This is a genomic window from Mesorhizobium sp. WSM3862 (assembly GCF_002294985.1).
Lineage (GTDB): Bacteria > Pseudomonadota > Alphaproteobacteria > Rhizobiales > Rhizobiaceae > Mesorhizobium.
The window spans coordinates 625045-682715 of record NZ_NSGE01000003.1 but is presented as its reverse complement, the minus strand read 5'-3'; the positions used below and the strand labels follow the sequence as shown (position 1 = coordinate 682715).

Here is a 57671-nt window from a genome sequence, read left to right as displayed (position 1 = left end):
GACGCCATCGCCGCGATGCCGGCGCCGGGATTGTCGCCGAGGTCGACGAATTCGAACGTGTCGAGATGCGCAGCACCGCCCCAATAATCGGCCCGCGCCTTGTACTTCGCGCCCTTGCCGACCGTGTATTCGACCATCTCGAACGGACCGGTGCCGTTGGCGCTCGGGCCGAAGGCGCCGTTGTCCTTCGGATCGAGGATGAACATCGGATAGTGGAAGAGATGTTCGGCGACCGCGATCTGCGGCGAGAACAGGTTCAGCCGCACCGTGCTGTCGTCGACCTTCTCGATCGCCTTGTCGGACCAGAGCCGGCTCGACTTCTTCGGATTGCCCTTGTCGTCCTTTTCGCCGGTATCGTACTCCTCGACGAGATAGCCGGTGAACAGGCCGAGCACCGAGGAGCCGACTTTGGGATCGCTGACACGCTTCAGGTTCCAGACCACGTCGTCGGCATTAAGCGCCCTGCCGTCACGCCATTTCACATCCTTGCGGATGTGCAGCGTCCAGGTCTTCAGGTCATCGCTGACGTCCCACTTCTCCAAGAGATAGGGGTGAGTGATGTTGTTGCGGTCGGTAAAGGTCAAATATTCGCAGACCTGGCGGATGACGTTGGATTTTTCGGCGAAGTCGGCCAGATGCGGATCCTTGATCTCCATGCAGCGCATGCCGATGCGCAAATTGCCGCCTTTCGGCAGGTCGCCGGCACGCGCTTGCGTCGCCGGGTCGATGATGCCGGCCATGGCATAGGCCGCGCCGGCCGAAAGCCCGAGCAGCGTCGACTTGCGCAAGAAGTCCCTGCGGCTGATCTCGCCCTCGTTAAGCTGATCGAGCAGTGTCGGAATATAGGGATGCGATGTCTTGTCCAAGGTCTCAACCTCCGAGTTGTCGCGATGCGCGTGCCGGACAGGGCGCTTCGGCGCTGTCTTTTCGACTGGTGCGGAACCGGTTTTGAAGGCCGCGGCGCGACCGCGCCGCCGGACCGTCAAGACGCATGGACGACGAGAGGCATGCCGGTCTGACCGGTCTGTCTCCGCGCTCGGAATGCAGGTCCATGGCGGGTGGCTCCCATTGGTGGCGCCGCTGGTCGCGGCTGCTCAATTCCCCGCCAAAAGCTACACCCGGCCTCTATGCCTACAAACGAAGATTGATGTGGCTATGACCTCGTTTTTTTTGCTCTTAACTGCCCCGAAAAGCAGCAGCCAGCCCCAATAGCAGGCTTTACAGTCGTTTCCCGAGCTTTCTACATTGCCGGCGTTCGAAAAAGTGGGGTCATGTTGTCGGCACAAGAGCCAGCACGAACCCCTGTTGTTATCCGGCCCGTCGCCCGGCCGTCCGGCTCCGGCACACAGCCACAAGGAACACGTAAATGCGGACCCATGCCCAGGCTGTTGTGATCGGCGGCGGCCTGATCGGATGCTCGATCCTCTATCATCTGACCAAGCACGGCTGGAGCGATGTCGTGCTGTTCGAGCGCGACGAGCTCACCTCGGGCTCGACCTGGCATGCTGCGGCCAACATTCACGGCTTGCACGACTCGACCAATATCAGCCGCCTGCAGCATTACACCATGGCGCTCTACAAGGAGCTCGAGAAGGAGACCGGTCAGGGCTGCGGCATTTTCCAGCCGGGATCGCTTTATCTCGCCCAGACCGAGGCGCGTGAACATCAGCTCCGGCTGCAGGAAGCCAAGGCGCGCCGCTACAAGATGAACTTCTACGAGGTCGACCGGTTGGAGGCCGAGCGGCTGCACCCGCTCGTCGATTTCGACGGTATACGCTGCATCATGTACGAACCCGAAGGCGGCAATGTCGATCCTTCGGGCGTGACGGCCGCCTACGCGGCCGGCGCGCGCCAGCGCGGCGCCGAGATCCACCGCTTCACCGCGGTGACCGGAACGGAGCAGCAGCCGGACGGCAGCTGGATCGTGCGCACCACCAAGGGCGACGTCCGCACGCAATGGGTGGTGAACGCCGCCGGTCTGTGGGCGCGTGAGGTCGGCGCCATGGCCGGATTGGCCCTGCCGCTCATCCCGACCGAGCACCAGTATTTCGTCACCGAGACCATCCCAGAGATCGCCTCGATAGGCCGGCGCCTGCCTTCGGTCGCCGACCGCGATGGCGAATATTACCTGCGCCAGGAGGGCCTCGGCCTGTTGATCGGCGCCTATGAGCGGGCGATGAAATTCTGGGCCGAGGACGGCACGCCCCAGGATTTCGGCCACGAGCTGTTCCCGGACGATCTGGAACGCATCGAGGAGAACATGATGCGCGCCATCGCCCGCGTGCCGGCGGTCGGCGCAGCCGGCGTCAAGAGGGTGATCAACGGACCGATGATCTGGTCGCCGGACAGCGCCGCGCTGTTCGGCCCGGTTCCGGAGCTGCGCAACTATTTCTGCTGCGCCGGCATCATTCCGGGCTTTTCGCAATCCGGCGGCCTCGGGCGCCTAGCGGCCGAGTGGATGATCGAGGGCGAGCCGACGCTCGACATGTTCGGCTGGGATCTCGCCCGCTTCGGCCACTGGGCGGGCAAGGCATTCATCAAGGCGCGCGTGCAGGACCAGTACAGCCACCGCTTCAAGATCCATTTCCCGAACGAGGAGCGCGCTGCGGGCCGGCCTGTGCGCACACGGCCGGCCTATTCCATGCAGAAGGAAAACGGCGCGGTGTTCGGCCTGAACTTCGGCTGGGAGCATCCGCTGTGGTTCTCGATCGACGGTGAGCCGCGCGAGGAGACGATCGGCTTCACCAGGCAGAACTGGTGGCACCCCGTCGGCCGCGAGGCGCGCATGCTGCGCGACCATGTCGGCATCATCGACATCTCCAACTTCGCCAAATACGAGGTGAAGGGGCCGGGCGCCGAGGCCTGGCTGAACGCGCTTTTCGCCAACAAGATTCCGTCGCGGGTCGGACGATCCTGCCTGACGCCGCTGATCGGCAGGCGCGGCGGCATCGCCGGCGACTTCACCGTCACCAAGCTGGCGGAGGACGAGTATCGCGTCTTCGGCTCCGGCATGGCGGAGCGCTATCATCAGCGTTTCTTCAAGATGCTGCCCTTGCCGGAGGGCACGACGTTCCGTTCGCTCACCGAGAACATGTGCGGCTTCAACGTCGCCGGGCCGAAGTCGCGCGCGGTGCTGCAACGCTTGACAAATGACGATTTGACGACGGCGTCGTTCCCCTTCATGGCCTCGCGCCGCATCACCGTTGCCGGCCTCGATGTCATTGCGCTGCGCGTCTCCTTCACCGGCGATCTCGGCTGGGAGCTCTATTGCGAGGAGAAGGACCAGACCGCTCTTTACAACGCCCTGCTCGACGCGGCGCGTCAGGAAGGCGGCGGGCCGGTCGGCTCGCGCGCGCTGATGTCGCTAAGGGTCGAGAAGGGCTATGGCAGCTGGGGCCGCGAATACTCGCCCGAATACTGGCCGCAGGAGGTCAAGTTCGACCGCCTGATCAAGATGGATAAGGGCGACTTCCTCAACCGCGACGCCTATGCCGCGCTGGCATCGCAGCCGGCCCGCGACGAGCTGATCATGATCTCGATCGAGGCGAAGGATGCCGACGCCACCGGCGGCGAGCCGATCTTCCTTCCCGATGGCACGCCGGTCGGCCAGGTCACGTCTGGCGCCTACGGCTATCATGTCGGCATGTCGCTGGCGCTCGGCTATGTGAAGGCCGGCTCGGTGAAATCGGGCGATGCCGTCACCGTCGCGATCCTCGGCCGGCCGCATAATGCCGTGTTGCTCGACAGGCCGCCCTTCGATCCCGATGGCAAGCGGCTGAGGGCCTGACCGGTGCTTGCCTGCCCGGTGACCCGCAACAGCACAGCGGCGTGAGCGGCACGAATGGCGCGGCGCTCGCATCAGCTGGTCGTAAAAGGCGGTAGGGTCGCTTTGGATGACGGTTGGCGGGATTGCGACGTCGGCATCGATGACGGCCGCATTGCCGCGATCGATTCAGGCCTGCAAGGTGGGCAAACCATTGACGCCGCGGGCCTGTGGGTGATGCCTGGCGGCATCGATGCCCACTGCCATCTCGACCAGCCTGTTTGGGGCGGGGCCGGTAACGCCGACGATTTTGAATCGGGCTCCATCTCGGCCGCATTCGGCGGTACGACCTGCATCGTGCCCTTCGGCATGCCGGGTCCAAATATGACCACGGTGGATGCGCTCGAACGGGCGATGGGCTGCGCGGCCGGCCGTTCCATCATCGACTACGGCCTCCATGCGGTGGTGACGATGGGGACCGGCGCCAACGTTGAGGCACAACTTAGCCAATTGGCCGGGCAAGGCATTGCTTCGGTCAAGCTTTTCATGACCTACCAGGGCTTCGCGGTCGACGACGACCTGTTCTTCACCGTGCTCGATACGGCGAGGAAGCTCGGCTGGATCGTCATGGTTCATGCCGAGAACGATGCCGCCATTCGGCGCACGCGGCAGCGGCTGATCGAGCTTGGCCGCACCGAGATGCGCTATCACGCCGTGGCGCACAGCGAGATCATGGAGCGCGAGGCGACCCATAGGGCTCTGGCGCTGGCGGAGATGACCGGCGCCCGCATGACCATCGTCCACGTGTCGTCGCAACAGTCCGCCGAGGAGGTCGCGCGGGCGCGTCAGCGCGGCGTCGACGTCGCGGCCGAAACCTGCCCGCAATACCTCTTCCTCGGTGCCGCGGACCTCGACCGCCCAGGCAGGGACGCTGCCCGCTTCGTCTTTTCGCCGCCGCCGCGCACGCCGCATAGCCGCGAGCATCTCTGGCGGCTGCTGGCGGAGGGTGGCCTCGACCTCTGGTCGTCCGATCATTCGCCCTATTATTTCGCCGACAAGATCGGCAAGGCGCCGGAGCCAGGGTTCACCACGACATTGAGCGGTATTCCGGGCCTGGAAACCAGGCTGCCGCTGCTGTTTTCCGAAGGGCTGCTGACGGGGCGCCTTTCGCTGCAGCGATATCTGGATCTGACCTCGCGCAATGCCGCTGCGATCTACGGTCTCGGCCACCGCAAGGGTCGCATCGCCCCCGGCCTAGACGCGGATCTCGCGCTCTGGGACCCGGCACGCAAGTGGACCATCAGCCACGAAATGCTGCACTCGCGCGTCGACTTTTCGCCTTACGAAGGCATGGCGGTGACGGGCAAGCCGATCACCGTGCTGCTGCGTGGTGAGCCGCTGATCGCGGGCGAAAAGCTGCAGGCGCAAGCTGGTTTCGGCGGCTTCGTCGCGCGCCGTCCCTCCGATCCGGCAAAGGCCGGCACGGCTGTGGAGGACACCACGCCATGGCTCGACCCCTGATTAGGCGACTTGGAATATCGGGCCTGGCAGAACGTCGGACTTACAGCTTGGGTCGCAAGGTCCGAAATGTGACCGAGTAGCGGTGTTCTGCGAGCGGCGGAATGCTGTGCTCCCATTCGTTGCGCGCCGGACCGGCCATGAGATAGGCGGATCTCGGCTCGACCTCGATCACCTGCCGGTCCCATGTCGCGCCGTTCCTGCGGCGCAGCCGGAAACTGCAGGATGCCAGCAGGGAGACGCCTGCGACGAGCTCGAAATGGGGCTTGTCGCGATGCCAGCCGATGCCCGCGCCAGGCCGGTATTCGTTGATCAGCACCTGCGAGAATTCCGACGCGGGCCGACCGGCGAAGACGGCGACCTTGTCGCGAAGCGGCAGCAGGAAGTCGGGTATGGCCGGTGCTTCCACGACCTCGCGGCGGTCGTAGTCGTAACGCAGCCCGAAGCCGATAACCTGCCTGTTGGCAAGATGGCCATGGAAGTCGAAGGGCTTGAACGGCAGGCCTTCGATGCAGCGGACCAACGCGCTTTCTTCGTTACGCGTGATCAGCTCCGGCCGGTAGCGGAATCCTTCCGGCAGGCTGTTCGGGATACCGAAAAGATCTCCTTGGCGGACTTGCGCCGTGGCGCTCGATTTCGTTGACGGCATGAACCTCAGATAGGCAATTCGGCGGGTCTCGCAAGGCCCTGATCCGTCGGCAGCCGGTGCGACGGAACCCATTGACAGCTACGGGAATTACGCATTGGCCAACGGGGCGCTCGTCATGCCTTCTACCGCCATCCGGAACATCTATTACGACCCGGCGACGAAGATCCTTTCGGTATGGTTCGTCCCGAGCGGCGACCGCTATGACTATGAGCAGGTTGAGGCCGAGACCTACGCGGCATTCAAGGCTGCTCGGTCCAAGGGCCGGTTCTTCAACGAGTTCCTGCGCGACCGATACAGCTTCCATCTGGTCGCGCACGGACCGCGGCATTGAACCAAAGCCCGCTCCCATGCCCTGCTCGAAACCACCCCTCCTGTCGTTGGGCAGGGCCTGTTAGCCTTATTGCTGAGCTACGGTTCGAACTGGAGAATTGGTATCTACCGGTGTGACTTTCGATCGGTTGGTGCGAGCTTGCGCAGCGCCGGTGCGCACCGCCGAGTGGCAGTCAACCTCACTTGCGCGGAACGTTCCTCTGCTGTCCCGGCGTGCTCTGCTCCGACTTCGGTTCGATGCTGTCACAGTCTCGTGAGCTTCCGGGCCTTCGCCTGCAAAATTCGGAACAATGCCCCCGTTGAGAGGTTAGCGCCCCATAGCCAGCCCCGATGACAGCCAGCCTGGGAGCGAGCCATGTCCCGAATTTCCGCGCCAAGCACGACCGGCCTCAGCCGGCGAAGCTTCATGACAGCTACTGTCTCAGCCGCCGCGGCGGCGCCCTTGCTCAGCTCCCCAACGAGAGCGGAAAAACCGGCCGCGACCCGTTCCGGCTTGAGGGAAACGGTCGCGGTATCGTTGCGCATCAACAAGCAGCCTTACGAGCTTTCGCTGGATGCCAGGACCAGCCTGCTTGACGCCCTGCGGGACCATGTCGGCCTTACCGGCACGAAAAAAGGTTGCGACCACGGGCAGTGCGGCGCCTGCACCGTTCTGGTGGACGGAAAGCGCGTGCTCTCCTGCTTGAGCTTCGCCGTGATGAACGACGGCAAGGAGGTGACGACCGTCGAAGGGCTTGCCTCGAGCGACGGCAAGCTGCATCCGATGCAGCAGGCCTTCATCGACCACGACGCGTTCCAGTGCGGCTACTGCACGCCGGGTCAGATCATGTCGGCCATCGGCTGCGTCAACGAAGGCCACGCCAACTCCGAGGACGACATCCGCGAATATATGAGCGGCAATATCTGCCGCTGTGCGGCCTACCCGAACATCGTCGCCGCGGTCGTCCAGGCGCGCGATCAGGCGAGAGGAACCTGACGATGCGCCCCTTCATCTATGAACGGCCGACAGATGTCTCCGCCGCGGTCGCCATCGCATCCCGCTTTACCACCGAGGACGACCATCCGACACGGGCGAACGCGCAGTTCATCGCAGGCGGCACCAATCTTGCCGACTATATGAAACTTGGGGTGGCGGCGCCCAACCGGTTGCTGGACCTCAACCGTCTTGAAGAGCCGGCGCTCAGGCAAATCCGAGTTACCGACGACGGCGTGCGCTTCGGCGCCCTGGTGCGGATGGGCGAGGCTGCCGACCATGGCGAAGTCAAACGCCGCTATCCCGTCATTGCCGATAGTTTGCGACTGGCGGCAAGCGGCCAGATCCGCAACATGGCGAGCCTGGCCGGCAACATGCTGCAGCGAACGCGCTGCGAATATTTCCGCGAGCCCTCCTGGGCCTGCAACAAGCGGGTGCCGGGTTCGGGCTGCGCGGCGATGGAAGGCTTCAACCGCCAGCACGCGGTGCTGGGCGCCAGCGATGCCTGCATTGCCACCTACCACGGCGACTTTGCCCAGGCTCTGATTGCGCTCGATGCCGTTATTCGAGCCGAGGGGTCTCGCGGAGCGCGCGAAATTCCCTTTGCCAGGCTGCATCGGCTGCCCCGCGACACGCCGCATATCGAGACGGATCTGGCGGCGGACGAGATCATCACCGCCATCGAGGTGCCTGCCTTACCGTGGGCCCGGCGCTCGCGCTACCTGAAGATCCGCGACCGCGAGTCTTATGCCTTTGCGCTGGCCTCGGCGGCCGTTGCGCTCGACCTCGACGGCGACAGCGTCCGCGAGGCAAGGATTGCGCTCGGCGGGCTGGCGACGGTGCCGTGGCGCGCCGGCGAGGCCGAAGCGGCCCTGCAGGGCAAGAAGCTCGACGAGGCATCGGCAGGTGCGGCGGCGGACGCTGCCTTTGCCGGTGCCGAACCGCGCCAGCACAATGCGTTCAAGGTCGAGCTCGGCAAGCGGACGCTGGTGCGCGCGCTGCTCGAAACGCGAGACATGAAGGTGTGACCATGGACCCAGCCGCTCCGAAGCCCAAGGAGAACATGGGCGAACCGCTGCCGCGCGTCGATGCGCGGCTGAAAGTCACCGGGCAAGCCGCCTATCCGGCAGACCTGCCGACGGCAAACCTAGCCTATGGCGCGCTGGCCACCAGCAGCATCGCCAAGGGCAGGGTGACGAAGCTTCACCTGGACGATGCCCGTTCCGTGCCCGGCCTTCTCGACATCGTCACTTATGGCGACATGGACAAGGTCGAGAAGCCGAAATTCGGCAACGCCGGCGCGACCTCGATCGGACCGCTGCATGACAGGACGATTTTCCACGACGGCCAGATCATCGCCTTGGCCGTTGCCGAGACATTCGAGGCGGCGGAGGAGGCGGCCCAGTTGATCCGCGCCGATTACGAGGAAGAGAAGCCGTCCGCGAGTTTCGATAGTCCCGGCACCAAAACCATTCCCGCCGCCGGCAAGAGTCCGCTGTTCAAGGAGGATGTGAAAGCAGGCGATTTCGACGCCGCCTATGCAGCCGCGGCGGTCAGGATCGACGCTCGGTATTCAACGCCCACCCAGCACCACAACCCGATCGAGCTGTTCTCCACGACGGCATTTTGGCAGGGCGATCAGCTCATCGTCCACGAGCCGTCCCAGAACGTCACCGGCTGGAAGGCCGAACTTGCGAGAGAATTGAAAATCGATCCGCCCAATGTGCGCATCGTCAGTCCCTTCATCGGCGGCGCCTTCGGCTCCAAAGGACCGATGACGCCGCGCACCGCCATCGTCGCAGTAGCCGCAAAGCGTCTCGGGCGTCCCGTGCGCTGTGTGACGAGCCGCATGCAGGCTTTCGGCACACAGACTTACCGGGCCGAAACCCGGCACCGCATCCGGATCGGCGCCGGCAAGGACGGCCGCATCACCGCTTTCGCGCATGAAGGATGGGAGGTGACATCGCGCCCTGATCCCTATGTTGTCGGCGGCACCTCGGCGACCGGCCGCATGTATGACTACGGCTCGGTGCTGACGCATGTGTCGCTGGTCCAGGCAGATCGCAACACGCCGGGCTACATGCGTTCGCCGCCCGAGACACCTTACGTCTACGCGCTGGAAAACGCGATGGACGAGATGGCGGTGGCGCTTGGCATGGACCCGGTCGAGTTCCGCCGCATCAATGAGCCGAAGGCGGAACCGATCGGCAAGAAGCCCTTCTCCAGCCGCTCGCTGATCCAATGCTATGAACAGGCGGCCAATGCCTTCGGCTGGGCGAAGCGAGACCCCAAGGTCGGCGCGATGCGCGACGGCGACTGGCTGATCGGCATGGGCTGCGCCACCGCCATCTACCCCACCGCGGTGGCACCATGCGCGGCGCGCGTGCGCCTGACGTCGGATGGCGATGTGCGGGTGCAATGCGGCTCGCATGAGATCGGCACCGGCGTCCGGACAGTGGCCGCCCAGATGGCCTCGGAACGTCTTGGCGTTCCGATCGACAAGGTGACCGTCGAAATGGGCGACAGCAGCCTGCCTCCGGCCCCGGTCTCAGGTGGTTCGATTTCCACCGCAAGCGTCTGCTCGGCGGTTCTGAAGGCTTGCGATGCCATCCGGGCGAAGCTCTCCGCCGGAGCCACGGCCGAAGGCGGCCCGCTTGCCGGCTCACATAACGAGGAACTGGACCTTGACGGCGGCAAGATTGCGGCCAGGGGCGGAGCGTCCGCGAAGATCGAGGACGTCTTCAAGGCGATGCAAATTGGCGCGATCGAGGAATATGCCGAGTTTGCCCCGAAAGGCGCGACGCCTGAGGCAGTGAAGAAACTCTATGCCGGTCAGTCGGAATTCCATGGCGGCGATCAGGACGAGGACTCGGTGAAATACGCCTTCGGCGCGGAGTTCGTCGAAGTTCGCATCAACAGCTATACTCGGGAAATCCGTGTGCCGCGCATCGTCGGCGCTTTCGCGGCCGGCCGCATCATGAACACGCGCACCGCGCGCAGCCAGCTGATGGGCGGCATGATCTGGGGCATCGGCCAGGCGCTGCATGAAGCGACCGAGGTCGACAGGCGCTATGCCCGCTACGTCAACCGCGACCTGCAGGATTACCTCGTGCCGGTCAACGCCGACACCAGGGACCTGCAGGTGATCCTGGTCCCGGAGGTAGACCACGCCGTCAATCCGGCCGGCGTCAAAGGCTTGGGCGAACTCGGCAATGTCGGCACCGCCGCCGCCGTTGCCAGCGCGGTCTACCACGCGACGGGCAAGCGCATCCGCGATCTGCCGATCAGGATCGACCAGCTTATCGCTTGACGATACCGGCGAGCGGCAGCGCGCCGCGATCTGCTCATCAATCCGCTGATTGCCGAGCCGCCCGTGCAATGCGAGCACCCCCCCGCGTTGCGACGGCGGATAGCTTCCGACCATAATCCGTCGAATTTTCCCTACCCGCTTGCCAGCGAGCGCCCCGCTTCGGTTTCGGCGAAGCAAAGGACAGAAAAAGACTTCTTTTTGCGATCCGGCCCGGATGCTCTCTTGCCGACCCTAGAACACGCGGAGGCTCGCCTGGGAGGCGACGCATAACGAGAGCGGCTCGAAATGTCCGCCCTTCTGTGGCTCGATCGCGCGTCTGCGTCATTTTGGCGAGGTGCAAGGTTGCGAGCGCGGAGTCTGGCAGCTATGTCGGGCCGGACATTCCCGGCGAGAAGGCAGAACCGATGAACGTCCTTTCCACGTCCAAATCGCACGGCGGCATCCAGGGCGTCTATTCGCACGCGTCGGAAGTCTGCGCTTGCGACATGACCTTTGCCGTCTTCGTGCCACCCCAGGCGAAGGACGGGCCTTTGCCGGTTTTGTGGTATCTCTCGGGGCTCACCTGCACCCATGCCAATGTCATGGACAAGGGCGAATACCGGCGCCTGGCGGCCGAGCTTGGACTCGTCGTCGTCTGCCCCGACACCAGCCCGCGCGGTCCGGACGTTCCCGATGAGAAGGACAATTGGCAGTTCGGTTGCGGCGCCGGCTTCTATGTCGATGCCACGCAAGCGCCCTACGCGAAGAACTATCGCATGTACTCCTACGTCACCGAGGAGTTGCCGGCGCTTATTGAGGCCAAATTCCCGGTCGACATTTCGCGCCAGTCGATCTTCGGCCATTCGATGGGCGGGCACGGCGCGCTGACCATCGCACTGAAGAACCCGGGGCGCTTCCGCAGCTGCTCGGCCTTCGCGCCGATCGTGCAGCCTACGACGGCGGGCTGGTCGCGGCCGGCGCTGGAAAAATATCTGGGATCAGACGAAAAGAGCTGGCGCGCCTGTGACGCCACGCTGCTCATCGAGGACGGCCATCGTTACGGCGAACTGCTCGTCGACCAGGGCAGCGCCGACGGCTTCCTCCAGGATGGTCTTCGTCCCTGGCTGCTCGAAGAGGCGTGCAAAAAAACCGGCATCGCGCTGACGCTGCGCATGCAGGAGGGCTACGATCATTCCTACAATTTCATCTCGACCTTCATGGACGATCATTTGAAGTGGCACGCCGCGCGGCTGGCATAGGCAGCGCAAACGCCCGGCAGCCCTGAACCTGAAGTTGGATGGCCGCGACGCAATCCGGCGATCCAACGCGTCTTCTCATTGCGGTGAATAGGTCTCTGGAGTAATTTAGTACTTGGTTGGATGAGACGCATGCCCGCTGTCGTTATGCATGCGGTCTGCTCTGGTCCCGGCAGATTGTGAACTCTTTAACAGACCTCGGCGCCGCAAGCTGCGTTCCTGTGGCCGACAGGTCATAGCAGTTAAGGATTTGCCATGCTGCGATGCTGCGCGTTCCTTGCAGCCCTGGTTCTCGTGAGCTTCACGGCCTTCGAAGCTCATGCGGAGCGCAGGGTCGCCTTTGTGATCGGCAATTCCGAATACCGCGACATCCCGGCTCTCAAGAACCCGGACAAGGATGCCGAGGATGTGTCGAACACATTCCGCCTTGCCGGCTTCGACGTGTTCGTCGCCAAGGATCTCACCAAGCTTCGGTTCGAGGAGCAGTTCCGCAACTATCTCGCCGCGGCGGACGGTGCCGATCTCGCCGTCGTCTACTATTCGGGCCACGGTTTTCAGATCGGCGGCGAGAATTTCCTCATCCCGGTCGATGCCTCGCTCAAGGCCGCGGCCGACATCGAGGTCCAGGCGATCAAGCTCGACGACGTGCTGGAACAGCTGCGGGCGAAATCGAAAATCCAGGTGATCATCCTCGATGCCTGCCGCAACAATCCGTTCCCGCGCAAGGACTATTGGTTGCGGGACCAGCTGATTGCCGCGGGCGGCACCGGACTTGCGCAGGTGAAGAGCTCGCTGAACACGCTGATTGCCTTCGCCACCGAGCCGGGAGCCGTCGCCTATGACGGAGCGAGCGATCTCAGTCCCTTCTCGTCCGCCTTCTCGCGCCGGGCGCTGGCGCCCAACCAGGAGATCCGCACGGTGATGGCGGCGGTTCGCCGCGACGTGGTCAAAGCCACGGATGGCAAGCAGGTTCCTTGGGAGAATTCGTCGCTGATCGACGAGGTGGTGCTGATGCGCCGCGCCAGTCGACCGGCACTGCCGCCGGTGCTGGAAAAGGTCGTGCCGTCGGGCGTCGGACCGGTGGCGCTTGACCTGCCGGAGCCGGTCGATGTCGACGGCGGCGCGGTCACCGTCAGCATCGAAAGGCCGCCGGCGCTTGGACGCCTGACGCTGGACGGCAAGCCTGTCGCTATCGGCCAGCCGATTGCGGGCAATGATCTGCCGCGCCTTAAGATGGACGTGCCGAAAGGATCCGGCGCGCAGGAAGAGGTCGACATGCTGGCCTATGCCACGCATGACAATTGGGGCGGTCAATCCCAAGGTATCCTGGTGTTTCGGGTCAAGAACGGGAACGCCGCCGAAGGGCAGCAGCTCATGGCTTCGCTCGAGGCCGAGCAGGAGCAGCAGGTGCTGGAGCGCGGCATTCACATCACCGGCGCCGCCGAGGCGATCGAGAACCGTGACGTAAGCGTCCCGGTCGGTGTCGGCCCGGTGCCGCTGAAGCTCATTTTCCCGACCAAGGATCCCGCCGTCAGCGTGAAGCTTGCAAGCTATCCGGCAACGGGAACGCTGTCGCTGCCGGACCGGACCTTGTCTCCGGATTCAAGCCTGATGGCCGATGAAGTCGACCACTTGCGCTACGAGCCCCAGATCGGCGCCGTCAAGCCGCTGAGCGTCGGCTTCGAAATAAGGGCCGACAACACGCCGTCGAAGCCGGCGACGATGAAGCTGTCGCCAAGCGTCGACGCCTGTGACAGGGAGGCCGGCGAGCCGCTCGACCTGCAGGGCGTCGTCCCCGGCCTGCTGCCGAACGAAATCAGCAGCAACGCCGTGGATGTCTGCCGGGCAGCGGTGAAAGCCTATCCCGACATCGCCCGCTTCCGCTACCAGCTCGGGCGTGCGCTGCTTGTTGTCGGCAAGGTCGAGGAGGCCAAGAAGGCCATCCAGGAAGCTGCCGACAGCGGGCATGTCCGGGCGGTGTTCGAGCTCGGGTACCTTAACGCCACGGGAACGGGAATGCCCGTCAATCGCAAGCAGGCCAATACCTACTATGCCGCGGCGTCCGACAAGGGCGATCCCTATGGGATGACCTCGTGGGGTCGCGCCCTGTTCAATGGCTATGGCGTCGATCGTGATACCACCAAGGGCCTGGACCTTCTACTCAAAGCGGCGGCCATGGGGCACACCTATGCCATGAACGACCTCGCCGCAATTTTTACGGAAGGTCGTAACGGCGTGCCTGCCGATCCGGCTCGCGCCGTGGCCTTCCTCAAAGCGGGTGTCGAACGGCAGGACATGTATTCGATGAACCTGCTCGGCAGAAATTATCTCGCCGGCACTGGGGTTGAGAAGGATCCCAAGAGCGCGCTCGAACTCTTCCAGAAATCCATTGATCTCGGCCAACCCTACGCTCCCGGCAGCTTGGCGCGCATGTACAGGGACGGGGTTGGGGTGGAACAGAACCTGGACGAAGCACAAAGGCTTTTTGAACTCGGCACGATGCGTGGTGACCAGTCTGGCGCGTACGATCGCGCTGCTCTCGAACTGCAGAAGGGCGAAAGAGCCGACCAAGCCATCGCTGTGCGCTACTTGGCGTTCGCGACCGCGCTGGATGTCCGTAATGAGTTGCCGGATGCCAAGTCGACGCTAGCCAAGTTCGGGACCAAGGCGAAAACGGCGGCACTCAAGCAGTTGCGCGGGGAACTTAAGACGAAAATCGCAGCAGGCGGTTCACTGGATGACCAACTGGTCAAGGTTGCAAGAGCAGTTTGGGACCAAGCCAATCCGCGTCGGGATTTGTTCTGATCAACAAGGAGGCAATGGTGGGCAGGACATTGAAACGGACAATCATCGGAACGACTTTTTGCGCAGTCTTGACCGCGCTTATGGGCTGCACGTCATTGTTGCCGCCCGAACCGGAGCCGACGCCTGTAGCAGCGAAGCCTCAGGCGAAGGCCGTTCCAACCACGACCGTGCCGAAGGACGTCAGGCCTAAGAAGGTGGCAGCCAAGAAGGTGGTACAACCGGTTGAGGAAGAGACAACGCCTGTAGCTGCACCTACCTTGGGCGGCAGCGGCGGTGGAGGCGGTGGCTGGGGCGGTTGAGAGTTCGACGATAGCACATCCGGCCATTTGATGTGGGCGCCGAAAAAGCTGTCCAGAAGCTGAAGGTCTATGGGCTGAGCTGATTCGGATTTGTTTTCGGGCAGTTCGACTTAACGCGGCGTCGCTTGAATCCGTTTTGACGCGCAGTTCCTTTGCTAAAACGCATCGGCCGGTTGCTGCTGCGCCTCCATCTCCGCCATCTCGATGCCCATTTCGACGAAGGCTGAAAGCACGGTAAACCGGTCCGCGAGCGATACCCGCGCAAGGCCTGCCAGTATCCCCGCGCCGACGGCATGGGCGGTCGGAAATTCGGCTGTCGCCTGATCGATGCCCGAGTCGCCGTCGCGCCAGCCTGCTGCCAAAGCGATCCAGGAAACCGGCGTCGCGGGCGGCACCTCAACGGCCTGGGTCACCGCCTCGCGATGGTCGGGATTGCCGGGTTCGCCGACCCAGTCGCCGACGAGCGCCAGCAATTCGAGATCCTTGTCGCCGAGGAGCTCGGCAAGGTTGCTCAGGCACTCATGCGCCCACCAGATCGCGGGCCGCTCGGGCAGGAGATAGGCGCAGAAGGTGATTGCCTCCTCCGGAACGCGTCCAGCGAGCAGCGCGCGGCAAAACTCGATCGAGGGCTGGTCTGTCGGGACCGCTTTCATGTCCCGGGCAATGGCCGGGCAAGCGCTGAAGAGATCCCGCGCCGTCCTGAACCGGAGCCCCCTCGCCATGGCTGCCACGCCCTTATTAGAAATAGAGATACTGAAGCCCCGGCGGAGGCGCTGGTCAAGCATTAGCTTAGCAAATGACCGGCGCTCGCAGCGTGTGTTTGTTCACAGACAACCGGCGCGAGATTTGCTATCGTCCGTCGCAGCGAGATCCGCTCAAACAGGGAGTAACGGTCATGCGGTGGGCCAGTTCAGCCTTTGCATTGGCGGCCGTGCTTTTTTCGACGCACGTTTCCGCTGATCCGCTTCAGAAATCCGAAGACATCGTGAAGTTCTTCACCGGCGCGAGCAATCTCGGCGCGACGCGCGGCATCTGCGTCGGCACTGAAGAAGAGTGCAAGAGCAAGAGCGACCAGACCGCGGCCCCGACCAAAACCGGGCTCGACATGATGATCAATTTCGCGCTGGATTCGGCCCAGCTCGACCAGACCGCGCGCACCGAGCTCGACGAGTTCGCCAAGGCGCTGAAAGACAACCGGCTGAGTTCGTTCAGCTTCGTTGTCGAAGGCCACACCGATGCTTCGGGTTCGGATCGTTACAACCAGGACCTGTCGCAGCGCAGGGCGAAATCGGTTGCCGCATTCCTGACCGCGAACGGCGTACAGGCCACCCGGCTGGAAGCGATTGGTCTCGGCAAGTCGCACCCGCGCGTCGCCGATCCCTACGATCCGGTCAACCGCCGAGTCGAGATGCGGATCAGGACGGAATAAGCCGCACGAATCACTCACACTGCGAACAGCGACCGACGGTAGCGCGACAGGGCCTCAGAGGGTCGCCTGGATCGAGCTTATCAGGGCCGTGACGGCCTGCTTGTATTTCTCGAACTCCGGCGATGTCTGTCGGACCTGGGTTGTGGTCGTCTGCTGGTTCTGATCGGACGACGCCAAGCGGGTCACCTTCTGACCCATTTTCCGCTCGGCCCAGTCGACGACGTAGCTGGTGGTCTTGCCGGTAAGGAAAGGGTTGGCCTGGATCACGGCGGAGCCGAGCACTGCGCTCAATTGCGCCGAGCCGGGCGCCGCCAGCACCTGGGCAGCACCCTCCATGCCCAGGAAATGGCAGAGATAGAGCCGCCCGGCGGTGATCTGGTGGCCGCGGGCGCGAAGATAAGCTTCGCCCTCGCGCGCCAGATTGCGCACCATCTCGCGCGACAGCGTGGCATCGTAGCGGAGCGCGAGCAGGTCGGCGGTCGACAGCGAGCGGGCGAGATCGGGCCGATAGGTGTTCATCATCCGGATCCAGGTCTTGGTGATGAACTGACCGGCACCGGTCGCCGAGGAGAGCGGGTTCTTGGCTCGCGCTTTGCCGCCGCTTTCGACATGGACGATGCGGTCGGTCAGCGTCTCGACGGCAGCATCGCCGTAGCCGCCGCCGGCGCCGCCGGACGCATAGGTGGCGACCGTGGTGACCGTACCCAGCGGATCGATCGCCTGGCCGCTCTGGTAGAGCTCGAAATGCAGGTGCGGACCGGTCGAAAGTCCGGTGGTGCCGATATAGCCGATGACGTCGCCGGCCTTCACCTTGGTGCCGACGCCGCTCGCGATGGCGAATTTCTGCATATGCGCGTAGCGCGTCTCGCGCCCGTTGGCATGTGCAATCTTCACCAGATTGCCATAGCTGCCGCCATCGCCCTGGAAGGTGATTTCGCCGTCGAAGGCGGCCATGATCGGCGTGCCGACCGGAGCGGCCCAGTCGACGCCTTTGTGAATGCGAACGGTGCCCAGGATCGGGTGTTTGCGCGGGCCGAACGTCGAGGTCATCACCCCGCTCACCGGCGTGACCATGCCGTTGGTGACGTTGAGCGAGCGAACCTCGTCATTGCCCGTCACGCACGCATACTGGCCATCGCTCTGCTGGAAGACGAAACAGTCGAGCGTCTTCTCCGTGCCCTGAACGCCGACATAGAGGACCCGTCCTGAGATTTCGCCCTGGCCGCGCGGCGTCTGCGAGTAGATCAGCACCAGCCGCTGGTCCTCGCTGGCGAAGGCGTCGAGATCCTGTCCTCGCGACAGATACATGATGGCCTCTCCGATCACGCTGGTCGGAACCTTGTTGCGGGCGGCCGTCGAATATATCGCATCGAGCAGGCGATATTGGCGCTTGGGCCCGCCTTCGTCGGATGCGCCTGAATAGTTGAAAAGGTCCTCCCGCACCCACGGGTCGACGCCCGACACGAACGCGCCCGCAGCATTGCGCGTCAGCGTGCCGACATAGACATTCCTGGCGTAGATCGAGACCTGCATAAGCGACATGGTGGTGGTCTCGCGGTTCGGCCTGAATCCGCGCATCGCCACGACAAAGCCCGCCCCCAGCCCGTCACGGTTGAACAGCGTCTTCAGCGCTTCGCCCGCCAGCTTCGCGTCGTCGGCGGAGAAATGCGCATCGGCGACGACGCTGTCCAGGCTGCGGTCGTTGAGGATTTTTACGAATGTGTCCTCGGTCGCCTCGAAGCGCTGGTATTCGCTGCTGACGGTCGCAACGGTCGTGTTGTTCTCGATCTGGGTCTTCTTGAAAGCGGGAAGGGCGGCCTCGCCCTGGTCGACGGTCTCGCCCCAGCCCGCTTCCGGATCATCGGCATCCGCCTTGGGCGCTGAACTGGCAGGAGCTTCGCTCTCGTCGGGTGCGGCCTGAAGGTCGTTCTCAAGATCGCCTTGCTGGTCGTCGGCTGCGCCCGGAGCGAGGGGGGCGGCTTGCCGATCCTGCGGCGCCGTTGCAGGAGATTTCGGCGCGGTCTGCCGCTGCGCCTGGAAGAAGGCGAAATCCTCCTGCGTCGAGGGGATCGTCGTCATGAATTTTTCGCTGGCGCTCAACATTACATCGGACAGGATTTCGATCTGCGGCGAGGCGCCGGAACTGTCGAGCTCGGCCGGGCGCGCGACGGTCTTGCCCTTGGCCGTGTCGGCATCGGGCGCGAGCGTGATCCACATCGGATCGCCGGCGAGGTCGATGATGGCCGGCACATAGACCGAAGCGTCGGGCGGCACGTCATCCATCCCCTCGACCGGATGCAGTTCCTCGTCCTCGTCGCCGAAGGACCAGTAATCGCGTGTGAGGTAGAAACCCGTGGCTACCGAGACGAGGACGAGTGCCGCAACGCCGGAAAGAATCCAGCGCCACAGCTTGCGCCGCCGCTCGGCAAGGCGCGCCTGCTTCTTCAGTTTGAAGCTCGTGTCGATGCTGTGCGTCACGGGCCGTTCCCGCTCAGGAAATAGGTCCAGCGCACCTGCTCCTGCGTGTCGACCTCGACAAAGCGCGCCGCGATATGGCCGCGCTGCCAGCATTCGTCGATGCCGCGGATCGAGAAGCGGCGCCGGTCGATGCACATCTCGATCGATCCGGTGAGGATCGCATGGCCGAAGACGTCCGTGGCGTAGATGTAGATGTAGCGGTTGGTCAGCTCCTCGCGGATGACGTTGACGCACTGGTTGGCGCCGATCGTCCACCAACCGTCGGTCTGGTCGGCATCGTCGACCTTCTGTCCGACGGCGAGGTTGACGACGTCGAGCGTCTGGTTGCAGACGGTGAATTCGGCATGTGCCTTGTTGACGGATAGCACGGAGAGCAAAGCCGTGCCGGCAAGCGCAGCAAGCTTCATGCGGCCGATGCGATCAGCAACAGGCCGGATCGGTCCGCGCTCCTTGCGTGACTGGAACAGGGTGGAAGAGAGCAGGCGGCACAGAACCATCGGCGTCCGCGCTATCCGCCAAGCCGGAAATACTTGGCGGTGGCCGAAAATCCGGAATCGTCCGCCTGGATCTCCTTAAGGATCCGGGGCAGCACTTCCGAGGCGGGGGTCGGGCCCGCAAACATCGCGGCCTGGACGTCCCGTGGCCCGGTGATCACCAGGATGACCTGAGGCAAAGCCTTGCCGGCCGCCTTGTCGTCAGCGGCGAGATCGATGGCGATCTTGAAGGTCGCCCTGTCCGGCTGCGCGACCATGCGGCTGTCGAGGTTGAAGGCGGTGCCATTGTGGTTGATCAGCAACACGCTGGAGATGAGCCCCCCGCGCGTTACCAGCGTGCCGCTGATCGGTGATCCGTCGGGCACCGATGTCCGGTCGAGCATGAGCTGCGGTCGTTCAGCCTCGCTTCGGTCGAGAAGGTGCAGGAAGGTGGGTACGCCGCATTGTGATGGGGTAATCAGGCGCACGCTGATGTCCGGCTCCACGTTGAACCTGGACTGGAACGCACCAAGCAGTTGCTCGAAAGGCTGCACGGCGGTTCCGAATCCCTCGATGGCCGCGGATGTGCCCGTTGCCGATGTCAGGGTCGCGTAGAAGCAATTGCCGCCGCTGAAGTCGCGCACCCAGGAGGCGCGCTGAGCCAACGCGTCGGTTTTGTTTGCCGGCGGCGGAACCTGGGGCTTTGGCAGATTGATTGCGACGTCGGTATTTTGAGATGGCTTGTTGGCCGGCGGTGGCTGCGGCAGTGGTGCCGGTTGTGTGGTCGAGACTTTCGGTCTTGCCGGCTGAGTAGCCGCTTCGGGCGCTGCCGGCTGGCGCGCAGTCGAAGCCGGCGCCTGATTTTGGTTTTCCGTAACTTGCGGCGCCGGCGTCTTCGACTTCGACAATTTGGACAGAGCGTCGACGAGGTCGGATGCGCTCGGTTTCGTCGCCGGCGGTTTTGCTTCCGGCGCCGCAGCAGCTTCCGCCGTCGGGCTCGACGGCTTTTGGTTTTCCGCTGCCTTCGGCAGGGGTGCCGGCAGGTTCTCGACCGACGGCTGTGCCGGTTCGGCCTCCGCCGGCTGCGAGGCTTTCGCCTGGTTGTTTTTGGCCAGGCTCTCTGAAGGGGCAGGCGGTGTCGGCTCGGATTTCTGTCCGGTCTCTACTTGCGCCTGTTTCTGGGCGGTCTTGTCCTGCGGTTGCGGCGCAGCCGATAGGGCAGGCTGTGTCGGCTTCTGCTCAGTCTCGGCCTGCTTCTGGACGGGTTGTGTCGTGTCTTGCGGTTGCGGCAGAGCCGGAGCGGCAGGTTTTGCCGGCTCAACGGTGGCCGAGCTGTCCGCCTTCCGTGCTTCCGGCTGCGGTTCGGCCGGCGCTTGCGGCCGAGGTTGCGGTGCCTCTGGCTGAGGCGTCGATGCCTCCGATACCGGCTTGGGTGCTTCCGCGACGGGTTTTGCCGCCGGCTTCGGCGTAAGGGGCCCAGGCTTTTCGACGGCGGGCGGAGTGACCAAAGCGCCGCTGAAATAGACGCCGGCCGCCGCCAGAACTGCCAGAACCGCGACGCCGCCCGCTATGGCCGGGATCCGCGAGGGCTTTCGCTCCGCAGGTCGGCTTGACGCACTGACCGGAGCCGCCGCCGGCGCCGGCCTCGGTTGCGACAGGTGCGCAGGCCGCACATGCGGAACGAAACGCGGTTCGTCGGAGGCAGCAGAAACCGGGGGACTGGAGTTTGGCAACGCCGTCCAGCCGGCGCGTGGCAAGCCGGATCGTTCGCGCGGAGCAAACGATCCGGGCGGCGGCAAGGTCGCGTCGAGGTCGTCGTCGCGCGTTGCCCTGGCGATCTCGGCCATGCTGGCGGGCCGGTCTTGAGGATCCGGCTGCAACATCGCTTCGATGAGCTCGCGGAAATCGGGATCGATGTCCGACAAGTCCGGTACGGTGCGGCGCTTCTCGATGACCTCATATTGCGAGCCGCTCATGTCGAGCGGCTTCCCGCGCAGCGCGGCGGCCAGCACCAGGCCGAGGCTGTAGATATCGGATTGCTCGCTGACCTCGCCGCCATAGAGGCCGAGCTGTTCGGGCGAGACGTAATTGTATTTGCCGGCGAATTTGCCGCCGATCAGCGTCTCGCCGCCGACATTCGCCGAGCGCGCGATGCCGAAGTCGATGATCTTGGCGCGCTCGACCCGGCCGCCCGGCAGGATGATGTTGTCGGGCGAAAGGTCGCGGTGGACCGCGCCGGCCTGATGCACGGCGCTCAGGCCCGAGGCGAGGCGATGGCAAAGCCGACGCACGTCCGGTGGCGCCATCGGGCCGCGCCGCATGACATCGAACAGCGACTGGCCGTCGACGAACTCCATCGCCAGGTAGGGGCGGCCGATCCCCGGATCGATGGTGAAGACGTGGTATCGCACCACCGCGTCATGCGACAAATGGTTGAGGATCGAGGCTTCCTTGCGGAACAGCGACAGGATGGTTTGGTCGCGCGCGAACTCGGGCAGCACGATCTTGATCGCGACATGGTCGCCGGTTTGGATATTGTGGCCGCGATAGACTTCGCCCATGCCGCCGGATGCGATGCGCTCGTCAAGCTCGTAAATGCCGCTGAGCTGCGTGCCGACGCCGGTATTTGCGAGGTTCGGCGAAATCCGCGTCCTGTCGTCGTCGCTCATCTGTCTCAGCCCCTGGACCGATCCGCATCGAGCGGTCCGTTGCGTCCGTCGCCGATCCTGACCAGCACGATGGTGACATTGTCCGTTCCGCCGCGCGCCAGCACCGTCCCCAGCAGCTTCTCGCACGCGGCTTGCGGCGGCGCGGACTTCACCGCCGCTTCGATCTCGGCGTCGCTGACATGCGCGGTGAGCCCGTCGGTGCTCAATACGAAGATATCCCCCGGCATCAGCTCGCCTTGCTGAAAATCGATCTCGAGTTCGTCGCTGACCCCGACGGCGTGGGTGATCACATTGCGGCGCGGCCAGGTGAGCGCTTCCTCCGCGCTGATCATGCCGCGGTCGAGCAGCTCCTGGACTTCGGTGTGATCCCTGGAAATCTGCGAGATAGCGCCGCCGCGTACCAGATAGATGCGGCTGTCGCCGGCCCACAGGCCCGCGAACCGCCCCTCCATGGCGAGCAGGGCGGCGAAGGTGGAGCCGATGGTGATGCCGCGCGAACGCGATATGTTGCGGATCTCGGCATTGGCGCGGCTCAGCCGGTCCTCGAAACGGGCGCGAAGGTCCGGCGCCGAGCTCGCAATGCCGATCGTCGCCAGGTGGTCGACGATGCTGGCCGAAGCGACCTCGCCGGCCTCATGGCCGCCCATTCCGTCGGCCACCACCCAAAGGCCGGCTTGTTGCTCGACCAGATAGTTGTCTTCGTTGTGGTCGCGCACACAGCCTTTGTGGCTGACGCCGAAACTCTCAATGGAAAGGGCGACAGTGCTCAATTTGCCACCAAGCGCTTCGCGAGCGTCCTCTGTGACGAACGATGGGCCGCGTGCCCAGGCCAGTTTGCCACAAGCGCATACTTTAGAGTATCAAAATGAAGGCGAGAGACGGTGGTGCTCGGGAACGATCCGATCGACCATGACGGCGCCATCTCAGAATGCCTTCGGACAGCTGAACCCGGACAGCGCCGGGAGCAGGAAGGGATTGGCGCCAGAGCCGCTCTCCATCTTGTAGGCGACATCGCGTCCGCCGATCACGAAGCGCGCCTCGGCGCCGGCGCCGTTGCTGGTGACGCTCGCCTTGTCCAGCAGGCGCTTCAGAGCCCATGGCCCTTCGAATTTGAGGGCGGACTCGCGGCCGGGCATCTCCGGCGTCAGGCTGAGGCTCGCGGATCCGGAAGCGCCGCCGCCAGGCCATGTCACCGTGCTCGGCGCATTGCCGGCTTGCGTGCTTTGCACCGTCTGCCCATCTACGTTGAGCACCGCGCTGTCGACCTCGCTGTTCAGAGAGGAGGGCGTGAAGGTGATAGAGACCGACGGCGCCGAACCGCCGGAGGCGAAGAAGGCGCTGCGGATTTCCGCCGCCGCCTGGAACGCCTTCAAGGTTGATTTGGCGAGGTCGCGGCTGGAGCGGGCCTCCTGCTTCCAGGTCCAGTCCTGGCCTGTCATGTCGATCAGCGGCGTTAGGTTCTGCGCAAAGAACCGGTCCATCAGGCCGCCCGGTGCGAACAGCTTGGCGAAATCGGCAAGAGAGATTTCCTCGCTGCCGTCGCCGGCAAAGGGATAGTGGCCGTTGACGGCTTCCTCGCAGGGGCGCGTGACCGTCTCGTCGAGCATCTGGTTGAGGTTGGCTACCGAAGTCTCGGCGACATTGCCTTCGAACTCGTCCGCCGCCGCGTCGACCATGCGCGCGAGCTGCTTGGGCAGGCGCGAGGCATTGGCGCGCATCGTCGAAATCTGCAGCTTCAGGTTCGCGTTGACGCGCTCCGTCTGCGCGGGGACATCCGCTGCCAGCTTCACGCTCTGGTAGATGTCGTGGAAGTTTTGCGTCAGCGCATCGAGCGGGCGGCGACCGCTGGAGCCGCTCACCAGCGCTTGGAACGGCCTGAACTGCGCCTCGACGGTGGCGCCGGCATTCTGCGTGGCGGACGAGCTTGCCCCGGCGCGGCTCTGCGACTTGCCGCCGGCGATCTGCAGACCGATGCGGGCGAGACCCTTGGCCATAACGACCGGGTCCTGCTGCGCCGTTCCGGTGTCGCCTGCGAAGGCGGCGCCGTCTTTTGTCAGGGCGGTTTCATCGGCAATGGCCGTGAACAGCCGGTCCAGCGGCGAGTCCGGCGAGGCGGCGGCCGAGAGCGTGATATATTGCGGCTTGTCCTTCAGCATCGCCTTGAATTTCAATTGGTCGAGCGCGCCGTTCCAGGCGGAGGCGAACTCCTTGCCGTAGCGGTCGATGAGTTCGGGGCCGAGCCTGGGCAGGTCCTGATCGATGCCGCCCTGCTCGCCGCCGCCGCCGAGAACCCATTGGTCATCGACCAGCATTTGCGCGATGCGCGAGAGCTGCGGCAGGTAGAAACCGTTGAACCCCGCCTTGGTGTAGAGGCCGGGAACCCCAAGGTCGGCGAGCTCTGCGCCGTCCATGCGTTCGAACAGCAGCTGCGCCTCCGGACCGGCTTTGGCGGCAACGGAAAAATCCTGGAGCCTTGCCGCATGGACCGCCGATCTGATCAGCGCCGACGCGCGGTCGGCAAGGCTCATGCGTCCGAGCGAGCGTTGCGCGGCCTCGACCAGCGGCTGGTTGAGCTCGAACACCGGGTCGTAGGCATCGTCGAGCGCCAGCATGGCGCGCAGATGCTTTTCGAGCTGCGCGCGGCCTTCGCGGTTGTTCTCGCCGGGGTAGCGGTTTTCCTCCCAATCCTGCTTCATCCAGGAGACGATCAGCTCGTCGTCGACCTTGGGCGCCTTGCCGCCCAGCATCAGATAGATCTTCAACGGTTCGTAGAGCGCGATCGGGTCGGCCATCTTGGCCTGGATCGTGCGCTCCGCCTGAACCAGCAGACGCGAGCGGAAGCTACGCTCCAGCGCCTGCCGATAGGCGGATTTGGACGCCGACAGAAGCCTCTCCCGCTGGCTGAGCCCGAAACTCTCCTCGATCGGCTTCGTTTGGCCGGCGGTCTCGTATCCCGCCGGCAGGTTGCGCAGTTGATCGAGCGGGCCGATGACGTTTTCGAGGTCGACATCGGTAACTGTCGTGCTCCTGAGCTGCGAATCCGCGCCGTCCCGATACTGCGCCATCGCCTGTCTCGTGGAGCCGATCAGCGACTCGTTGGCAAAGTAGCTGAGGCCCAGCACGCCGAGCGCTGCAAAAGCCGCCAATGCGATCGCGGCGAGGCTGCCAAATCTGGCGAGCCTGGCGCGCCGCTCCGCTGTCCTGTCGAACGAGACCCAGCCGGCCTCGGGGAAGATCACCTTCGCCAGAAGATCATGCAGGAAGAAGCTCTTGCCGGTACCGGAAAGATGCGCCTGCGAAGCGCTGCCGAAATTGCGGCCGATCGCGCCCAGCACTTGGTCGATCGGTGTTCCTTCCTGCGTGCCCGACGAGAAATAGAGGCCGCGCAGGCTGACATTCACCTGGGCCCGCGAGGCATCGAAAAGGCTGGTGACGAACCGCACGACGCGGGTTCGCAGCGCGGCGAATTGGGCCGGGAAGCCGAAGATCGCGATGCGCGCCACCGGATCGGTCTCGTCCTGCAGGCGGTCGGCGATCTCGTCCGCAAGCTGCCTGGCCAGCGCGTCGAACTCGGCCGAGGTTTCGCTGACCATGTTCCTGTTGCGGTCGGTGGTCTGGAACGTCGCACCCCAGACCTTGCGCCGCCGTGCCTCGTCGAAATCGCCGAAATAGTCCATGAAGCCGGCAACGAGGTCCGCCTTGGTGAAGAGCAGGTAGACCGGGAACTGGATCTTCAGCGTCTCGTGCAGCTCCCGCAGCCGGCTTCGTATCTCGGTGACATGCGCATCGAGCTGCTGGTCGTCGAAGCCGATCAGATCGGCGACGCTGATGGCGAGGATCACGCCGTTGATCGGCTGCCGGGTGCGGTACTTCTTGAGCAGTCCAAGGAAGCCGAGCCAGCTCGCCTTGTCGCGCTCGGCATCCGAATCCTGCGTCGTGTAGCGGCCGGCCGTATCGATCAGCACGGCATCCTCGGTGAACCACCAGTCGCAGGACCGCGTGCCGCCGACTCCGGCCAGCGGCTGGGCATTGCCGGAGCCGGCAAGCGGAAATTTCAGCCCCGAATTGACCAGCGCCGTCGTTTTGCCGGCGCCCGGCGGGCCGATGATGATGTACCAGGGGATCTCATAGAGGAAGTTGCGCCTGCCGCTCGACTGCTTCAGGGTCGCGATGGCCTCGCTCATACGCGCTTCGAGCACCTCTGAATCGTCGTTGCGGTCGCCGCTGCGAACGATGCCCGTCTCAATCGCCTTCTGCGCCTTGCGCGCTTGCCAGAAGCGGATGCCGTAGAAGAGCGCGAGCAGCGCGACGGCCACGCCGATGATCGTTGTCCGGAGCCAGACCGGTCCGAGCGGACGTGTATCGGCATACCGGATCAGCGGCCCGGCATACCAGACCGCAGCCGAGAAGCCGGCAAGCGCGAGCAGGCTGAACAGCCGCAGCACCCAGCGCATCAGTGCCGCTCCACGCCGCGCGCGCTCACAACGTCTCCTCCTTCGGGATCATCACGTCGATGCGGCGGTTTCTGGCGCGGCCATCAGCCGTCGCATTGTCGGCGATCGGTTCGTCCTCGCCCTTGCCGTCGACCGCGACCCGCGACGGGTCCTTGAGCTCGTTCGCCACCATCGCCTGGACGGCTTTGGCGCGCGCGACGGAAAGATCGAAGTTCGATTTGAACTGGCTCGACTTTTTCGGCTTCACATTGTCGGTGTGGCCGACGATCCATATCGATCCGGGCTCGGCATTGAGAGCCGTAGCGATGTCCGCCGCAATGGGCTGGAACTCCGGCTTCAGCTCGGCTTGCCCGGGCGCGAACAAGAGCTGGTTGCTGATTTCGACCACGATGAAGTTGCCCTTTGTGCCGACCGTCAGCCCGCCGCCGGCGATTTCGTTGGCGAGCGCGGCGCGGATGCGGTCGATCTGGGTGATGGTGGGAACGTCGATCTGGGTGACGGTGGGAACGGCAGGCGGCGACGGGGTGGCTTCCGGCGGGGCGGGTACCGCCGGCTCGGCAACAGGAGCGACGCTCGCGCGCTCGATGGTGACCGGCGTTGAGGGATTGAGCGCCAGCAATTCGCTGGCTGTTGCGTCGCCCTCGTCGGTGATCAGGATCCGTAGTCCGAAGAAGGCCGCCGTGACCAGGGTCGCGGCGGCGGCCGCGACCGCCCATAGCGGCAGCCGCGCCTGGGGCTTTGACAACGCCGCCGCCATGCCTTGCCAATGGGGCGAGATGCCGTCCCCGGCGCGCGGTTGAAAATAGCGGATCGTGTCGTAGACGTCGCGCCGGACGCGTTCGAGCGCGTCCCGTTCGCCGACCCTCCCACGATACTGCCCCTCGAACCCGAGCGAGAGGCACGCGTGCATCAGTTCGAGCAGGTCGTGATGACCCTCCGGCCGGCCCAGGATCTTGTTCAGCGCCTCGTAGAAACCGGCGCCGGTTGGCTTGGTGTGGAAGAACCGCGCCACCAGGCTGTCCCCGATCCAGCCGTCGTCCTTCGGCCAGGGCAGGTTGCCGACCAGATCGTCGGCGGTCTCGCATAGCGCAAGTCTAGCGATCCGCGCGTCTTCCTCGGCGATGCCGGCTTTCGTCATCTCCCGCTCAAATGTCTCGATCGCTTCGGTGATGTGCTCCGCCAAAGGGGCCGCCTGCCGCTCGACTGGGATCAGCCGCAGCTGGCCGAACAGCATCAGCAAGGGCGCCGCGGCCGCGAGGATTGGATTTGCCGCGGCGTACTTCACGCCATCCGCGGCGCTAAGCAGGATTTCCTGTTGCAACGCGGGCGCGGCCGCTGCAGCGGCCGCGCCGGGAACCGGGTTTTGAACGACCACGGTTCCGGAGGACCACCCTGTCGGCATCCGCCGGCCGACGCTGGGGTCGAAAACCGTCGGTTCCCTGGCGGGTGTCGCAGCGGGCTCAGCGCCAGTCGAAGAAGAACTCGCGGGAGCCGCGGGCGAGCGTTGTCTAGGCCGTGGCGCTCGGATGACGGTCTTGTCCGCCGGCCGGGAGGGATCGTCCTTAGAACTCATCGGCGATCCACCGTCGCGGCGCGGCGAACATTTCCTTGACGGGAAATGAGGTCGGCTCCCGGCTTTTCATGCCGAGCTTTGGGGGCGGGCCGGATGGAAAGGCTCATCTCGCCGAAACATGACATTGCTGCACACGCCCCAAGCCACGCCGCTTTGCCCGCCAGGCAAGCTTCCGTACGTACGTTATCCTAACCGTACAGGCAGCTGATTGAAATCGGAAAGCAGGATGCTCGAAGCAGCGCTTTCTTCTGTGAGACCCGTCACATAGCCCGGGTCCACCTACTTCTGCTTGCTGGCCTTGGCATAGGCTTCGCTGAAATAGGCCAGGAAGACGTCGAGCATGCCGTTTTCATGCTTCTCCTCCATCGTCCGCCAGGTGGCGACGAGGGCATCCCACGCCTGGCTCTTCTTCGATGAGAAGGAGGCCGGCGGCAGCTTCCTGGCGATGGCCTCCGGCGACAGGTCGTCGAGCAGCCTGGAAAGCGCCGCCTGCATGGCGGCGTAAGTGGCCAATTCATGCGTCTTGAGGTCCCGGAAGGCGTCCTCGACGCTGTGCGCGGCGTCGAGATAGCCGGTCCGGCGTTTGGCGAACATGATCTCCAGTATGTCGTCGGTGCCCGGAACGAATTTCAGCGGGTTGTTGTTTTCGGCGCCGATCATCGTGCGGTTGGCGCTCTTGGCCAGCACCTTGGCCGCCGCGCGCGCCTTAAGCAGCAGCGACAGTTGCTCGACCGTGGTTCTGAGCACGGTACCGATCTCGGCGGCCACCTCATGCGGATCGCGCGATTGAAGCAGGTCGGGCGAAATGCCGGCCGCCTTCGCGATATCCTGCAGCAGCATATCGGTTCCCGCCGGCTGGCTACCCGGCTTTGCCGGCGCTGGGGGCGGCCGCAGCGCCGAAGATGTCGATGCCGCTCCCGTCCCGGGCCGCTGTTCCGTCCGACTGAAGAAGGGCTCTTTGCCGAGCTCCAGCGGTCTGCCCGTCGATGGCGGCAGCTCGCGTTGCGTCGACGCTGGCCGGGTTCGCGGGTGGGCGGCGGCGCCTTCCTCGTCAATTGATACCGCAACGACATAGCGGCCGATCAGCATCCGATCGCCATGCGCCAGCCGGTGCGGACCGGCCATGCGCTGGCTGGAGCCGTTGACGAAAGTGCCGTTGCGCGAGATGTCGTAAAGCCAGAAGCCGCCCGCTTGGAAGCGGACTTCGCAATGCCGGCCCGAGATGATCTTGTCCGGATCCGAAAGCGTCCAGTCGCAATTCTCGCGCCCGATCTCGAAGCTGCGGTCGCGGGCGGCGTAGCTCGCGGCGGCGCCGGATGGCAGCCTGTCGACATTGCTGATCTGGAGCGAGATGAACATCCGGAAGCGTCGCCGAACTTGGTCAACAAATGCTTATTCTTCACGCAACTCCGAACGGAAAATCGCTATGCGGTGTTCCGGGAATTGCTCTGGCATTCTAGCAGCTTGCGAGCGCGGCGGGAGAGGAGCGTTTCACACCGGCGCTTGGCGGGTTTAGCCACAGCTGTTGTTTGGCCGCCACCAAACATGTGCTAGGCTGAAAAAGGTCCAGTGCGGTGGGTGCGAAAAGTTCCCGAACGTGATGCGGTTAACATAGCGGGGGCTTCAATCCATCATACTGGCGGCCGCGTCCAGGAGGGGCACGACCCATGCCGAACGAACGCGCCACGGTTGTGCAGACACCCGTCGGCGGCGATGTGCTGACCTTCACCCATCTCGTCGGGCGCGACGAGATCAGCCGTTGTTTCGCCTATACGGTCGGTTTCGTCTCCAAGAGCCAGGACGTCGATCCGCTGAAGATGCTGGGCGGCGTCGTTTCGGTCGAGGGCGAATCCGATCCGAAACGCTGGTTCAGCGGCCTTGTGTCGGAATTCAAGCTCATCCGCATCGAGGACAGGCTCGCCTTTTACGAGGCGATGGTCAGGCCATGGCTCTGGTTCCTCGGCAACACCACCGATTGCCGCATCTTTCAGAATATGACGGCGGTCGAGATCGTCGAGAAAATCTTCTCGAAATACGGCATCGCGAAATTCGAGAAGCGGCTGCAAGGGTCTTATCCGCAGCGCGAATATTGCGTCCAGTATGACGAGAGCGATCTGGATTTCGTGCAACGGCTGCTCGAGCACGAGGGCATCTTCTATTTCTTCGAGCATGACGAGGGCAAGCATACCCTGGTGCTCTGCGACGCGATGAGCAAGCTGAAGGCAGCGCCCGGCTATGAGAAGGTGCTCTACAATTTCGAGGGCCAGGGCTCGCGACGCGACGTCGAATACATCACCGAATGGATTCCCGGCAGCGCGGTGCGGCCGGGGGCCTATGCCCACAGCGACTTTGATTTCGAGAAGCCCGGCGCGGATTTGATGGCGAAGTCCGCCCAGCCGTTCAGCCACAAGGAGGCCGCGGGCGAGAACTACCGTCAGCCCGGCGCGCATCTCGACGTCGGGCGAGGCGACACGATTGCGGGAATTCGCCGCGAGGAGCTTCAGGCCGTGCACCAGCGCAGCACGGCGGTGGGCACCGTGCGCGGCCTTTTCTCAGGCTGCAAGTTCAAGCTGGAAAGCTTTCCGCGCGACGACCAGAACCAGGACTATCTGGTGATCAGCGCCGAATACCGGCTGTTCGACCCGGGCTACCGGACCCAGAACGAGGCCCATAGCGAGAATTTCAAGGTGGTGCTCGGCGTGGCGCCCACCAAATTGCCCTACCGGCCGCCGCGCATCACGCCGCGGCCGATCATGCGCGGTCCGCAGACGGCGACGGTGGTCGGCCCTTCGGGCGAAGAAATCTTCACCGACAAATATGCGCGCGTGAAGGTGCAGTTCCATTGGGACCGCCTCGGCAAGAAGGACCAGAACTCTTCCTGTTTCGTGCGCGTGTCGCAAACCTGGGCCGGCAGCGGCTGGGGTTTTATCCAGATTCCGCGCATCGGCCAGGAGGTGATCGTCGACTTCATCGAAGGCGATCCGGATCTGCCCATCATCACCGGCCGGGTCTACAACGCGTCGCAGATGCCGCCCTACGGGCTGCCGGGCAATGCGACGCAATCGGGCTGGAAGTCCAATTCCTCAAAGGGCGGCGGCGGTTACAACGAGCTGATGTTCGAGGACAAGGCGGGCTCCGAACTGGTCAATTTCCAGGCGCAGAAAGACCACCACCTGCTGATCAAGCACGACCGCAACAAGCTGGTGCAGCACGACCAGTCCGACCGCATCGACCACGACGCCAAGCACTCCGTCGGCCACAACCTCGACGAGGACGTCGGCAATAACAAGACGGTCAAGATCGGCGTCGACCAGACCACCAACATTGGGTCGAACGACACCGAAACGGTGGGGGCGAACCGCTCGCTGACGGTCCATGCGAATGAGACCATCCACATTGTTGCGAATTCGACGGAGAATATCGACGCCAACCACTCGCAGACGGTTGGGCTGGTGCAGACGGTGACGGTGGGTGCCGCGCGTGTCGATACGGTGGGGGCGGCCGAGGCGCGAACCGTCGGCGCCGCGCAGACGAACACGATCGGCGCGTCGCGATCTGTCAGTGTGGGAACGGCACAGAGTCATCAGATCGGTGCCGACGACAGCTGGACGGTAGCGGCCAATCAATCGGTGGACGTTGGCGCAAATCAGAGCTTCAAGATAGGTGGGGCGCATGCCTCCGAGATCGGGAAGGGGCGGAACGCCAAGATAGCTGAGGACGATGCGACCGATGTCGGCGGTTCGCGGGCCTTGAAAATAGCGAAAGGCAGTCTCGTGCAGGTGGGTGAGGACGGAGCCATAAAGGTAGGCAAAACCCTCATCATTGAAGCTGGCGATGCCATCACCATTACATGCGGCTCTGCCGCTATCGCGATGAAGAAGGACGGCACTATCAATATCTCCGGCAAGGACATTTCCGTCAGCGGGTCCGGCAAGATCAATGTGAAGGCATCGAGCGACATCACCATGAAAGGCTCGGAGATAAAGCAGAACTGAGGGGCTTTGATGACGACGACCGTGGAGCGCATTGACGGCGTGGTGATTGGCATCTTCCTGGGCTTCGGCGAGGATGCGCCCCTTGTCGTCTTCCCGGGAAACCCTCGGGAGACAGCGGTGGCCGCGCGCAGCCTCGCTGAACTGACCTCCGACATGATCGGCGCGGAGGTAGCGCTGTTGTTTCAGGACGGAGATCCCGGTCGGCCGCTGATTGTCGGGCGCATCATCGATCCAGCGCACCGGTCAAATGTTCCGCACATCATCCGAGACGGAGAGCGAATGCGGATCACCGCGAATGAACGTCTTGAACTGCGTTGCGGCAAGGCTACGATCATCATGGAAAAGGATGGGCATGTAACCATCCGCGGCACCTATGTCACGAGCCACGCCAGTGCCGCCAACCGCATCCGCGGCGGCTCCGTCAATCTGAACTGATGCCTGCGCCCATCCTTCGCCAGATTGTCCGCCAGCACGCGGAGATGGCCGCGTTCCTTTGGACAGTATACGACTACAACTTGCTCAATCCCGGCAAGAATCCGGACATGGATGAGGAACGGCTTGCTCGACTCATCGAGCGTCTGGAAGCACACCTTGATGGGCTGCGCATTTCGGGCGAGGTCGGTCGCGAAATCGCAAAGGAGCGCTACGCCGAGTATCCCGAAGCCGGCGAATTGTTCGTCCTGCGCATGCTGTCTATCAAAGAGGCATTGCGGGTTGTTGATCTCGATCTTGGAAGGGTGCGGGCTTACCTTGCTGCGAAGCCCAAACCTACTTCAAGCCGTCAGGTGTAGTCGGGCCCGACCCATTCAGAGCCGTCATATCTTATGGCGGAGTTGCCTCCCGCCAGTGTCAGATATTTGCGATTGGATGACAGCCGATAGACGGGGAAGCCGTGCTTCAGGGTGGAAACCGTAACCCCGTCGAACGTGAACACGCCTTGACCGCCACCGGCAATGTGTATTGCCTTTCGGTAAAACGCCATCTTGTAGAAGTCGCGACCACGTTGCGAAACATCGGTCCAGGCAAGACCGCCGCCTCGAAATAGGGTCCCTGCGCTGCCGGAGACCAGGACGTCGGTCGCCGACAGTACCAATAGCCCAACCAAGATTGCGTTGGTCGGCAACTGGATCTGAGTCCACTGTCTACCGTCATAGTGCCAGAGAAGCGCTCCTTCGCCGGACACATAAAGGTTGCTCGGCGACGACCCTGCGATGCAGAGAATGGTGTTGCCGAGCGCAGGGCTAGCCGCGGACCAGCGTGCGCCGTCCCATCGATAGACAACCCCCTCAGATCCACCAGCATAGACGGTGTTGTCGTCGAAGCCCCAGACGGTATTCAAGTGACGAGGCGAGACCTGGCTTTCCGTCCATTCAGTCCCCGAACCCGAATGCACTACGCCATTGTCGTCGCACACATAGAGACGACCGGAACTGGAACGCCATATGTCGGTGAACCAACTTGGCTTTTCGTAAATTCGATCGGTCTGATTGTCGTCGCTGGCAACGTCGGATTCTGAGATGACGAACGAGTAGAAACTCTCTCCGTCGTAATACGCGACGGCGGAGAAAATGGTTCCATCATCCGCTGCAACGGTGCCGTTTACCGTTACGCTGTAGTCAGCCATGTTTATCTCTCCTTAGCGTCTGCGAACCGTGCTCGATGGAGTAGGTTTGAACTTTCCGGTCGCTGGTGCGCGCGCCTCGGTGCTGTCCTTCTTTTTCTCCGGTCCGCTCATCATCTCCTTGAAGTGAATGTCACAAATCATCCTCAGGCATTCGATGGCGGGGTGCTCCTTGCCTCGTGGTCCGTCCGGGATGTTCTTGGCCTTTTTCATGGCCTCCATATTGGCTTCTCGAACTTCCTCGTAGGTTGGGTTCGTGCCTTTCGCGCGTTGTGCCTTTGCCCATTCGCCCTGAGCGGCTGTCTTGCGGCCATGCTCGGTGTTCGGATCGGTGGCGTCTTCCAGGCAGACGCAGGGCGCATCGTTCATCGTATAGCTGGGCGTTGTGCTGATGGCTTGGCCGCCGCGCGAATTCTGGAAACAGGCGTTCTGCAGGATGTGGTCCGATTGCTGGTTGGACGCGCATTCCTTGCTTGCGTCGCCATAGCGGTGCACCTTCATGCCGAGCTTTGCCAGGATCGAGGTGCAGGACTGCTTGCCAACTTTCAACTTTCCGATCTTCGGCCAAGGCGGTGCATTGCCGGTCGGTGAAGCATGATTGTTGGTCGACAGGTCAGTCATGCGGCTGACTGGTTCGCCATCCGCCTTCACGTCGCCCGACCAGGCGACGGCATACTCCTTGCCAGTGTTGACCGAGGTGATCACGCCCTTCTTAGCCGCGCACCCGGCCTCAGTGCCGCTGGTCTTGGTATAGTACGATTTGTTCTTCTGGGTGATGGTCTGGCCACCGATCTTGACGGTGCCGGTGCCATTGTCGGTGTCGGAATCGAGTCCGAACGAGGGATAGGGAATAGGTACGCCTGGCGGAGTTGCAGGATTTTCAGGTGGAGTGAAGCAGACGTCCGGAAAGGCGGCGATCACCTTGTTGGCTTGTGCTTTGCATGCGACCTCGAGGCCGTTCGCGTAGACAGTCATCAGGCTGCCCTCGCGGCCAGTATTGCCGCCCCGCAGGCACCGGCATCGTTCGATGCCTCGATCAGCACTGGATTGCCGGCGGCATATCCCTTGCGGGCGGCCGTCCAGGCCATGCCGATCATTAGTGGAACCACGGCTGCGCCGACATTGCCGAGGGATTCGCCAGGCGACCAGATGTCCTGAAAATCGTGACGTCCGCGTAGCAACCGCAGGCTCGCTAAAGCGCTCTGTTTGAACCAATATTGTTCGCCGATAAGGTCGGCGATCCGGTAGCCGAGCCGGTTCATCTCAATGCCGGTTTCCTTGAACGCAGCACTGTAAGCCGAAGTCATGCCGTCGGCACGCAACGGCAGATCCTCGGCATTGTAGATCGGTGCGGGTTCACGCGCCAAACCCAGTCCGAAGAGGCGAAGCCCATCGCTACGCGAGCGCGTGCACAGGACGGCGGCGGCAGCCTCACCCGGAATGAAGCCATTAGGATTATCGGCGGCAAGCAGACGATTTTCGTCGAGATAATAAGCGATCGTAGGCGCAGTCAGGTAGCTGTCAACGCCTGCGATCATCACATAGGGCACGTCACCGGACGAAATCATCCTCCGCGCCTGATCAAGTGCGATATGTCCGGCAGGCCGGCCATGCGCGACGATGCGGGAGCGAATGCTGGGTTCGATTTCCGTGATCTCCGAAACGCTGCGGAGCAAGCTGAAGCTATCGCCGACCGGACGGCCCGGGCGATCTTCCTCGGCGAGGCAAAGGATAAGTGCGGTCTGGCCTCGCGCCTGCGGGACAGTGTCGAACGCCTCGCAAATCGCGGCCGCGGCCAAGTGCGCCATGCGCTTTTCGCCAATCCAGTCTCGCGGCAACGGCACGGGCGCGCCGATCTGAAAGTCGGTCCCGGATCCGACGAACCTTGTCTCTTGGAAGCCATCCAGGCGCGCGCGCATTGCCGCACAGGCCGACGGCGCATCGAGACCGACCGCTGTCACCATGCCGACCGAGGCAATGTCGAGACTTATGCTCATGCGTCTTCCACCTCCTCGGGAGCGGTCCCCTCACTACGGACATAGTCCCTACCGGTCGCACGCGCACGCAGCATCGACTCCGTGGGCGGCCCAACCCAGCATTCCGAAAAATCGAGAATCGTCTTGTGAATGCGCTGCGAAACGCGCCATACGAGCGAGAAGCGACTGTTCTCTGGGTCGAGCAGGACAGTGTCCGGATGGACGCTCTCCTCCAATGACTTGTCGCCGCCCTTGAACAGCGTCATCGGCAGCGCGGTCGAGGGCAGCCGGAAGCTTGCGCGCCCTTCCGGCGTCAGGTTCACCAACACCACCTCTTCGCCACCACGCGGATGATCGATTTGCTGGTCAGGCGGCGCCATCTGGAAGTAGCGCTCGTCGAAATCCTGCGGCAGGAATGGGAACACATTGTCGATCCAGTTCTGATCATAAGTGCCGCCATATTCGATGCGGCCGGGCCAGCCTCGCCCCATCGGCCCAAAGCTCATCGGCTGGTACTCGCCGAAGGGCGAGCGGATTTCTTCATTGACCGCCTGCGTATTGGGCAGCCGCAGGCCTGGAATGAAACGCTGGTTCTTGGCGCGAGACCAGCCGGTGCCGACCGGGTTGTATTTGTAGCTGGCGGGAAGCTGATCCTCGGGGTCCAACCGGTCGACGCCGCCCCAAGCGAAATCGTAGGAGATCGGTAGTTTCAGGAAGGGCTGCGGTGCAGTTGCGGTGAAGACCGGACCTATGGCCCGCCACTCCCGGTGGCCGACCACTTCGAAGAGCTTCGACCAGTTGCCGACCTTGATGCCGACTGGCACCCGTTCCGCCGGGCGTCCACCCGGTGCATAGGCGCAGCCATTGGCAATCACGTCGCAGCGCGGCTTACGGAAGGCGAAGTCGGTCTCCCACAGCGTCGCTGAGTAACCCGGCGCGCCGGTATGCGTGTCAGCCATGACCAGCGGAACTTGCTCCGCCGATTTCTGCACGAGGCCGCCGGGCTTCTCCGGAAAATCGAACGTGCCCTTCACCACGACCACGATCCACTCATGGCCGGCCTTGTCCATGCCCATGGTGAACTGATGCGGAAAACCCAGCTGGTTCCAGATCTGCATCAGCTCGTCTCCCAACTCGCTGCGAAGATCTGCTCCAGCGCCGGCTGCGGCGCCTTCGGATCGACGTCGAAGATATCCGTGCGCGCGGTCCACATGACGAGGTCGTCAATGACATCGCCATCCTCATCGACCGCCGGGGCAGGCAGGGCGCCCAGCGCGGCATCCAGTTCGTCGGGCGTCAGATCGCCCCGTTGCGCGGCGAAGGCCGCTTCCTCGATGCGGTCGAACCAGGCATCCGAATAGGCCAGCTTGAGCGGCGCCTCAGCAAGCCGTGCGACGACGCTGAGCGGGAACTGTCGGCCGACCTTGTCGGCGCTCTGCACGATGACGCCGGCCGAGGCGCCGAACGAGGCGGGGCCGGCGAGGAAGCGCAAGGCAGTGTCCGTCTGCCAGGCATCGTGGCCAAACAGCGGGACGATCTGCTGCGCCAGCCAGCGATCCCAGCCGCGCACGAAATCTCCCGGCAGCCGCCGCGTCACGAAATCGCCGGTGGCGGGTATCTTGCCGTAGAAGCCGGTGCTCATATCTGCGGCGGACATGTGAACTTCTTGAACATCTCGAGTGTGTAGGGGTTCTCGACGCTGGCCGCCTTGAGCTCGAAATCGGCATACATGCCTTTCGTGCCGAGGCGCAGGCTATAGACGTCGGAAAGGTTGGTTCCGGCGAACTTGCCGCCGCGCAGCATCCTCAGCCACGCCCAGCTGCCAGTCTCGTTGAGCATCACCTCGGGCGAGCCGTCGACCGGCTGGAAGGCGAGCGAGATCACGCCGGTGCCGTCCTTGCCGGGCCACGTCATCGGCTGCGGCCGCGTCGCGTTGTTGTAGTAGACGAGGTTCTGGCCATCGAGGTTGAGCGTCACCCGCGCCACGTTGGGCGACAGGTCCTTTGGCTCCAGCGTGAAGTTCATCACCGGGCCGGTGCCGCCGGGAAACAGGTCGTCGCGGATGTGCCGCGCTTGCTCGAACGCCGCCAGCGCGGCCGCGTCGAGGCCGAAATCGGCGCGCCATTTCCACGGCTGGCTGGCGGTGTCGACATAGTTGATCAGATGGTCGTTGATGAAGGCGTCGATCAGGCCGGCGGGGCCGAAGAGGCGCTGGAAGTCGCGCACATTGACGTCGACCGCGCTCTCAGGGCTGAACGGATAGCGGTTGTTGAGCGCCGCCTGGCAGAAGGGCAGGATATCGGCGCGCCAGATGGCATTGAGCTCGTTGGTGACCGCCTTCTGCGACAGGCCGCTGGTGTCGCCGGCAATCCCGGCCAGCCAGTCGTTGATCGGCGAAGGCAGGATCTGCGCCTGTCTTGCGACCGCCCCCGTCAGCTCGGCCAGGCCGCCCTGCTTCTTGATGGCGTCTTGCGGGTCGGGGTTGGCCGACACCGTCTGCAGCACATTGGACAGCGCCGTCAGCGCCACCACAGCTGCGTCGAGCGCTGGCGGCTGGCCGTCCACCTCGGCGATCGTGCCCTTGAGCGGCTTGAAATGTTCGGCCACCAGGCTGCCGGTCATGTCGACCTGCTCGGCCGAGCCCGCGCGTGGTAGTAATTTCGCTCCCGTCTTCACGACCTTGCCGAGTTTGCCGAGCTTGGAGAGCAGCTTCGAGCCGCTCTTGGCGGCGGCGCCGTTCTTGTCATCAGCCGGCGCCTCGTCGGAACGGGTGAGATCGAGTTCCTGCACGACCGCGGTGAGGAGGCGTTTCAACGCGGAATCGGCGCTCGAAAGGTCCTTGAGATTTTCGCTGGCGACGTTGAGGTCGGTCAGCGGCGCCAGCCGCATGTCGCGCAGGAAGCTGTCCCACTGCGAAATGTAGTCGTCGTAGTAGAGCTTCAGAATGTCTTCGGACAGCGCCGACACCGAGGTCTCGGCATTCTCCGAGCAGCCGCCGGCAAATACCGCGCGATCGAGCGCCGCCTGCGCCGCCACATCCTCGACGCGATCGAGAACGGCGTCGTGGAAGCCGGCATATGTGTAGGCGCCGGGAACGCCGACGCGCAGCGTCTTGGCGGAACGGCGCGCGAACACTTTGGCGCCGTTCGGGCCGGCGAAATTGGCCGGCACCCATTCCTTGACGGCTGCTACTTCCGGATCCGCAAGCAACTGCTTGTAGGCGCGCTCCGGCAGCGAGATGGTACACACCGTCTTCAGCGCCTCGGCCACCAGCTCCTTGTCCGGGGCGATGTAGCTGTCGTCAACCGCCATTCGGCGGATCGCGGCGAGCTGGTGCTGTTCGGCGTCGGCGGTCGGGAAGGGCGGCGCGGGCGCGAATTCCGGCAGACTGTTCACCCACCAGTTCTGCACGAAGTCGGTGTCCATCTGCGACAGGCCGGTCATCATGCGATAGGTCTTCAGCGCGCCGAGCATGAAATCCGGATCGCGGATCTGCCGCCACATCGTGGCTTCGAGCAGCGCCACCATATGCGGCTCGAGCACGTTGCGCAGCGCGTGGTCGTAAGTGTCGGTCTGGGCGCGCACGAGCTCGGCCGAAGCGGTCGGGCCGAGCAAATTGTGGACAGCATCCGGCGGTGCGGTGCGCGCCGTCGCCACCGCGTCCATCGCGGCCAGCGCCCCGTCCATCGTCGGCTGCTCCACCGAAGCCGGCGTGGCGGAGACGTCGGTCAGCGGCGCCTGCAGCGCCTCGAACTGGCCGGCCTGCTCGGTGATCGCATTGCGGTTGTCGAGATAGGACCAGGTGAACAGCCCGCCCGCCAGCAGGGCGGCAAGCGCGCAAGCCGCGGCCGCGCCGCGCCAGATCCAGGCGCGGCGGCGCTGCGCCAGCGGATCGAACGTGCCGAGACCCGCTTCCTTGAAGATGACCTCGGTCAGGAGATTGCGCAGGAAGAAGCTGCGCTTCTCGACGCGCGGCGCGAGCATCGCGCGGCGCGGCGGCAGCCCGAAGGTGGAGGACAGCGCCGCCGTCAGCCGGTCGATCGGCGCGCCTTCCTGTGTCGCCGAGGTCAGATAGAGGCCGCGCAGCCAGGCGGCTTCCTCGTAGCGGCTTTCGCCGAACATCGCCTCGATCAGCACCTGGATCGGCTCGGAGAGGCTGGCGAGCTGGGCCGGGAAACGGAAGATTTCCGCGCGCGATCCGAGCTTGTCCTCGTCCTCCAGGCGCGGCACCAGCCGCCGCTCCAGCTCCGTGGCAAGCACGGCGAGCTCTCTTTCGATGGTCTTTGCGTCGATGCGGGCACCGAGCGGAAAGGTCGTCCCCCATACCTGCTCGCGGGCGGCGGTCGAGAGACCGCCGAAGAAGGCCTCGAAGCCCTTGATCAGGTCGGCCTTGGTCAGCATCAGGTAGACGGGAAGGCGGATTTCGAGGCGGTCGTTCAGCTCCGCCAGCCGGCGGCGGATCTTGCGGCCATGCGCCTTGATGGCTTCGTCGCCTTCCGAAAGCGCATCGATCGACAGCGCGACGATGACGCCGTTGAGTGCGCGCCGGCCACGATGCTTCTTGAGAAGATCGAGGAAACCCAGCCATTCCGTCGCGTCGACATCCGGCTGGCTTTCCTGCTGGACGTAACGGCCGGCGGTGTCGATCAGCACCGCATTCTCCGAGAAGAACCAGTCGCAATTGCGCGTGCCGCCGACGCCCTGCAGATCGTCGGTGAGATCGATCGGGAAGTTGAGGCCTGACTGTCGCAGCGCCGTGGTCTTGCCCGTGGCCGGCGGTCCGACGATGACATACCAAGGCATCTCGCGCAGGAATTTGCGGCCGCCGAGCTTGCGTCGCTTGAGCTCCGCCATCACCTCGCCGAATTTGGCGCCAACCGCGGCAACGCTTTCCTCGCCAGGAGTGAGCTGCTTTTCCGCCACGGGCGCGGCGATCTCGGCGACGAACATGCGGTTGGCGCGGATCGCTCGGCGCTGCGCGATGACCAGCCAGATCAGCCACAGGATGATCAGCCCTGCGATGATGGCGATGCGCACATTGTCGGAATCGAACGGCGCATACGGGCCGACCTGGACGATCGGGCCGAACACCCAGATCAGCAGCGAAAGCAGCGCGATGCCGATCAGCGTCCAAAGGAAGCGCGAGGTGAGAACCGCCCAGAGGAAGCGCAAGATGAACATCAGAGCCTCTTCTCGACCAGGACCTCGACGCGGCGGTTGAGCGCGCGGCCCTCGCGCGTCGAGTTGTCGGCCACCGGATCGGTCTCGGCGCGGCCTTCGGAATGGATGCGCTCCTGCGGCACGCCGGCCTGCACCAGAAGGTTGGCTATGGTCTCGGCGCGCGCTTCCGACAGCCGCTGGTTCGACGAAAGCGGGTTGGATTTCTGCAGGCGCACATTGTCGGTGTGGCCGACCACCGTGACGTTCCCGATGAGTTCCTGATTGGCGAGGATCACCGTGGCGATCGATTCGATCAGCGGCTCATAGCCCTGCGTGAGTGTCGGCCGCGCCGACTGGAACAGTTCGGGATTGGAAGACTGGATGACGAGCTTGGCCAGCGACACGCTCTCGGTGCCGCTCAGCGCCGGCTTGAGACCATCCGGTGCCTCGGCCTTGAATTCAGGCAGCAGCGCAAAATCGACCGGTTCCGGTTGCGGCGCCTCGGGTTCGGGCGCGTCGACCTTGGGCGCGGCGCGGGTGACCTCGCCCCGCGAGGGCGGCGGCAAAGCACGGACCAGGGCGGAGAGCTCGACCGCCTGGCTGCTCAGCCCCATCGACAGGCCGACATAAGCGGCGGCGGCGATGACCACGGCCGCCAGCGCCATGACCCAGATCGGCACGATGAAGCGCTGCGGCTCGTCCGAGGCGATCACGCCCTTCCAGTTCGGCGACAGCGGCGCATCTTCGGCATCGGCATTGCGCAGGAAGCGCGCCGCCGCCACGCGAACGGCATTGAGCGAGCGGTCGCCGGCGCGGCCAGGCACGCGATATTTGCCGCGGAAGCCGAGAGCCAGGCAATAATATTGCAGCTCCAGCATTTCGCGGTCGCGGTTCGGATGCCGCTCCAGTTCGTCGAGCCGCGAGAAGAACTGCGTGCCGGCATCGACGTCGCCGCGCAGCATCACTACCAGCGGCTGGCGTGGCCAGGCGCTGGCGCCGCCCCAGGGCGTGTTGAGCGCGAGGTCGTCGAGCAGGGCCGCCACCGCCCAGGCGGCCTGATCGGCCCGCTCCAGCGACGAGCCCGCGGCCATCGCGGCATCGCGTGCGCGCACGAGCTCCTCGAGCAGGCGCGTGCGCAGCACTTCCGGGTTCTCCGGCGCCAGCGCGCTTTCCAGCTCCGGCGCGAATTCGAGCAGCGGCGCGAAGCTATTGATCAGCACATTGGGATGGGCGCGCGCGCGCTTCACCGGCGCGCCCGGCGCCAGCGGCGCCATCGGCCGGGGCGAAGCGCCCGTCAGCCTGATGCGCGTGCGTTCGCGATCCTCCGACAGTCCGAAAGGATCATCCCGGCTCATGGCCTCACCTGTTCACCGAATAGCAGTCGACCTGCGGCTCGCTTGGCAGCACACCGGAAACGCCGATGACGAAACCGGGGGCGTCGAGCAGCGAGGCCCAATGCTCGCTCTTCTGGTCCAACTCCAGGCACAGCCGGTCGCCGTCATAAGGGATCTCGCGCGGCTGCGAATGCAGCGGCTTCAGCGGAATGCCGGGCAGGCGCGACTTCCACAGCCCCTCGAACTGGTCGGCGGACCCGACGGTCGCCTGGTTGACGAAGATCTTGCGCAGCGCGTCTTCCGACAGTTCGGAGCCGACGCGGATGACGATGCGGCTGGCCACCAGAAGCTTCGGGTTGTCGATGCGCACCTTCCAGACATTGGTGGCATGCCGCATGACCGGCAGCGCGCGCGATTTCGGCTCGATATACCGCAGGCTGAGGATCAGCGAGCGCAAGGCATCCGCCAGGGCCATATAGGCAGGGCCGGGCGCCATGTGGTCATAGGCCGGCAGCTCGCCGAGCCGGCGCGAGCTGGAGCCATAAGTCGCCATTTCGCCGGCGAGGCCGGCGAGCTCGAGATAGAGTTCGGCCGGATGGAAGACATCTTGCGCCAGCATGTGGGCGAGCCGCGGCTTGGCCGCATTGGCAAGGTGGAGCATCAGCAGGTCCTCGACGCTGCGGCCGGGCCCTCCCATCACCATCTTGCCATGCGCTTCGGCGATCTGGTCGAGACCGGTGACGACCTCCTGCAGCAGTTGCCGATACCAGGCGACCGCGCCCGTGATCAGCGTCGGCGGCAGGAAGCTCTCGTCGAGCGAGACGCCGCCGTCGGCCCGCACGCCCTTGATGTCGGCGACCGGCAGCGCGGTATAGCCGCCGACCGATTTGCCGGGCGCAAGCAGCACCGCCTGCGGGCGGGCGATCTCGATCTCTTCCGGGTCGGCGCCGCCCTGCACGGAATCGCGCACCGACACGATCCTGCCGTGATAGCGCGCGCCGGTCGACGCGGCATGCGCCGGGTCGAAACCGACGCCGCCGGGCGGCTCGAGCGGCAGCGCGACCAGCACCGGCCCGGCGCCGGTATCCGCCGTGACCGGCAGCGGTTTCGGCGCGTCCATCATTTCCGGGATGGAGAAGGGCGTGCCGTCGGGGAAAATACCCCGGGCGGACACGATAGAAACCTGGCCTGCATCGAGCAGCGATTGATCGAGCGTCAGCTGCTGGAAGCCGAACGTATGGAGCTGGCCGGCCTGCAGCGCGCCCCGCACCATCGCCTCGAAGAACCGGTCCTGCTGCTGGAAATGCTGGGTTCTCAGGAAGAGCCCCTCGGACCATAGCACCCTGTTTGCGTCGCTCATGCCGCTGCTCTCTGCACTGCCAACTTCTGTCTCGCCGTCAGGCGGAAATACCGCCGCCGCCTAGCGTGACGTTGATGGTGAATTTTGATCCCGCCGACACCGACTTGGTCGTGCGCCAGTTGCGTCCGCCGGGTTCGCGGATCAGCGCGACGAAGCCGAGCGCCGTCGCGTTCGGTTCGACCGTGATGGTCTTGGCCGCCGTCTTGCCCGGTGCGACGGAGATCGAATCGGATCCGATAAGGTCGGCCCCAAGTGCGGACCCCGCATCGCCCTGCAGCGCGAAATAATCGGCCGAATTGAACTTGCCGGTGCTGGCAAGCCGCATCACCAGCACAGTCACCGGTCGATCGCCGCCGCCGGGTCCCGGATTCATGCCGGCGCCACCGGTCACGTTGACCGAGATAACCGATGGTTTCGGCGGGCCGCTCTGGCAAGCCGCAAGCAGCCCCGTCGCGCCGAGGGCAACGATGAATTCGCGTCGATCGATCATGTCCTACTCCTCTTCGTATGCATCCCTGAAGTCTGCGCCGATCTCGCCCAGGAAACTCGATTCCGCGCTTTGGGCGATGTCGCGATGGCGTTTCTGGTAAAGCTCCCACAGCTTGGCGTTGCGGCCGCCCGCAAGCAGGTTGCCGATCGCGGAATTGGATTTCAGCTCTTCCTCGATCGTCGCCGGATCGAACCGGTCGATCATGCGCCGCAGCGCTGCCTGAACGCCGCGCCAAGCGCGCACGTGGTGCTGCGCGAGATCCTTCACCGCATCGCCGATCGCCGCCTCGCCGGAGAGGAAGCCGGGGCTGCGCTCCGAGATTATGGTGACGATGACATCCTCGACCGTCGGCAGGAATTTGAGCGGGTTGACCTCGGAGGCGCCGACCACCGTCTGGGCAACGCGCGCGCTGCCCTTTTCCTCGGCGCGCTTGCGCAGAAGCTGCATCAGGCCGTCCAGCATCAGCCGGTACTCGCGCCCGAATTTTTCCATCTCGGCGATCGCGTCGCGCCCGAGAAAATCGGCCTCCTCGACCCCCATGCCGCGCAGGAAGGCGGCGCGCAGCGCCATATCGCCGGGCACAGGCTGAGCTGCACGGGACAGCCTGGGCGCGGGAGCCGGGCGCGGCGGAGGAGGCGGCTCGGGCGTGCGCGCCGGCAAGTCCCGCGGAGGAGCGACCTGCGGCTTTTCGGCCGGCTGCTCGCTGCGACGGGCCGTATGCGCGCCGTTGGCGGAGGCAGGCGTCGCGGCTGGGCCGAAGCCGAAGTCGTCGAAGCCGGTCGGTTTCGGCGCCGGCTGCGCCGTATCGCCGCGCGCGGGCATGTCGCCGAAGCCGAACGGATCGGACCGGCCAGTTGCCGAGTCGTCGTCCGAGGCCGGTGTCGCCACCGGGTCGAGGCTGAATGGGTCGTCGAAGGCGGGCGAACTGCGCTGGTTCGAGGCGCGGTCATACGCGCCGGGCACAGGCTGCTCGAACGGGTCCGGCAGATCGGCCGGCCGCGGCCGCCGCGGCTCCTCCTCGACCTTGGCCGAAAAGAAATCGTCGCCGCCGATGCTGGGCGAAGATCGCGGCTGAGGCGCCGACCAGGCGGCGGCGGAATGGTTGGCGACCTCACCGACCGAAGTCTGGCTCGCGCTTGGCTGGACCTCGACATAGAGCACGTAGTCGCCCAGTCTCAAACGCATGCCGCTTTGCAGCCGTGCCGACCTGCCGGTGCCGAGCGGGCTGTCGGAATCGTCGATGAACAGCCCGCTGCTCGACGTGTCGGTGACGAAGTAGCCGTCGCGGCCGCCGCTGATCTTGCAATGGGCGCGCGACACGAACATGTCCGGATCATCGATCTGCCAGCCGGCATCGGCGCTGCGCCCGATCACCAGTTCGCCTTCGTCCAGCCGGGTCTGCCTGACCACCTGGGAGCGCGGGCCTTGTTCCAGCGTCAGCAGCAGGCTCATGCGGCCGCCTCCGCCATTTCCGGCCGCCAGCCGACGATCGTGCGCAGCTTGAGATCGTCGGCGTCTCCCTTCTCGGCGGGGCGCGCAAGCCAGGAGGTTCGGCCGAGCTGGACGGTTCCGATCTTCGGCGGCGGCACGGCGTCGCGCGCAAGCACGATGCGCAAATCGATGTCCAGCGCTTCGCCGATCATGTCGCGCACCGCTTTCTTGAAGAGGGCGAGGCGCCGCTCTCCGGGCAGGAACGACTTGAAGGCGTCGAGATCGAGCGGGCCGACGCGCAACTCGATCCGGCTCTGGCGGCTGAAGACGCGCGGGCCGATCGTCGCCCCGCGCCCGAGCGCCGCATAGGCCTTGCCGACGCGGCTCTGCAGTGCCGCCGGTATGGTGATCCAGGAAGCGACGAATTCCTTGATCTCGACCGGCACCTTGAAGGCCGTGGCAAGAAACAAGGTCAGCCGTTCCGGACCGTCGACCTGGCGGGCCAGCGAGCCGGCCTGGCGCAGCCGCACCGCGTCGAGTTCGGCATCCTGGGTGCCGGGAAGGCCGATCCCCGACATTGCTTCCAGCATGGCGCGGACGCGCCCGCCGACCGAGCGCTCGACCTGCACCGCCGGATGAGCGTCGGCCCAGGCGCGGTAGTAAAGCGCGATCATCCGATGCTGCAGGATGTTGACGAAGTCGACGAAGGTTGTGTCGCTGGTCTGCTCCGCTTGCGTGCCGGTGAACCAGCGCTGCGACAGCCGGTCGAGCACCCAGCGCGTCAGATGCAGCGGCATCGGCCCTTCGGGCCCGAGCAGTCCGAGATTGGCGACGGTCACCCGCGCCGGAGCCTTTTCGCCCGCTTCCTGGAATTTCATCACGTCCCTGGCCGAGAAGCTCAGGCGCACATGCTGGCCGAGCCGCGCCGGCTCGCGATTGGCCTGGCCGGAATAGCCGAACAGCCCGCCCCTCTGCTCCAGCCGGCGCAGCAGCTCGAAGAAGTCGAAGCTTTCCGACAACGCCCCGATTCCGTCTGGGGCGGCTTCGCTCGGGGCGGGCCGTGCTAGATCAGGTAGCGATTGCCGGGCGTCATCGGCCATGGCACATCCTCCTGCTTCTGCAGCAGCCGCGTGCGTGTCCGCACGAAACCGTTTATCCCGGCATGGCGGGCAAACAGCCGCGCCAGCAGGGCCGAAAGCAAAAGCGTGCTTTGCCCCGCCAGCACCGACTGGTCGACATGCAGCGTCACTTCCGTGCCCCGCCCGAAGCACATCGGCCCGTCGATCTTGAGCCGCTCTATCACTGGGCGCGAGTCGATGCGGGTGATCGAATGCACGTTGCGGGCGAGGCTCGGGTCGCCGCGGTCGGCATAGAGATCGAGCAGCGCGTGCAGCGGATCGACGCCGCGGCCTTCCTTGGCGAGACTCAAGAAGTTGAGCGAGAGCTGCGCCACCAGCCGCCAGGCGAGATTGTCGGCGCGGGATTCGCCTTCGGCGCCCGCCGGCAGCGACGCCGGGATCGACGGCTGGGGCGGCCGCAGCGCGCCGAGCAGCCTGACGGCCTCCACGGGGTCCGCCGTCTCCAGCGTCAGTGTCGGTGTGTCGTCGAGGATCGGCAGGTCGCGATTGGTGCAAAGCGCAATGACGTCGAGGCGCTTGAGCGGCCGGTTGGCCGGGCTGCCGGCCGGGCGCGACACCGAGAGGAAAACATCGTCTCCCGTGTAGGAGGTGCGGGTCAGGCCGTCGCGACGCTCATCTTCGGTGGCCCTGCGAGGGCGCCGCTCGGTCGAATACACCCAGCCGCTGCCGCGGTTCTGCCCCAGGCTGAAAAGCTCGGGAATCTCGGCCTCGCTGCCCTCCGCGTCGGCATCCTCCACTCGGGTGACGCGGAAGATCTCGAAATCGCGCGCTCTGGTTCGATCGGCATGCAGCACTTGCCGTGTCCTGCGCGGATCGATCTCGATGACGTTGCATTCGCGCTCGAAGAGATTGATCAGCGGCGTCACGAAGAGCTCGAAATCGGCCGGCGCAACGTCGGCGAGCTCGGGCACCGGGCGGCGGAACAGGAAGATGATCTCCATCCCCGCCTCGCATTGGCGCACCACCGGCTGCATGCCGGCGACCCGCACATAGTGGAAGCGCTCGGGGATCATGAAATATTCGCGCAGCAGCCGGTAGCCCTCGAAGGTCGGGCGGGTGCGCGGCATCAGCGCCTCGTCGTCGCGGATGCCGACCATTTCGGGCTCGGGCAGCGCCGATAGCGGATTGGTCTTTCCTTCCGCCCGCGCGCCGACGGCCGAGCAGGCCCCGAAGATCGCGTCGAACAGGAGCGGCGCCTTGGTGCGCCCGGCGAAATAGAGATCGAGACGGTCGAGCGACAGCTCGCTGAGCTTGCCCTTTCCGGTGCGCGCAAGCGCGACGCGCAGCGCTGCCTCGCCGCGCGCGCCGGCGACTGGGCCGATGCCGGCGGCAGCCAGCGCGCTGCGATCCTGGAAATAGCTGGCGGAGGTGATCGCGATCGGCCATAGCGTGATCTCTTGCGCGGTGCTGAAAGTTGACCGCGTCGACAGTCCCGGATGCAGGCTGGAGACCAGTCGTGTGCCGCGCGCGACTGTATGGCCGGCGATCATCGACTGCACCTGCTGGCTTGGTTTCAGCACCGCCATCGCCGTTGCCGGCGCCGGCGTGACCAGGTCCGGGTAAAGCACGTCGAGCACGGCGCGAGAGAAGCGCGAGCGCTCGGCGTCGACCTTCAGCCGCGTGCGCGCGGCAAGGAAGGCCACGCCGTCGAGCAGCCGTTCGACATAGGGGTCCGGGCAGGGGACGGTGTCGAGGGAAAGATTGCGGGCGACTGCCGGATGCATATCGGCGAACTCGGCCGCGAGCGCCCGGATATGGGTCAGTTCTTCTTCGTAATATTCGACGAAGACCCGATCCATCTCAGGTCTCCCGGAATTCGGTTCGCGCCAGGCCGTTGTCGAGATTGATCGTGGTGCGCAGCCGCATGCGTTCCGGCGTCGGCGTCATGATCAGCACGGCGTCGATCTCGATCTTCAGGCCGACGCTCTTGTCGCCGAGCGTGACATTGACCGTCGTGGCGCTTTCCTTGAGCCGCGGCTCGAAGGTGGCGAGCACCGCGCGGATCTCGCGCGCCAGGGTATCGCGGTCGAAGTCCCGCGAGGAGCGGCCGGAGAAGGACGGCACGCCGTAGTTCACGACGCTGCGGCGCACCTCCGGAAAGTCGGCAAGCGACGGCAGCTCGTCCAGGGGCTGTTCGTGCTCGGCATCGGAAAGCACCGGAACGGACTCGAAGCGCTCGGTGTTGAACAAGGCTTCGATGTCGCGCCGGACGGCTTCCCTAAGCACCCGCGCCGACACCACCACGCCGCGGCTTTCGATCTCGGCCCGATGTTCGGCCTGGAACACCAGACGGTGCAGGCGCCGCTTTTGGTCGGGGGTGAGTTCCACATCGGCATCGATGGTGCGTACGCTGCCGGCAAGAAGAGCCTCGACGCGCTCGGCGCCGAGTTCTTCTTCCAGCAGGCGACGCAGCCCCTCGATCTCCGACGTCAGCCCGGGCAGGTCGTTGATGAGGCGGTCCCAGAGAGAGGGCTGGACCGCCTCGCGCTTTGCCCGCGAACTGCCGGCAAGTTGCGCCCTTGCGCCGGGCCTTTTGGACTCACTTGCCGACATAGACATCCATTTCGATCTCGTCGTCCTTGTCGTAGACGAATTTGATCTTCTTGTAGGCGAAGCTCACTTCCTCCTCGATCAGGTCGGCCTCGTCATCGGCCTGCTTCATGTCGTATTCCATGATCGAAGCGTCGGTCAGCGTCACCACCAGATAGTCGCTGGTCTCGCCGTCGATGGTGCGGCGCGCCGAAAACACCACTTCGTCGAGCGCCTTGTTGTCGAACAGCGCCTTCTTCAGGTAAGGCGACGCCTTGTCGTAATGCTTGGTGAACTTGATCATCCCCAAGGATACGCGCCCGCGGCGCGAGAGCGAATTGGGATCGTAAGGCGCGATCATCTTGTAGTCGACGCCATGGACTTCGATCTCGTCTTCGTGGCCGTCGCGCACGCTGGGACCCTTGATGTCCGGAACTTTCAGAAAACCATCGATCTTCATTGAAGGCATTGTCTTTCTCCACCGCTCTCAAACCAAACAAGATGACTATGCTTGCGATTTCACCCCTTCACTGACGGCAGTTCGGACACCAGCCGGAGCGAGGCATTGATGCCTTCCAGCTGGTAGTGCGGACGCAGATAGAAACGGGCGTTGTAGTAACCGGGCCGGCCTTCGACACTGTCGACCTGGACCTCGGCCGCGGCGAGCGGGCGCTTGGCGCGCGCCTTGTCGTCGGCAAAGGCTGGATTGGCCAGCACGTACCGGTTGATCCATTCGGTCAACCAGATCTGCATGTCGGTGCGTTCCTTGAACGAGCCGATCTTGTCGCGCGCGATCGCCTTGAGGTAGTGGGCGAAGCGCGAGACCGGGAACAGGTAGGGCAGGTTGGCGCTGAGCCGCTCGTTGGCCTGCGCGTCGGGATCGACCAGACGCCCGGCTCGCGTCTCGTCGTCCTGCAGCGAATGGGCGCCGATGAAGGCCGCAAGGTCGGTGTTCTTCCGGTGCAGGATCGGCATCAGACCGAGCTTGGCGAGCTCCGCTTCGCGCCGATCGTCGATGGCGACTTCCGTCGGGCATTTCATCGCGATCGATCCGTCGTCGGTCGGAAACGCGTGCACCGGCAGGTTGAGCACCGTGCCGCCGTTTTCGACGCCGCGGATCTGCGTGCCCCAACCAAAAAGCTTGTGGCTGCGGTTGATGTTGACGCCCATCGGGAAGGCGGCGTTCATCCAGACATATTTGTTGTGGTCGCCTCCCACCTCTTCCTCGAAGGTGAAACCCTTCACCGGAACGGTTTCCGAGCCGTAAGGCAGGCGCGCCAGCACCCGCGGCATGGTGAGGCCGATATAGCGGGCGTCCTCGCTCTCGCGCAGCGACTGCCACGAGGCATAGGCCGGGTTGTTGACGATCATCTGCAGGTCCTGCGGGTTGGGCAGTTCCTGCCAGCTGTCCATGCGGAACAGGCGCGGCGAGGCGGCGGCGATGAAGGGCGTGTGCGCCGAGGCGCAGACGCCGGAGATGTTGCGCAGCAGGCCGACGTCGCGCGGATGGTTCGAGAATTCGTAGGCGCCGAGAATGCAGCCGATCGGCTCGCCGCCCAGCATCGAATACTCGTCCGTATAGACCTTCTTGAAGATCGGGCTCTGGTCCCACATCTGGCCTTCATAGTCTTCCAGCGTGTCGGCCAGCTGTTCCTTGGAGATGTTCATCACCCGGATCTTGAGCTTCGTATCCGTCTCGGTGTTGTTGACGAGATACCAGAGGCCGCGCCAGGTGCCTTCCATCTCGCGCACTTCCGGCGCGTGCAGGATCTCGTTGACCTGCGTCGTCAGCATCTTGTCGATGCCGGCGATCAGCGACTTGATCGACTTGATCGCATTGGACGAGATGGTGGTGGTTTCGGAGCGCGACTGCGCCGCCAGCGCCAGGTTGCGCACCAGCTGCTGCAGCTTTTCGCTGTCGTCCTTCTTGACCTTGAAATCCTTTTCCAGGAGGCCGCTGAATTCGCCGAGGTCAATCGCTTCCGCCTCGGCGGTGGCGGCTGCGGTTTTTTGCTGTTCAGCCATGACTTACTCCTCGCCCTTGCCCTCAGAAATCGCCTGGCCGGCGATCTTGCTCAGCAGCGGTTCGTTGTTCAGAAGCTGCGCGATGCGCTTTTCGGCGTCGACGCGGCCATCCATGAAGCCGAGCAACTCTTCGAGCTGCCGGCGCATCTTGAGAATCTCGGCCAGTTGCGGGACCTGCTCGGCGATCTTGTCGGGCGCGAAATCGCCCATCTTGGAGAAGGTGAGATCGATCGCGAGCTCTTCGTCCCGCTCGGCGCCCTCGGCTTGCGGGAGTGTGTTCTTTACCCGCGCCTTCACCCGCGGCCCCATGGCCTCCATGAACTTCGGGAAGCGGTTGGCGTCGGTTTCGACGAAGTTGCGGTCGAGCACCGACTTCACCGCTTCCTTGGTCTGTGAAGCGCCGGAAAGATCGGCCATCACGGCCATGACGAACGGCAGTTCGATCGTTGTCGGGCTGCCGTAGGTCTCGACGTCATAGGCGATCTGCACGCGCGGGGCGCGGTTTCTTTCGATGACCTTCGCTTTGCTCTCTGCTGGCATGCTTGTTACCTTTCATCCTTCTGGGCCGGCTTCTTCGGATCGGGGACACCGGCAAGCAGCCGGAACTCCTTCAGCCCCGACGGGGCGAGATCTTCCATCAGTTCCACGAAATCCATGTGCACCATGCGGCGCACGCGGCGGGCGAGATGCGGGATCGGGCTCGACGGCTCGGTCCGGTCATAAAAGGCGACGACGAGATCCAGGCATTTGACGACGTCGTCGCGCGAGGTGATCCGGTCGGGCAGCCCGGCGCCCGGTTCCGCATAGCTTGCGACACTTGCCATCGATTCGGCTCCCCTCGCTTCGGCGCCCATTCTTTCGCCACCATGGCCGTTTGGGCCGGGCGCTGCCGGTTCCGCCGGCTGCGGGATTGGCTTTGCGGCGCCGTTCGCCCCGGCACCGGCGGCGGAATTCCGCTCCAGCGTCGTCAGCAAACGCTGCAGGAAGCGTCTCAATTCCGGAATGGCGGGGCCATTGCCGTCGATGCGCTTGTTGAGGGCGGCGTCGACCTCGTCGAGAGCGGCGATCACCGCGCGGGCGTCGGCGAGCAGCGAGGTCATCGCCTCGCCGGCCTGATCGACGTGCGCCTTGCACCCGGTGCGCACCCGGTTCACCAGCTGGTTATGGCCGCTTACCAGCGCCGCCTTTTCCGCCGCGCCCAGTCCCGAAGCAGCCTCCTGCAGCATGACGTGTTCGTCGAGGCTGCCCTTCTCCAGGTCCTCTCCCTTGATCGGGCCGACCGTGCGCGGCGCAAAGAAGACCATGCCGCGCAGATCCTTGAGCAGCCCGTCCTGGCTGTTTTGCAGGTCGATCAGCGCATTGATGCGCCGCAAGGCAGCCTCGCGCGCCGTGGCGCCAGAGCGCAGTGCCGGATGCATCGTTTCCCAATGCCTGTCGAAGGTTTGGGCGATCAGTGTCAGGCCTTCGGCGAGCCCGCCCAGCTGTTCTTCGTTGGCAAGGGCACGCACAACCAGGACGAGAAGGCGCAGGTCCCGCCCGTGCGACCGCAACTCCTCCGCCTTGGTGAGTACGACGGACCAGTCGACCGGAACATCGACTTCCGATTTGTTGTTTCCTTCGTATTCGACCTTTTTCTGCTGTTCGGTCAGGCGCTCCAGCTCATGAAAGGCCGGGTCGTTACGCAAGTCCTCTCCCGACGGATTTTCACCGTTCAGAGGATTCAGCCAGAGTGCGAGATCAATCACACTAACCCCCAGCCAGCGGCCCTGAGACCCTATGTGACGCAACGTTACCACCGGCCTCGCGTCACGACAATTGAGCAGCTGCTCAAAAACTAACGGATGCTAAACGCGACCGTTTCTTTCAGCAAAACCCATTGCGCGATTACCGGGCCGGGTATGTGAAATGGCTCGCATAGCCCGGACCGCAATTCGGTGTTTCTTGCACGACATTGCAGAGCTTGTGTAACCGGGCAGTGCCGCCCGGATAGATCCAAACGTCTTATCCGTCACGCGGCTTTGTCAAGCCGCCGCTTATATGGCAGGGTACGGTTGGCAGATTGCGGGAGCAAGTTCGAATGGAACAGCGCCGGTCATCGCAGAGCTTCAAGCGTAAGGAACTGGTCGCCAAGCTCAACGCCACGGGGGTGCGCGCCTTCAAGGCCGCGGCCGATACGGCCAAGCTGCGCGGCAATCCTTATGTGGAGCTCGTCCACTTCATCCAGCAACTGGTGCTGTCCGAGCGCTCGGACGTGCAGATGATCATCGCCGATGCCGGGTTGGACGTCAGCCGGCTGACGGCTGACATGACCCGAGCCATCGACAAGCTGCCTTACGGCGCGACCTCCGTCGAGGAATTCTCCGATCACATCTTCCACGCCATCCAGGAAGGCTGGAACCTGGCGACGCTGGAGTTCGGCGTGGAGGAGGTGCGCAGCGCCCATATCCTGCTGGCCTGCCTGAGGACGCCGGTGCTGGAAGGCCTGGTCTCGAAAATCAGCGCCGAATTCGACAAGATCGATGCCGACGGCGTCGTTTCCCGTTTCGCCGACGTGACCGAAGGCTCGCTCGAAGCCGGCACACCTCCCGCCTCTGCCGCCGCCGAACAGCCGATGAAGCGCGGTCCGGGCGGAGATTCGGCGCTGGCCAAATACGCGACCGACCTCACGCTGCGCGCCCGCGACGGCAAGATCGATCCGGTCGTCGGCCGCGACCCGGAAATCCGGCAGATCGTCGACATCCTCATGCGTCGCCGCCAAAACAACCCGATCCTGACCGGCGAGGCCGGCGTCGGCAAGACGGCGGTGGTCGAAGGATTTGCGCTCCGCATCGCCCAGGGCGACGTGCCGCCGACGCTTGAGAATGTCAGCGTGCGCATGCTCGATGTCGGGCTGATGCAGGCGGGCGCCAGCGTCAAGGGCGAGTTCGAGAAGCGGCTGAAGGCGGTCATCGACGAGGTTCAGGCCTCCGAGGTGCCGGTCATCCTGTTCATCGACGAGGCGCATACGCTGATCGGCGCCGGCGGTGCCGCGGGCACCGGCGACGCCGCCAATCTTTTGAAGCCGGCGCTGGCGCGCGGCGAGCTGCGCACCATAGCCGCCACGACCTGGGCCGAATACAAGCAGCATATCGAGAAGGACCCGGCGCTGACGCGCCGCTTCCAGGTGGTCAAGATCGAGGAGCCGTCGGAAGCTGTGGCCGTGCTGATGCTGCGCGGCGTCGCCGGCGTCCTGGAGCAGCACCACAGGGTCCAGATACTGGACGAGGCGATCGAGGCGGCGGTCGCGCTCTCGCACCGCTACATTCCGGCCAGGCAACTGCCGGACAAGGCCGTCAGCCTGCTCGACACGGCTTGCGCGCGCGTTGCGGTCTCGCAGCATGCGACGCCGGCCGAGGTCGAAGACATTCTGCGCCGCCGCCAGGCTCTGGAGGTCGAGAGCGGCATCATCGGCCGCGAGGCGGCGATCGGCATCGAGGTCGCCGACCGGCAGGCTCGCGTCGATGCCGGGCTGGCGGAAACCGAGACGACTTTAGCCGCCGCCCAAGCGCGCTGGGATCGGGAAAAAGCGCTCGTGAGCCAGATCCTCGACCTGCGCGCCAAACTGCGCGGTGAAGGCGTGCCGCTCGATGCGGCGGCCGGGGGGGCCGGGGAGGAAACCGTAGCGGCTGAGCCGGCTGCGTCCGAAACTCCCGAAGCAAAGGCGCCCGAGAGCAAGGCGGCTGAAACCAAGCCCGCGAAATCCAAGGGCTCGAAAGCCAAGGCGGCGAAAGGCGAGGCGGTCGAAGAGGCGGCCGTTGCCGAGACGATCGCCGAGGGATCGGCCGGTTCGTCTGCCGATCTCGCGCGGCTGCGCGAGCTGATGGCGGAGCTTGCCGCGGCGCAGGGCGAGACGCCGCTGATCCTGCCTTCGGTCGATCGCAATGCGGTCGCCGCCGTGGTGCAGGATTGGACCGGCATCCCGACCGGACGGATGCTGTCCAGCCAGACCGAGAAAGCGCTCAGGCTGGCCGCGACCCTTTCGGAACGCGTGGTCGGCCAGGATCACGCGATGGAGATGATCGCCAAACGTGTCCAGACCAGCCGCGCCGGCCTTGGCGCGCCGGAAAAGCCGGTCGGCGTATTCCTGCTCTGCGGCCCCTCCGGCGTCGGCAAGACCGAGACCGCGCTGGCGCTCGCCGAGACACTCTATGGCGGCGAGCAGAACCTGATCTCGATCAATATGTCTGAGTTCCAGGAAGCGCATACCGTCTCGACGCTCAAGGGCGCGCCGCCCGGCTATGTCGGTTACGGCAAGGGCGGCATCCTGACCGAGGCGGTGCGCAGAAAACCCTATTCGGTGATCCTGCTCGACGAGGTCGAGAAGGCGCATCCGGACGTCCACGAAATCTTCTTCCAGGTCTTCGACAAGGGCATGATGGATGACAGCGAGGGCCGGCGCATCGATTTCAAGAACACGCTGATCCTGCTCACCTCGAATGTCGGCTCCGGCGTCATCATGGACCGCACCAAGAACGGCACCGTGCGGACCGGCATTGACGATCTCGACGCGGCCCTGCGCACTCCGCTGCTGAAAGTTTTCCCGGCCGCCTTCCTCGGTCGGGTGGTCACCATACCCTATTATCCACTGTCGGATTCGATGATCGAGGCGATCGCCCGCCATCAGTTCGGCAAGATCGCGCGGCGGCTTAAAGCAACCAACGATGCCGAACTGGTCATCGGCGACGGCGTCATGGATCTGGTCAAGGCGCGCTGCACCGAGATCGAGTCCGGCGGCCGCATGATCGACGCCATCCTCACCAACACGCTGCTGCCGGAGCTCAGCCGCGGCGTGCTCAACCGCTCGCTGGAGGGCGCGAAGATGACGAAGGTCACCGTCGGCGCGTCCAAGGAAGGTTTTACCTACTCCTTCGAGTAGCCGCAGCAACTCCGGGGAAGGAGTGTAGCGCCCAATCGGGCCAAGCTATTTTGAAGATAGAGACTGGGAACTTTTGCTCCGCTGGCGATTTTGGATATGCTGCTGACCCGAAATGGCCGGAAAGGTGCCGCCGATGACGAAAAACCTTGCGATCTCCGCTCTCGTTCTGGCCACGGCCATTGGCGTGTCCGGCGCGGCGTTCGCCGGCGACCGGCAGCTCAAGCACCCGGTCGAGCAGGAGCGCTACGTTCCGGCCGAAGGCGACCTCATCGACATCCTGTTCGGCGGACCGCGCTACTATGACGCCATGCTGGTCACTTCGGCGGCGGGCGCGTGTTCATACCACCGGACGGGGCCGGACGCGAACGCGCTGAACAAAATCAACGACCATCACTGCGGAAAATAAGGTCTGCCCCGCGCCATTCGTACGGGCCAGCCGTCGGTAAGCCGCGACCGCCTCCATTTCATCATGCCGCGAATTGATCGTTCGCCGAGGTGGCTGGCCGCGGGGCAGCCCGTCCTCAGCCCGCCCCGCGGTTGGGCCGCTCTGCCGTCGCACACATCCAGCCGAAACATTGTATACAATAACAAAGAAATCTGTTGACAATCTGTCGCAGGCGGCTTCCCATAGGCTATCCGCGCAGCCGATGAGCAAAAACAAAAGCGCGATAACCAGAAGGGAACCGATATGATCAACCGACGCTCGACTTTGAAATCGCTGGTGCTTGGCGCCGCCTCGACCCTGGCCATGGCCGCCATAGGCATCCCGTCCGCGCAGGCTGAAAACAAGGAACTGAAGATCGGCTTCGTTGGTGTCACCAGCGGTCCCGCCGCCGCCTGGGGCACGTCCAATGTGCGCTCGATGCAGACGCGCGCCGCCTGGCTCAACGAAAAAGGCGGCGTCAAGATCGGCGACGACACCTACAACATCAACATCGTTACCTTCGACGACCAGAAGGATCCCAAGCGCGCCATCGCCGGCATGGAGAAGATGGCGCAGGAGGGCATCCACTATGTCGTCGGACCCAATGTCGATGACGGCGCTGCTGCGGTGCGCCCTGTCGCCGAGGCCAACGGCATCATCTATTTCCCCTACGCCTTCCCGAAGGCGCTCTACCAGAAGCCGGCCTCGAACGCCGTGCTCGGCATGATCGCCAACTACCAGTCGGGCCCGGCGATCTATAAATACCTCAAGGAAAACAAGGGCGTGAAGACGATCGCCTTTGTCGCCGCGAACGAATCCGACCCGCTCAGCCAGCGTGACAGCGGCGTCGAGGCGGCCAAGGCGCTCGGGCTCGACGTCGTCGCGCAGAACGACACGTACCAGAACGACACCCGCGACTTCACGCCGGTGCTCACCCCGATCGTGGCGCTGAAGCCCGATCTGCTGGTGCTGTCCGGCGTGGCGCCGGCCAACGCGCCGCTGCTCATCCGCGCCGCCCGCGAGCTCGGCTTCGAGGGCTTGATCTCGACCGAGACGGCGCAGGACGCCAAGGTTCTGGAGGAGGGCGCCGGCGAATACGCCAACGGCTTCATTTCCGTCGGCGGTGCGTCGACACCGGAGATCGCTTCGGACGAGATGAAGGAGTTCGTCGCCCGCTACACCAAGATGTTCGGCGAGTATAACGACGAGTCCAATACCAAGGTCTACGCGTTGGAGTACATCATCGAGACGATGAAGGCCAATCCGGCCGCCATCAACAATGTCGACGAATTCAAGAAGACCATGGACACCTTC

Annotated in this window: 42 protein-coding genes (2 of these 42 only partly in view); 15 read left to right on the top strand and 27 right to left on the bottom strand. The window is 64.4% G+C overall.

The features are described 5' to 3' along the window. A protein-coding gene (locus tag CK224_RS11660) for an ABC transporter substrate-binding protein (protein ID WP_066989416.1) crosses the window boundary here: on the bottom strand, window positions 1-866 show its 5' portion. Its footprint begins 808 nt before the window's first position; only the first 866 of its 1674 coding nucleotides appear in the window; its start codon is at window positions 864-866; its stop codon lies beyond the left edge, outside the window. Between the two features lie 500 nt (window positions 867-1366). Between CK224_RS11660 and CK224_RS11655 the strand changes: the two genes are divergently transcribed. Both CK224_RS11655 and hydA read left to right on the top strand, forming a co-directional pair. Further along, on the top strand, window positions 1367-3787 hold the full coding sequence (locus tag CK224_RS11655; RefSeq protein WP_095781850.1) for an FAD-dependent oxidoreductase: 2421 nt from the start codon (window positions 1367-1369) through the stop codon (window positions 3785-3787). A gap of 54 nt (window positions 3788-3841) precedes the next feature. Next, window positions 3842-5284, top strand: a complete 1443-nt coding sequence (hydA, locus tag CK224_RS11650) for a dihydropyrimidinase (protein WP_095776325.1) — start codon at window positions 3842-3844, stop codon at window positions 5282-5284. 40 nt (window positions 5285-5324) lie between these two features. Here the strand turns inward: hydA and CK224_RS11645 are convergent, their stop codons facing one another. After that, a complete protein-coding gene (locus tag CK224_RS11645) occupies window positions 5325-5930 on the bottom strand; it encodes an alpha-ketoglutarate-dependent dioxygenase AlkB (protein ID WP_095776324.1) in 606 nt (201 codons plus the stop codon). A gap of 115 nt (window positions 5931-6045) precedes the next feature. On the opposite strand from CK224_RS11645, the gene CK224_RS11640 reads away from it, so the two are divergent. The 6 genes from CK224_RS11640 to CK224_RS11615 all read left to right on the top strand — a co-directional run bounded on the left by CK224_RS11640 (window position 6046) and on the right by CK224_RS11615 (window position 14583). Next, complete coding sequence (locus CK224_RS11640) at window positions 6046-6261, top strand: KTSC domain-containing protein (RefSeq protein ID WP_066989414.1); 216 nt, start codon at window positions 6046-6048, stop codon at window positions 6259-6261. 405 nt (window positions 6262-6666) lie between these two features. Beyond that, window positions 6667-7236, top strand: coding sequence for a (2Fe-2S)-binding protein (locus CK224_RS11635; protein ID WP_164750409.1), 570 nt, complete (start codon window positions 6667-6669; stop codon window positions 7234-7236). A 2-nt stretch (window positions 7237-7238) separates the two neighbouring features. Then, window positions 7239-8261: a xanthine dehydrogenase family protein subunit M gene (locus tag CK224_RS11630; protein WP_095781848.1), complete on the top strand. Its 1023-nt coding sequence runs from the start codon at window positions 7239-7241 to the stop codon at window positions 8259-8261. 2 nt (window positions 8262-8263) lie between these two features. After that, entirely contained in the window at window positions 8264-10543 is a 2280-nt protein-coding gene (locus tag CK224_RS11625) for a xanthine dehydrogenase family protein molybdopterin-binding subunit (RefSeq protein ID WP_095781847.1), read from the top strand. Between the two features lie 404 nt (window positions 10544-10947). Continuing rightward, the gene (gene fghA / locus CK224_RS11620) at window positions 10948-11781 is read left to right on the top strand and encodes an S-formylglutathione hydrolase (protein ID WP_095781846.1); all 834 of its coding nucleotides are present in this window, start codon (window positions 10948-10950) and stop codon (window positions 11779-11781) included. Between the two features lie 252 nt (window positions 11782-12033). Further along, entirely contained in the window at window positions 12034-14583 is a 2550-nt protein-coding gene (locus CK224_RS11615; protein ID WP_095781845.1) for a caspase family protein, read from the top strand. Between the two features lie 454 nt (window positions 14584-15037). On the opposite strand, the gene CK224_RS11605 is transcribed toward CK224_RS11615, so the two are convergent. Further along, window positions 15038-15667: a hypothetical protein gene (locus CK224_RS11605; RefSeq protein ID WP_245425901.1), complete on the bottom strand. Its 630-nt coding sequence runs from the start codon at window positions 15665-15667 to the stop codon at window positions 15038-15040. 110 nt (window positions 15668-15777) lie between these two features. Here CK224_RS11605 and CK224_RS11600 point away from each other — a divergent pair, with 110 nt between their 5' ends. Further along, the gene (locus CK224_RS11600; RefSeq protein WP_176477914.1) at window positions 15778-16311 is read left to right on the top strand and encodes an OmpA family protein; all 534 of its coding nucleotides are present in this window, start codon (window positions 15778-15780) and stop codon (window positions 16309-16311) included. Window positions 16312-16365: 54 nt separating this feature from the next. On the opposite strand, the gene CK224_RS11595 is transcribed toward CK224_RS11600, so the two are convergent. The 7 genes from CK224_RS11595 to tagH (CK224_RS11565) all read right to left on the bottom strand — a co-directional run bounded on the left by CK224_RS11595 (window position 16366) and on the right by tagH (CK224_RS11565) (window position 29317). Next, on the bottom strand, window positions 16366-18789 hold the full coding sequence (locus tag CK224_RS11595; RefSeq protein ID WP_095781843.1) for a M23 family metallopeptidase: 2424 nt from the start codon (window positions 18787-18789) through the stop codon (window positions 16366-16368). After that, the gene (locus tag CK224_RS11590) at window positions 18786-19286 is read right to left on the bottom strand and encodes a DUF1036 domain-containing protein (RefSeq protein ID WP_245425899.1); all 501 of its coding nucleotides are present in this window, start codon (window positions 19284-19286) and stop codon (window positions 18786-18788) included. Before CK224_RS11590 ends, CK224_RS11595 begins: the two co-directional genes overlap by 4 nt. A gap of 11 nt (window positions 19287-19297) precedes the next feature. Then, the gene (locus CK224_RS11585; RefSeq protein ID WP_095781842.1) at window positions 19298-21931 is read right to left on the bottom strand and encodes a serine/threonine-protein kinase; all 2634 of its coding nucleotides are present in this window, start codon (window positions 21929-21931) and stop codon (window positions 19298-19300) included. Between the two features lie 5 nt (window positions 21932-21936). Then, window positions 21937-22701: a protein phosphatase 2C domain-containing protein gene (locus tag CK224_RS11580; protein WP_095781841.1), complete on the bottom strand. Its 765-nt coding sequence runs from the start codon at window positions 22699-22701 to the stop codon at window positions 21937-21939. 153 nt (window positions 22702-22854) lie between these two features. Continuing rightward, window positions 22855-26385 (bottom strand): type VI secretion system membrane subunit TssM, encoded by a 3531-nt coding sequence (gene tssM / locus CK224_RS11575; RefSeq protein ID WP_176477908.1) that lies wholly within the window; start codon window positions 26383-26385, stop codon window positions 22855-22857. Between the two features lie 25 nt (window positions 26386-26410). Then, the gene (gene tssL / locus CK224_RS11570; RefSeq protein ID WP_348628381.1) at window positions 26411-27760 is read right to left on the bottom strand and encodes a type VI secretion system protein TssL, long form; all 1350 of its coding nucleotides are present in this window, start codon (window positions 27758-27760) and stop codon (window positions 26411-26413) included. Window positions 27761-28237: 477 nt separating this feature from the next. Further along, window positions 28238-29317 carry a type VI secretion system-associated FHA domain protein TagH gene (tagH, locus tag CK224_RS11565; RefSeq protein ID WP_095781838.1) on the bottom strand — a complete coding sequence of 360 codons (1080 nt, stop codon included), beginning with the start codon at window positions 29315-29317 and terminating at the stop codon, window positions 28238-28240. Between the two features lie 308 nt (window positions 29318-29625). On the opposite strand from tagH (CK224_RS11565), the gene tssI reads away from it, so the two are divergent. From tssI to CK224_RS11550, 3 genes are read left to right on the top strand one after another with little or no spacing between them, the layout of a single operon-like run. Then, window positions 29626-31953 carry a type VI secretion system tip protein TssI/VgrG gene (tssI, locus tag CK224_RS11560; protein ID WP_095781837.1) on the top strand — a complete coding sequence of 776 codons (2328 nt, stop codon included), beginning with the start codon at window positions 29626-29628 and terminating at the stop codon, window positions 31951-31953. 9 nt (window positions 31954-31962) lie between these two features. Next, entirely contained in the window at window positions 31963-32388 is a 426-nt protein-coding gene (locus CK224_RS11555; RefSeq protein ID WP_095781836.1) for a DUF6484 domain-containing protein, read from the top strand. After that, window positions 32388-32744, top strand: a complete 357-nt coding sequence (locus tag CK224_RS11550; RefSeq protein ID WP_095781835.1) for a hypothetical protein — start codon at window positions 32388-32390, stop codon at window positions 32742-32744. Before CK224_RS11555 ends, CK224_RS11550 begins: the two co-directional genes overlap by 1 nt. Here CK224_RS11550 and CK224_RS11545 read toward each other — a convergent pair. Genes CK224_RS11545 through tssA form a run of 17 tightly spaced genes read right to left on the bottom strand, consistent with a single transcriptional unit; the run spans window position 32735 to window position 52763 of the window. Continuing rightward, window positions 32735-33577, bottom strand: coding sequence for a hypothetical protein (locus CK224_RS11545; RefSeq protein ID WP_095781834.1), 843 nt, complete (start codon window positions 33575-33577; stop codon window positions 32735-32737). The genes CK224_RS11550 and CK224_RS11545 overlap by 10 nt on opposite strands. 12 nt (window positions 33578-33589) lie before the next feature. Further along, window positions 33590-34549: a DUF4150 domain-containing protein gene (locus CK224_RS31930; protein ID WP_245425895.1), complete on the bottom strand. Its 960-nt coding sequence runs from the start codon at window positions 34547-34549 to the stop codon at window positions 33590-33592. After that, window positions 34549-35571, bottom strand: a complete 1023-nt coding sequence (locus CK224_RS11535; protein ID WP_095781833.1) for a 3-oxoacyl-ACP synthase — start codon at window positions 35569-35571, stop codon at window positions 34549-34551. The genes CK224_RS31930 and CK224_RS11535 overlap by 1 nt, the downstream gene beginning before the upstream one ends. Then, window positions 35568-36668, bottom strand: a complete 1101-nt coding sequence (locus tag CK224_RS11530) for a DUF2169 domain-containing protein (RefSeq protein ID WP_095781832.1) — start codon at window positions 36666-36668, stop codon at window positions 35568-35570. The genes CK224_RS11535 and CK224_RS11530 overlap by 4 nt, the downstream gene beginning before the upstream one ends. Continuing rightward, window positions 36668-37207: a type VI secretion system-associated protein TagF gene (gene tagF / locus CK224_RS11525; RefSeq protein ID WP_095781831.1), complete on the bottom strand. Its 540-nt coding sequence runs from the start codon at window positions 37205-37207 to the stop codon at window positions 36668-36670. Before tagF ends, CK224_RS11530 begins: the two co-directional genes overlap by 1 nt. Next, window positions 37189-40731: a type VI secretion system membrane subunit TssM gene (gene tssM / locus CK224_RS11520; protein ID WP_095781830.1), complete on the bottom strand. Its 3543-nt coding sequence runs from the start codon at window positions 40729-40731 to the stop codon at window positions 37189-37191. The genes tagF and tssM (CK224_RS11520) overlap by 19 nt, the downstream gene beginning before the upstream one ends. Next, window positions 40731-42065, bottom strand: coding sequence for a type VI secretion system protein TssL, long form (gene tssL, locus CK224_RS11515; protein WP_095781829.1), 1335 nt, complete (start codon window positions 42063-42065; stop codon window positions 40731-40733). The genes tssM (CK224_RS11520) and tssL (CK224_RS11515) overlap by 1 nt, the downstream gene beginning before the upstream one ends. Window positions 42066-42069: 4 nt before the next feature. Next, window positions 42070-43404: a type VI secretion system baseplate subunit TssK gene (tssK, locus tag CK224_RS11510; RefSeq protein WP_067327608.1), complete on the bottom strand. Its 1335-nt coding sequence runs from the start codon at window positions 43402-43404 to the stop codon at window positions 42070-42072. A 37-nt stretch (window positions 43405-43441) separates the two neighbouring features. Beyond that, window positions 43442-43894: a type VI secretion system lipoprotein TssJ gene (gene tssJ, locus CK224_RS11505; RefSeq protein WP_066989071.1), complete on the bottom strand. Its 453-nt coding sequence runs from the start codon at window positions 43892-43894 to the stop codon at window positions 43442-43444. Window positions 43895-43897: 3 nt separating this feature from the next. Further along, window positions 43898-45346 carry a type VI secretion system-associated FHA domain protein TagH gene (gene tagH / locus CK224_RS11500; RefSeq protein ID WP_066989069.1) on the bottom strand — a complete coding sequence of 483 codons (1449 nt, stop codon included), beginning with the start codon at window positions 45344-45346 and terminating at the stop codon, window positions 43898-43900. Beyond that, complete coding sequence (gene tssG, locus CK224_RS11495) at window positions 45343-46425, bottom strand: type VI secretion system baseplate subunit TssG (RefSeq protein WP_095781828.1); 1083 nt, start codon at window positions 46423-46425, stop codon at window positions 45343-45345. Before tssG ends, tagH (CK224_RS11500) begins: the two co-directional genes overlap by 4 nt. Then, window positions 46389-48263, bottom strand: a complete 1875-nt coding sequence (gene tssF, locus CK224_RS11490; protein ID WP_095781827.1) for a type VI secretion system baseplate subunit TssF — start codon at window positions 48261-48263, stop codon at window positions 46389-46391. The genes tssG and tssF overlap by 37 nt, the downstream gene beginning before the upstream one ends. A gap of 1 nt (window position 48264) precedes the next feature. Next, entirely contained in the window at window positions 48265-49017 is a 753-nt protein-coding gene (tssE, locus tag CK224_RS11485; RefSeq protein WP_095781826.1) for a type VI secretion system baseplate subunit TssE, read from the bottom strand. Then, the gene (locus CK224_RS11480) at window positions 49004-49453 is read right to left on the bottom strand and encodes an Hcp family type VI secretion system effector (RefSeq protein ID WP_170950255.1); all 450 of its coding nucleotides are present in this window, start codon (window positions 49451-49453) and stop codon (window positions 49004-49006) included. The genes tssE and CK224_RS11480 overlap by 14 nt, the downstream gene beginning before the upstream one ends. A 59-nt stretch (window positions 49454-49512) precedes the next feature. After that, the gene (tssC, locus tag CK224_RS11475) at window positions 49513-51018 is read right to left on the bottom strand and encodes a type VI secretion system contractile sheath large subunit (RefSeq protein ID WP_066989059.1); all 1506 of its coding nucleotides are present in this window, start codon (window positions 51016-51018) and stop codon (window positions 49513-49515) included. A 3-nt stretch (window positions 51019-51021) separates the two neighbouring features. After that, entirely contained in the window at window positions 51022-51558 is a 537-nt protein-coding gene (gene tssB / locus CK224_RS11470; protein ID WP_066989057.1) for a type VI secretion system contractile sheath small subunit, read from the bottom strand. Between the two features lie 5 nt (window positions 51559-51563). After that, window positions 51564-52763 (bottom strand): type VI secretion system protein TssA, encoded by a 1200-nt coding sequence (gene tssA, locus CK224_RS11465; protein ID WP_095776298.1) that lies wholly within the window; start codon window positions 52761-52763, stop codon window positions 51564-51566. Between the two features lie 332 nt (window positions 52764-53095). Between tssA and tssH the strand changes: the two genes are divergently transcribed. The 3 genes from tssH to CK224_RS11450 form a co-directional block, all read left to right on the top strand. Continuing rightward, window positions 53096-55933: a type VI secretion system ATPase TssH gene (gene tssH / locus CK224_RS11460; protein ID WP_095781825.1), complete on the top strand. Its 2838-nt coding sequence runs from the start codon at window positions 53096-53098 to the stop codon at window positions 55931-55933. Window positions 55934-56045: 112 nt separating this feature from the next. Next, window positions 56046-56339: a hypothetical protein gene (locus tag CK224_RS11455; protein ID WP_245425893.1), complete on the top strand. Its 294-nt coding sequence runs from the start codon at window positions 56046-56048 to the stop codon at window positions 56337-56339. 282 nt (window positions 56340-56621) lie between these two features. Then, window positions 56622-57671, top strand: the 5' portion of a protein-coding gene (locus CK224_RS11450; RefSeq protein WP_066989051.1) for an ABC transporter substrate-binding protein. The gene runs 153 nt beyond the window's last position; the window shows 1050 of its 1203 coding nt (coding positions 1-1050); the start codon lies at window positions 56622-56624; the stop codon falls past the right edge of the window.

Bases quoted from the DNA above. Each gene is read 5' to 3' on its own strand.
- CK224_RS11655 (WP_095781850.1), top strand. From the start codon at position 1,367: ATGCGGACCCATGCCCAGGCTGTTGTGATCGGCGGCGGCCTGATCGGA.
- hydA (WP_095776325.1), top strand. From the start codon at position 3,842: ATGGCGCGGCGCTCGCATCAGCTGGTCGTAAAAGGCGGTAGGGTCGCT.
- CK224_RS11645 (WP_095776324.1), bottom strand. From the start codon at position 5,930: ATGCCGTCAACGAAATCGAGCGCCACGGCGCAAGTCCGCCAAGGAGAT.
- CK224_RS11640 (WP_066989414.1), top strand. From the start codon at position 6,046: ATGCCTTCTACCGCCATCCGGAACATCTATTACGACCCGGCGACGAAG.
- CK224_RS11635 (WP_164750409.1), top strand. From the start codon at position 6,667: ATGACAGCTACTGTCTCAGCCGCCGCGGCGGCGCCCTTGCTCAGCTCC.
- CK224_RS11630 (WP_095781848.1), top strand. From the start codon at position 7,239: ATGCGCCCCTTCATCTATGAACGGCCGACAGATGTCTCCGCCGCGGTC.
- CK224_RS11625 (WP_095781847.1), top strand. From the start codon at position 8,264: ATGGACCCAGCCGCTCCGAAGCCCAAGGAGAACATGGGCGAACCGCTG.
- fghA (WP_095781846.1), top strand. From the start codon at position 10,948: ATGAACGTCCTTTCCACGTCCAAATCGCACGGCGGCATCCAGGGCGTC.
- CK224_RS11615 (WP_095781845.1), top strand. From the start codon at position 12,034: ATGCTGCGATGCTGCGCGTTCCTTGCAGCCCTGGTTCTCGTGAGCTTC.
- CK224_RS11605 (WP_245425901.1), bottom strand. From the start codon at position 15,667: ATGCTTGACCAGCGCCTCCGCCGGGGCTTCAGTATCTCTATTTCTAAT.
- CK224_RS11600 (WP_176477914.1), top strand. From the start codon at position 15,778: ATGCGGTGGGCCAGTTCAGCCTTTGCATTGGCGGCCGTGCTTTTTTCG.
- CK224_RS11590 (WP_245425899.1), bottom strand. From the start codon at position 19,286: ATGGTTCTGTGCCGCCTGCTCTCTTCCACCCTGTTCCAGTCACGCAAG.
- CK224_RS11585 (WP_095781842.1), bottom strand. From the start codon at position 21,931: ATGAGCGACGACGACAGGACGCGGATTTCGCCGAACCTCGCAAATACC.
- tssM (WP_176477908.1), bottom strand. From the start codon at position 26,385: ATGCGCTGGGTGCTGCGGCTGTTCAGCCTGCTCGCGCTTGCCGGCTTC.
- tagH (WP_095781838.1), bottom strand. From the start codon at position 29,317: ATGTTCATCTCGCTCCAGATCAGCAATGTCGACAGGCTGCCATCCGGC.
- tssI (WP_095781837.1), top strand. From the start codon at position 29,626: ATGCCGAACGAACGCGCCACGGTTGTGCAGACACCCGTCGGCGGCGAT.
- CK224_RS11555 (WP_095781836.1), top strand. From the start codon at position 31,963: ATGACGACGACCGTGGAGCGCATTGACGGCGTGGTGATTGGCATCTTC.
- CK224_RS11550 (WP_095781835.1), top strand. From the start codon at position 32,388: ATGCCTGCGCCCATCCTTCGCCAGATTGTCCGCCAGCACGCGGAGATG.
- CK224_RS11545 (WP_095781834.1), bottom strand. From the start codon at position 33,577: ATGGCTGACTACAGCGTAACGGTAAACGGCACCGTTGCAGCGGATGAT.
- CK224_RS31930 (WP_245425895.1), bottom strand. From the start codon at position 34,549: ATGACTGTCTACGCGAACGGCCTCGAGGTCGCATGCAAAGCACAAGCC.
- CK224_RS11535 (WP_095781833.1), bottom strand. From the start codon at position 35,571: ATGAGCATAAGTCTCGACATTGCCTCGGTCGGCATGGTGACAGCGGTC.
- CK224_RS11530 (WP_095781832.1), bottom strand. From the start codon at position 36,668: ATGCAGATCTGGAACCAGCTGGGTTTTCCGCATCAGTTCACCATGGGC.
- tagF (WP_095781831.1), bottom strand. From the start codon at position 37,207: ATGTCCGCCGCAGATATGAGCACCGGCTTCTACGGCAAGATACCCGCC.
- tssM (WP_095781830.1), bottom strand. From the start codon at position 40,731: ATGTTCATCTTGCGCTTCCTCTGGGCGGTTCTCACCTCGCGCTTCCTT.
- tssL (WP_095781829.1), bottom strand. From the start codon at position 42,065: ATGAGCCGGGATGATCCTTTCGGACTGTCGGAGGATCGCGAACGCACG.
- tssK (WP_067327608.1), bottom strand. From the start codon at position 43,404: ATGAGCGACGCAAACAGGGTGCTATGGTCCGAGGGGCTCTTCCTGAGA.
- tssJ (WP_066989071.1), bottom strand. From the start codon at position 43,894: ATGATCGATCGACGCGAATTCATCGTTGCCCTCGGCGCGACGGGGCTG.
- tagH (WP_066989069.1), bottom strand. From the start codon at position 45,346: ATGAGCCTGCTGCTGACGCTGGAACAAGGCCCGCGCTCCCAGGTGGTC.
- tssG (WP_095781828.1), bottom strand. From the start codon at position 46,425: ATGGCCGATGACGCCCGGCAATCGCTACCTGATCTAGCACGGCCCGCC.
- tssF (WP_095781827.1), bottom strand. From the start codon at position 48,263: ATGGATCGGGTCTTCGTCGAATATTACGAAGAAGAACTGACCCATATC.
- tssE (WP_095781826.1), bottom strand. From the start codon at position 49,017: ATGTCGGCAAGTGAGTCCAAAAGGCCCGGCGCAAGGGCGCAACTTGCC.
- CK224_RS11480 (WP_170950255.1), bottom strand. From the start codon at position 49,453: ATGAAGATCGATGGTTTTCTGAAAGTTCCGGACATCAAGGGTCCCAGC.
- tssC (WP_066989059.1), bottom strand. From the start codon at position 51,018: ATGGCTGAACAGCAAAAAACCGCAGCCGCCACCGCCGAGGCGGAAGCG.
- tssB (WP_066989057.1), bottom strand. From the start codon at position 51,558: ATGCCAGCAGAGAGCAAAGCGAAGGTCATCGAAAGAAACCGCGCCCCG.
- tssH (WP_095781825.1), top strand. From the start codon at position 53,096: ATGGAACAGCGCCGGTCATCGCAGAGCTTCAAGCGTAAGGAACTGGTC.
- CK224_RS11455 (WP_245425893.1), top strand. From the start codon at position 56,046: ATGGCCGGAAAGGTGCCGCCGATGACGAAAAACCTTGCGATCTCCGCT.